The organism is Klebsiella sp. YJ, assembly GCF_002108615.1.
Taxonomy (GTDB): domain Bacteria; phylum Pseudomonadota; class Gammaproteobacteria; order Enterobacterales; family Enterobacteriaceae; genus Klebsiella; species Klebsiella planticola.
The window spans coordinates 57,016-104,091 of record NZ_MTEG01000024.1; the positions used below are offsets into that span (position 1 = coordinate 57,016).

The window sequence follows — 47,076 nt, forward strand, 5'->3', positions numbered from 1 at the left end:
GCAGGCGGCAAAACGATGATTGTAAAACCATAACGGCTATCGGGCCAATAAGTGTTTGTAACAGAGGGTGATTCCGGCGGGCGGGAGGGGTTTCCCCCTCCTCAATCATGACTTACAGCGCGATACGGATAACGTCATCCGGCTGGGTCGCTTCTTTCTGACGGGTGGATTCCTGCTTCACGCTGACGTACAGCGTTTTACCGTCGGCGGAGAGCGCCAGGCTGTTCGGGAAGGTTGGCGTTTTGAAGGTTTTAACCACTTTGTAAGTTTTACCATCAATCACGCTGACTTCACCGGCTTTACGATGCGTCACGTAGGCTTCATTGCGCGTCGGGTTGAACAGCACCGCCAGGGATTCCGGCGCGGCGATTTTCTCCAGCACTTTCCCGTCACGCAGGTCAACAACCAGCACTTCCGGCTGTTTGCTGTCGGTGATGAAGGCGCGGTGACCGGCGGTATCGAGGCTCAGGTTCAGATAGAAGTGCTCTTTACCGTCATCCTGCAGCTTTTTACGGCTCAGAATTTTGTTGCTCTCGCTGTCGATGGTCAGCAGTTCGCCATCGGCGTTGGTCGTGTAGATTCGCTTCGCGTCAGCATCCACCGCCAGGCCGGTCGCCATGGCGCCGGTATTGGTGATCGTGTCTTTCAGCGTCAGCTTTTCACCATCCACAACCCAGATCACGCTCTCTTTACCCAGCCCGGTGATATAGACCGTGTTGGTTTTTTCATTGACCGCCAGCTCACGCGGCGCCAGCGGACGTACGGTTTCACTGCGCTGACGATTGTCGAGCACCAGACGGCCTTTCACCGCGCCGGTTTTCGCGTCAATGGCAGTGACGGTGCTGTCAGTGGTGTTACCAAACCACAGCGTTTGCGTAGCGTTATTGATCGTCGCACCGAACGGTTTCAGATCGTTATGAATAACCTGCGTCACCTCCAGCGTGGTCGGGTCGAGACGATAAACAATCCCGCCTTTGTCCAGTGAACGGCTTTGAGAAGTTGCGACCCACAGCGCATTTTCCTGCTGGCTGTAAGCCATTTCGTATGCGCCCTTACCGACCGCCTTGCGCAACATTTCTTCTGCCGCGTGAGCGCTGAAGCTCCCTGCCAGCAGTAAAGAGGTTAATAACAGTGAACGACGCAGACGCGGCGCGGACAGATGACGTAATGACATGACGACTCCCTTGAATAAAACACTATGTGCCTGCTCGACATTGCTTCCCTGACGCAAAGTCCTGGCTTTGCGTTCATTTTCAAATGCGAATAGTAATCATTATTTGGCATGAAGTGGAGCGTTATTTATTAAAACCGACGGCGAAAATAATCATTCGGTGCCATTATTTAACGAAAATAACGTTAATAATTTTCAAAAAATTACAAAAGGGTTAACATATGGACATATGTTCCGTTTGGTTCGTTTTACGAGTAGCTTTATGAAAATCCATTCCGTGCGCACGGCTGCGCTACCTGCCCTCCTTTTCCCGCTGATCGCAGTGGCCCAGACCAGCGCCAGCGATGAACAAACAATGGTTGTGACCGCCGCTCCGACCGCGGTCTCCGAACTCGATACCCCCGCGGCGGTCAGCGTCGTTAACGGGGATGAGATGCGCCAGGCGGCGCCACGAGTCAATCTCTCTGAATCGCTGGGCGCCGTACCGGGGCTGCAGGTTCAGAACCGACAGAACTATGCTCAGGATCTGCAGCTATCGATTCGCGGCTTTGGTTCCCGTTCCACCTACGGCGTGCGCGGGCTGCGCATTTACGTTGACGGCATTCCGGCCACCATGCCCGATGGCCAGGGACAAACCTCGAATATTGATATCGGCAGCGTCGAGAGCATCGATGTCCTGCGCGGGCCGTTCTCCGCGCTGTACGGCAACTCCTCAGGCGGCGTGATTAACGTGACCAGCCAGACCGGCAGCCAGCCGCCGACCATCGAGGCCAGTAGTTATTACGGTAGCTTCGGCACCTGGCACTACGGTCTGAAGGCCACCGGCGCCGTCGGCGACGGCACCCACGCCGGTGACGTCGATTACACCGTGTCGACCAACCGCTTTACCACCCACGGCTATCGCGATCACAGCGGCGCGCGTAAAAATCTTGCCAACGCCAAACTCGGCGTGCGCATCAATGACGTCAGTAAGCTAACCCTGCTGTTTAACAGCGTGGATATCAAAGCCAATGACGCCGGCGGCCTGACCTACGATGAATGGCAGAATAACCCGCGCCAGTCACCGCGCGGCGATCAGTACAATACCCGCAAATCGACGAAGCAGACCCAGGCGGGATTACGCTATGAGCGTCAGCTGAGCGAGCAGGACGACCTGAGCGTGATGATGTACGCCGGCGAGCGTGAAACCACGCAATATCAGTCAATCCCCCGCGCGCCGCAGCTCAATCCTGGCCATGCCGGCGGCGTGATTGACCTGACCCGCCACTATCAGGGGATCGATACCCGCTGGACCCACCGCGGCGAGCTGCTGGTGCCGGTCACCTTCACCACCGGCCTCGACTATGAAAACATGAGCGAGCGCCGCAAAGGCTTTGAAAACTTCGTGATGGTCAACGGCGCGCCGCAGTACGGCGAAGAGGGGAACCTGCGCCGTAACGAACGCAACCTGATGTGGAACATCGACCCCTATCTGCAGACCCAGTGGCAGCTGACGGACAAACTCTCCCTTGATGCCGGGGTGCGCTACAGCTCGGTGTGGTTCGACTCCAACGACTATTACATTACGCCAGGCAACGGCGATGACAGCGGCGACGCCAGCTACCATAAATGGCTGCCGGCCGGATCGTTGAAGTACGCGGTCACCGAAGCATGGAACGTCTATCTCTCCGCCGGTCGCGGTTTTGAAACGCCGACCATTAACGAGCTCTCCTATCGTTCAGGCGACCAGAGCGGCCTCAATTTCGGCCTGCAGCCGTCGACCAATGAAACGGTCGAGATCGGCAGTAAGACCCGGGTCGGCAATGGCCTGTTTACCGCCGCCCTGTTCCAGACCAATACCGATAACGAGATTGTGGTGGATGCCAGCAGCGGCGGGCGCACCAGCTACAAAAATGCCGGTAAAACCCGCCGTCAGGGGATGGAGCTGGGACTGGATCAACAGTTTGGCGAAAGCTGGCGTCTGAAAGCCGCGTGGACCTGGCTGGATGCCACCTACCGGACCAACGTCTGCGACGACGCCAGCTGCAATGGCAACCGTATTCCGGGGATCGCCCGTAATATGGGCTACGCATCGTTCGGCTATCAGCCGGATCGCGGCTGGTACGCCGGCAGCGATATCCGCTATATGAGCGATATTATGGCTAACGATGAGAACACCGCCAAAGCGCCGTCCTGGACGGTGGTCGGCCTGACCACCGGCTACAAGTGGAGCTATGGCAAGATGGACATGGATCTGTTTGGCCGCGTCGATAACCTCTTCGATCGCCGCTACGTCGGCTCGGTGATTGTCAACGAGTCCAATGGCCGCTACTACGAGCCGGCGCCGGGACGTAACTACGGCGTCGGGCTGAACCTCGCCTGGCGTTTTGAGTAACCCCCGGCATCAGACCGTATAAACCTGACTCCCCGGTAGGTACCGCGCCACCGGGGAAACGGCCCGCATAACCTCGTCGCCCCGCGAAGCACAGCGCCAGCGGGGAATCATCCCCTCCACCATCATAATGCGGCATACTTCACGCTTTGATTTATCCTTTCTCGTCTGTTGTGCCCCAGAGCGTTACCCTTATCACAAATAACGCCCATAAAAAGGAGCCGCTATGGCACTGCCAATCATCCTTGATTGCGACCCGGGTCATGATGACGCCATCGCTATCGTTCTCGCCCTCGCCTCACCCGAACTTGACGTCAAAGCCATCACCTCCTCCGCCGGTAACCAGACGCCGGAGAAAACCCTGCGTAACGTGCTGCGCATGCTGACGCTGCTGCAACGCCAGGATATTCCGGTGGCCGGCGGCGCGCGTAAGCCGCTGATGCGGGAGCTGATCATCGCTGATAACGTTCACGGCGAAAGCGGGCTCGACGGCCCGGCGCTGCCGGAGCCTGATTTTGCCCCGCAGAGCGTTACCGCCGTGGAGCTGATGGCGAAAACGCTGCGCGAAAGCCCGCAGCCGGTGACGATTGTCGCCACCGGCCCGCAAACCAACGTCGCCCTGCTGCTCAACAGCCACCCGGAACTGCATGACAAGATCGCGCGTATCGTGATGATGGGCGGCGCGATGGTACTCGGCAACTGGCAGCCCGCCGCCGAGTTTAATATCTACGTCGACCCGGAAGCGGCGGAGATCGTCTTCCAGTCGGGTATTCCGGTGGTGATGGCCGGGCTGGACGTCACGCATCGGGCGCAGATTCATGGCCTGGATATCGAACGTTTCCGCCAGCTCGGCAACCCGGTAGCCACCATTGTTGCCGAACTGCTCGACTTCTTTATGGAGTATCACAAGGATGCTAAATGGGGCTTCACCGGCGCCCCGCTGCACGACCCCTGCACCATCGCCTGGCTGCTGAAGCCGGAGCTGTTTACCAGCGTTGAGCGCTGGGTCGGCGTGGAAACCCAGGGGAAATACACCCAGGGGATGACGGTAGTCGATTATTACTTCCTCACCGGCAATCAGCCAAATACCACGGTCTTGCTGGATGTCGACCGGGAGGGGTTTGTCGACCTGTTAGCTGAGCGGCTGGCGTTTTATGGCTGACGGCAGAGCCAGTGGGCTCTGCCGTCAGGAAAAGCACGCGCTGTGCTTTTCCTGACTAAGACAGATGTATCATCGGAGAAGTCCCGGTGGCGCTGAGCCGCCGGGGAAATATTGACTATTCGTCAGGCGAAACGCGGATGACCACTTTGCCGAAGTTCTCTCCCTTCAGCAGGCCAATCAGCGTCTGTGGTGCATTTTCGAGGCCCTCAACGAGCTGCTCGCGGTATTTGATTTTTCCTGCCTGCACCCAGCGCCCCATCTCCTGCTGGAATTCGGCAATACGATGCCCGTAGTCCTGGCCGATAATAAAGCCCTGCATCCGGATCCGTTTTTTCAGCAGCGTCGCCATCAATAGCGGCAGACGATCCGGCCCTTCCGGCAGTTCGGTCGCATTATAGCCGCTCACCAGGCCGCACACCGGTACCCGCGCCGAGGTATTGAGCAGCGGCAGCACGGCATCAAACACCTTGCCGCCGACGTTTTCATAGTAAACGTCAATGCCCTGCGGGCAAGCCTGCGCCAGCTGTTCGGCAAAATCAGGCGCGCGGTGATCGAGGCAGACGTCAAAGCCCAGCGTCTCGACGGCATAACGGCATTTCTCGCTGCCGCCGGCAATCCCCACCGTCCGACATCCCTTCAGCTTCGCGATCTGGCCGACCGTACCGCCCACCGGCCCGGTGGCCGCGGCCACCACCAGCGTTTCTCCCGCCTTCGGCTGACCGATATCCAGCAGCCCCATATAGGCCGTAAAACCGGGCATCCCGAGGATGCCGAGCGCCCACGACGGGTGTTGCGGATGTTCGCCCAGCTTCACCAGCCCGTTGCCATCGGAGAGTTCAAAATCCTGCCAGCCGCCGTAGCTCAGCACCCACTCTCCCGGTTTAAAGTCAGCGTGGTGAGACGCTTCAACGCGACTCACCGTTCCACCGACCATCACGGCGCCGATGGCAACCGGCGGCGAGTAGGACGGTGCATCGCTCATGCGCCCGCGCATGTAGGGGTCTAACGAGAGATAAACCGTGCGCAGAAGCACTTGCCCGGGACCGGGCGTCGGGGCATCGCTCTCTTCCAGCCGGAAATTATCCCCTGTCGGCTCGCCGTGCGGGCGAGAAGCCAGTACCCAGCGGCGGTGACGTTGCGGATGAAAAGCCATAGCAAACTCCTCTTGTTTAGGACCTGTACTGAGGCTAGTCGCAATTGCCGCCGCGCACATTGGCATTATGAGGCAGATTGATTTAATCGCACCACCAGATAGGTGCAGGAGGTGCTGGACTCATTGATAAAACGGCAGTCGTTAGGCGGCCCCAACTCGAGGCAATCACCGGCCCGCATCTCATGCCGGGTCGCTCCTTCGACAAACACCAACTCCCCCTGTTGCAGCCAGATCAGCTGGCGCGCCAGCGCGTAAGAGGCGGCGGGCATCGGCACATCGCTCCCCGCCGGCAGCTCCACCTGCACCAGGTCGATGGGCAGATCGCTACGCGGCGACACGTGACGCCGTAAATAGTGGCTTTGCGGATCGCGCCAGACCGGCTGCTGGGCAAAGCGCAGCAGTTTACCTTCCTGCATCTCCGCTCGGGCGATCAGCGTCGACATACTGATGCCGAAAGCACCGGACAGCCGCCCGAGCATCGATGCCGTCGGGCTACTCTCGCCGCGTTCGATCTTGTGGATCATGGCGCGTGAGGCGCCGGCGCGTTCGGCCAGTTCGCTGAGCGACCAGCCGCGAGATTCGCGTTCGATACGGATACGGGCGCTAATGCGCTGATTCATATTGTCTTCAATAGTATTCATAGCGTAGTACTATAGTGTATGAATCAATCTCAGACAAGGCGAGCGCGGGCAAAGCCAGCTCCGTACCCTCTGGCCACGCCGCCCCTGTTATACCTGCCCACAGACGACAGCTCCTGATAAATTTCTTGCTAAAACAGATGACAGCATTGCGTACATTATTGTAATAATATCGTACTACTATAGTGTACAGATATTGAGTTGAGGTTTGCTATGACCATTCGTTATGCCTGCAAAGAAGATTGCGCGGCGATTGCCGAAATTTACAACCACGCGGTGCTGCACACCGCCGCCATCTGGAATGACAAAACCGTCGATACCGATAACCGCATCGCCTGGTTTGAAGCGCGTCAGCTGGCAGGCTACCCGGTTCTGGTGAGCGAAGAAAACGGCGTGGTGACCGGCTATTCTTCGTTTGGCGACTGGCGCGCATTTGACGGCTTTCGCCATACCGTCGAACATTCAGTCTACGTCCACCCCGACCATCAGGGTAAAGGATTAGGCCGCAGCCTGCTGGTGGCACTGATTAAGGAGGCCCGTCGCCTGAACAAACATGTCATGGTGGCCGGTATCGAAGCGCAAAACCAGGCCTCTTTGCATCTGCATGAAACGCTCGGGTTTGTCACCACCGGGCAGATGCCGCAGGTCGGCACAAAATTTGGCCGCTGGCTGGATCTGACCTTTATGCAGCTCCAGCTCGACGATCGTCGCGATCCGGACGCCAGCGCATGAACGCTTCGCTGACCCTCGCCTGTCTGATTGCCGCAGGCGTCGGACTGGTGGTGCAAAATACGCTGATGGTGCGCATTACGCAGTCCGCCTCCACAATACTCATTGCGATGCTGCTGAACTCGCTGGTGGGGATTGTGATTTTCGTTACCATCCTGCTGCTGCGCCATGGTGCGGCGGGCTTTCAGGAGCTGGCGCTCAGCATAAAATGGTGGACGCTCATTCCAGGATTACTGGGATCGTTTTTTGTCTTCGCCAGCATCAGTGGCTATCAGAACGTTGGCGCCGCCACCACTATCGCGGTGCTGATTGCCAGCCAGCTGGTGGGGGGATTAGCGATGGATATCATTCGCGCTCACGGCGTACCGTGGCGGGCGTTGCTGGGGCCGCTGTGCGGCGCGGTGATGCTGGTGGCAGGCGCCTGGCTGGTGGCCAGACGCCAGTTTTAGCGCGCAATATCAGAGAATGGCGCCGCCTTTATTCAACTGCTCGCGGCGCGTTTCCTGCTCTTCATGCTGCTGACGGCCGTGATGGGCAATCGTGGTGCGTAAACGCTGCTGCTGGGTATAGCGTTCGTCGCGGCTCAGCTCAGCATCGTCACTCAGCGCCACCAGCAGTTCATTCATGTGAGTAATCACCCCTTCGGCGATCGCCGCATCGACACGGGCGATAACGTCATCCAGATGTGCCATATGTGCTCCTTTCGGCTTAGTTCAATTTAACCTTCGAAAAATCGCTCCCCATCAGGCTCACACTATACCCGCTAACGTTGCTGCGCGTGGCGTAGAAGGTTTTCCCGGTCGCCAGGGTAATCCATGGCGCCTGCTGATAAAAGATCTCTTGCGCCTGACCATATAGCGCGGCGCGTTGTTGCGGATCGCTGACCAGGATCGCTTTTTTGACCAGCGCGTCATACGACTTATCGCACCAGCGGGCAACGTTAGAGCCGCTCTTGATATTATCACAGCTCAGCAACGTCCCGGCAAAGTTGTCCGGGTCGCCATTGTCTGACATCCAGCCAAACAGGGCGCTGTCGTGTTCGCCTTTACGCATGCCGGAGAGATATTCCCCCCACTCATAGGTGACGATTTTGGCCTTGATGCCCACTTTGCTCCAGTCGTTCTGAATCATTTCAGCAATGCGGCGCGAATTGGGGTTGTAGGGGCGCTGTACCGGCATCGACCACAAGGTCACCTCCGCCCCTTTTTCCAGCCCGGCCTGCTTCAGCAGCGCTTTAGCCTTTTGCGGATCGTAGGCGTAATCCGGCAGATCTTTCTTATAACCGAGCATATTCGCCGGCAGTGGAGATTTGGCCACCACGCCCGAATCCATAAACACCGCTTTGACGATTGCCTGTTTGTCGGTGGCGTAGTTCAGCGCCTGACGTACCAGCACGTTATCAAACGGTTTTTTCTCGGTATTAAACGCCAGATAGCCGACGTTCAGCGCTTCAACAGCATGCAGCGCCAGATCTTTATTGCCCTTGATCGCGGCAAACTGCACCGGCGACGGCGCCGGGATAATCTGACATTCGTTGGTTTGCAGCTTCGCCAGGCGAGTCTCGACATTCGGGGTGATGGAGAAAATCAGATGCTTTGTCGGCACCTCGCCTTCCCAATAATGCGGATTGGCAATGTAGCGGATAAGCGAATCGACTTTATACTGCTGAAGCACATACGGACCGGTCCCGACAGGCCAGGTATCAACATACTCCGGCGTGCCTTTCTTCATCATGGCATCGGCGTATTCCGCGGAGAGTATTGAGGCAAAATCCATTCCCCAGTCGGCGAGGAAGGCGGCATTCGGCTCCGTCAGTACAAACTGGACATGATAATCATCGACCTTTTTCACCTCTTTAATCAGCTTATCCAGCCCGACATCGTGAAAATATTCATAGTTGCCTTGCGAAACGTTATGGTACGGATGTTTCGCATCCTGTTGACGCAGGACGGAGAACAGCACGTCATCGGCGTTGAAATCGCGGGTCGGAGTAAAGTACTTATTGCTGTTGAACTTCACTCCTTTACGCAGGGTAAAGGTCCAGGTTTTGCCATCTGGCGACACGGTCCACGCAGTGGCCAGCGAAGGGAGCGGCGTGTTTTTAACCGGATCAAAGGTGATCAGACGGTTGTAGAGCACCTGTGAGCTGGCCACAAACGAGGGGCCGGAGCTGGCAATCTGCGGGTTAAATGATTCCGGCGAGGCTTCGGAGCAATAGATCAGCGTATCGTTACCGGCCGCCCATGCGGCGCCGGCCGGCAGCCATGCGCTTAACGCCAGCGCAATCAACGTTTTCCCTGTAGACATGGTTATAAACCTTATCAATTTGTTATAAGTGCTCTAATAACAGCACAGCGGCATGCAACCGGCAAATAATCAATCGGTATCAGGTTATGCTGAAAGCGCTGTTTTCGCCGGTTTATTGTCCAGTCCGGGCCAGCCTGCTGAAGTTGTGAACTGCCTATAAAACCCGAAAAAAAACGTGCGATAACCGCCCTGCCTGCTCCACGCGGTCTCGTCGCCCGATACACTCGGAAAACCGCAGAACGCCGCACAACGAGGTTTTCCCATGACAATAACCTGCAACTTATATACCCAAGGCCAGTGGCATGATGCTGAAGGCCAGGCCACCTTTACCCGTGCCAATCCGCTCAGCGAACAGCCCGCGTCCATCGCATCGGCGGCAAGCCTGGCCGATGCCCGACGCAGCGTCGAAGCCGCCGCTGCCGCCTTCCCGCAATGGCGCGATACGCCCCCCGCCGAACGTCGTCGCCTGCTGCTGGAGGCGGCGGAGCAAATGCAGCATCGTGAAGCAAAATTCATCGCCGCCATGTCAGCTGAGACGGGCGCGACGGCGCACTGGGCGGGTTTTAACGTTCATCTTGCCGCCGACATTTTGCGTGAGGCCGCCGCCCTCACCACCCAGATCGAAGGGCAGATTATTCCGTCGAATGTACCGGGCAATCTGGCCATGGCCGTGCGTCAGGGGGCTGGGGTGGTACTGGGGATGGCGCCGTGGAATGCGCCGCTGATCCTCGCCACGCGCGCGGTTGCGACACCGTTAGCCTGCGGGAATACGGTGATCCTGAAAGGGGCGGAGATGTCGCCCGCCAGTCAGGCGCTGATTATTGATGCGCTGGCTGCGGCGGGATTACCGGACGGTGTCGTGAACTATCTCACCTGCGCGCCGGCGGATGCGCCCGCGCTGGTGGAGTCGCTTATCGCCCATCCGGCAGTGCGCCGCGTCAACTTTACCGGCTCCACGCCGGTCGGACGCATTATCGCCCGCACCTGCGGACAGCACCTGAAACCGGCAGTGCTTGAACTGGGCGGCAAAGCGGCGCTGCTGGTCCTCGACGATGCCGATCTCGAACAAGCGGCGGCCGGCGCCCTCTTTGGCGCATTCGCTAACGCCGGGCAGATCTGTATGTCGACCGAGCGCATTATCGTCGACCAATCAATAGCCGACGCCTTTATCGCTCTGCTCAGTCGCCGCGCGGCAACCTTGCCCGCCGGGCTGATGGGGCCGGTTGTCGATATGAAGACCGTCACACGCTGCAATGAATTGATTGACGACGCGCTGGCCAAAGGGGCCCGGCTGTTAACCGGTGGTAAAGCCGACACCACCCAGATGCGCGCCACCCTGCTTGATGGAGTGACCCGCAGCATGCGGATATGGCAGGAGGAATCCTTTGGCCCGGTAAAAGCCATTATCCGGGTGCAGGGTGAGCAGGAAGCGCTGACGGTAGCCAACGAAAGCGAATACGGGCTCTCCTCGGCGGTATACAGTCGCGACACCGCCCGGGCGTGGAATGTAGCCCAGAGATTGCAAACCGGCATTTGCCACATTAATGGCCCCACCGTGCACGATGAAGCGCAAATGCCGTTTGGCGGCTGCAAAGCTTCCGGCTACGGACGCTTCGGCGGCCGCGCAGCTATTGCCGAGTTTACCGAACTACGCTGGATAACGCTGCAGACCAGTCCGCGCGAACTGCCGTTTTAACCCCCGGTTCTGCCGGTTAGCCCGTTCTCCTAACCGGTTTAAACCGCGCCAGTGAGCAGCCGTTGTGCGGAAGGCTGACCGCGGAACGGTCGCAATGCCATTGCGACCGCACGCCACGGCGAAAGGTTGCGGGTCCCTAACCAGCGCATCTCCTGCCAACCGGGCAGAAAAGTCGTTCCCGCTGAACGCCAGCGTCTACGCACGCCACGGCTGGCGGTTCCGGCCTCCGCGCGGTCGGGCAAACTAATCACCCCGGCGATATTTCGCCGTCCGCCTGAGCACGGCTGAAGAATTGCGCCATACAATCGGCCAGGGCAACGGGATTCTCCCAGGCCATAGAGTGGCCCGCATCCGGCACCACCAGCAGCGGAATACCGGCGGCGACAACATCGTCAGCCTCCTGAGCAGGAAGCGACAGTTCACCATAAATCAGCGCCTTGCGGCAGGATAATTGCTGAAAGCGCGCGAACCAGGACGGCGACACCCCATCAACCAGGCTGCTGGCCCCTCGCCATACCGCCCAGGGTGCGCTGTTTTGCAGACACCCGGCCCAGGGAGAGGTTTCCGCTGCCAGCAGATCGGCAAAGCCGCGCGCCACAAACCCGGCTTCCGGTTGGGCGGCGATAGCCCGACTGTACATGCCACCACCGGCATAAAGATTGGGTTCGGAGACCAGCAGAGCCTGGACCCGGTGGCCCAGAAGCTCAGCCGCTTCAATAGCAATACTGCCGCCCATGCTGTGCCCGAACAGTGAGCAGCGAGTCAGTTGCAGACTGTCAAGCAGCTCCACAACAACCCGCGCCTGTTCAGCGGTGCCGTAACCAAAGGATCCAGGCTTGTCGCTATAGCCAAAGCCTGGCAGGTCGATCAGCAGGGCCCGCTGACCGGAAAAAGCCGGATCGGTCACCACGCCTGGATAATCATAAGAGGATGCACAACCCAACCCGTGAATAAAGACCACCGGGTCGCCGTGCCCTGGGAAATCAAACCAGCGCACGGTCGCGCCAGCGAATGAGGAAAAATAGCTCTTCATAAGGTTACCCCGCCAACAGTTACTGTATTTTTATACAGTAACATTATGACGGTTGCCATCGCTTTATGCTGTCAGAATAACGAGACCAGAAGCGCCATCGGAAAGCTAAACGGCCAGGTGGCGCCAATCAACAGTGCGGCCAGCAGGCGAATCAACCGGCTTTCTTTTGTCAGAAACCAGCTAATGATCGCACAAATACATCCCATAACTGCATAAAAAACCAGCATTTTCTGGTATAAGGTCATTCTTCTTCCTTCCCTGATAAGCCTCATTATGATACGGAGATGAGCGGCACCAGGAGTGCGACACAGTCCGCAAAATCACACAATGAATAGCGCGCTTAATCAGCGGAAAACAGCCAATTCATCCTTGTCTGATAGCACTTCCTTTCGCCTCGTACTATACCTGTAGAGGCTTACTCATAAAGGTGGCGTTATGGATGTTTCCAGCAAAACCGTAATTCTGATTAATGTCGGCGTAGCTTTCGCGCTTATCAGCCTGTTATCTGTTCGTTTTGGTTGGTTTTACTGATTTTATTCAGCAAAGAAACCTAAAAAAGCAGCCTCTGCGGGCTGCTTTTTTACGCTTTAATCGCGACGGTTTTATCCGCGCGGGTCTGAGCCTGAAGCTCGGCATTAGCCTTTATATATTCAGGGTTATAGTCAGGCAGCAGATTAATTTTTTCATTATCCCATTCAGCCGCTGCGCAGATGGACTCGCTGACCCCCTGCTGTTCACAAAGGCTAATACGCCGGGCAGGTAAATTGCCATACACCATTGCCGTGGCGCAGGCCACTGACAGAAAAAAAGCTATTTTTTTCAAAACAAGATCAACGTCAAAGTAACAAATTATGACAAATGTTCGCATGAGCCTGCCTGTAAAGTCAAACCTCAAACATCCTTTTACCCCCTGGCCGCCGCGGCCGGACAGTGTTTTTTAACATTTGATCTACACAATGTAGTAGAACAAGTAGTAGAACAAAATGTAGTGGAACCCAAAGAGGCCTCTGTCGATCCCCTTTCATTCTCCAGCGTCCATCTCTGCAGCTTACTGGACAATATGAACAATTTGTCCTCATTGCCTCCATGAAAGTAATCTGCTCAGGTGAAATTAACAGGGAATAACTGTCTGATGTCTTACATGACGTCGCGAAAGGTTCGACGAATAATAAAAATAGTGTATAAGAACAAACCTAAAAAACATCATAAATCATACGGTAAATTAATGAAGGATAATAAAAAAAACTCCGGAAATTGACTAAAAATGCGGAAGAACTTACACAATCCGCTCAAGAAAACCAGTAAACAAAACACCACAACACACTGTTTTATAACAAATAAACAAATCAACCCTCTATTTTAGATACTGACTGACAATGCACTTATCAGTAAATATCATTTGCGTTCTCATCTTTTAGAAATTACATTCTTAATTGCATATTTTGACCTTTTTTGCTTTTACTCATTTATTTTGGGGTGGTACATGTCTGGAATTATTGTGCTTATTGTGGCACTGCTATTGCTGGTAATTGCAGCGTATAATCTGGTTTCTTACATTCGCGATCGTCGCCAGTCTGGTTTACCGACAAAAAAATCAAAGCGATAGCTCGACGCGCGCGTGACAACATCCTGCGGATACGCCAGAAAACATTTTACTCACTGCGACTTCATGCGTGACAAATAACACCACAGTTCATACGGGAAATAGAACATTCCGGCATCTCTACGTCCCTCTCTTACCAATTGTGCCGACGTTACAGCCACCAACAAAAAACCCCTGTATTCAATACAGGGGTTTTATTGTGGATTGCCACAGCGACGGAAATGTTATCTGATGAGTTTTCTGTCTGTCCGCGCTGAAAGGCAGATTACACGCCCCACCCGGCGCTTATCTCCGGCACTCATTGGCTTAGCTCTTGAAGGGGCATAAGAATCCTCTCATATTTCACTGCTTCTGTTTTAGCAATAACTGCCATTGTGACTATTAGCAAGCTAATGCACGCAGAGAGTGACTATCCCGGCCGTAACAAGCTCGCGATCGCCCAGGCACCGCCTCATACTTATAGCCGGCCCCTGAAGGTTGCCCCATCCGCAGCAGCAGGCATAAAAAAGGCCGCCCCGGCGACCTTTATCTTTCACATCAGCTTGATCCTGACGTCGTATCCGTCAAGACCCGACATGGTTTCGTGAGCAACAAACTCAATTTCAGAGACTTCTTGCCCCGTTTTCTTGCGCAGTTCTGCAACCTTTTTGCTAATCAGCGCCGAGATCTCTTCTTCAGCTTTACGAGTCAGCTCTTCGCTTTTCATTGGTCAACTCTCCTTGAATTTCACGATGTCGTTTAGCGTAAGGGTTGTCCCGCGTTAGCCGAAAGCCAACCCTAATCCATTATAAACAATAGGTTATCTTCATTGAAGCTGTTTTTTGTCATCGGTTGTTAGTGATATCGAGCCCCGTATCACAACGCCATTTTTTAAGCATAGTACGCCCACCCTGCAGAGGAAAGAACATGGCGATCAGACCGTTTTTCCGCTTGAAGAGCCTCCCGGAGTTGCCCAGGTCTTTGGTATAGATTGTCTCTTCTGCATCGGTAAAATTGCCTGCGGCATAGGCGCTCATGTGCCAGCCCTCTAGTGCTATTGATGCAAATTGCTGCCATGTCGTGTCAATTCGACGCACTCCCTGCCGAATACTATTCCACGCCATCAGATACCGCCTACAGAACGGCGATGTATTGCGATAAACAGGGATACTGAGAGCCATTTCCCGGCTTTGCTACTGTATTTTCTTTAACTGCACGCGAAAATAGGCAATATTTAACAGCAGATCGGCGGAGAGTATTTCATCAGCCCCCTTCAGATTGTCACTATAAGGAAGAATGAATAATGGCGAGGACTTATTATCTCGGTTGTGTTCTGCTGCTGGCCTCCTCATCCGCCAGTGCGGGATGCTGGGTTATTGAAAACTTGCGGGGTTCTGGCGCCTATGAGTACAACCAATTTGCCATTAAAAACGATGGTTTCGCCGAGAAAGTAGTGGTGGTAAATATTGATAAAAAATCCCCTTCCGTGACCGACAGCATCATGAACTACACCGTGTTAAGCCCAACGGCCATGACCGGAACCTATGCCACGGAGCTGGGGCTGACTATCCAGACATGGCAAATTTCCACCGATGAGACCAAAGCGATGATGACGATTAACCGAACCAACAAAAATAACGTCTTACAGGATGCCGTCGCATCTTTTATCGGCGATGTTAAAGCCAGATGTGACCATTAATCTCTCCTGTTGCTGCGCTCCTTGGACAATTCAGGCAGCCATAGCGCGGCGACGATCTCCGAACGGCACCTTCGCCGTTCACGGTTCAGCGGCTTCCCCATCATGGCGGCAACAGACATTCGGCTTCTGTCGGCATTTAATGTTTTATCATCATGGTCTCTCACCTCCGTTTATCGCTGGGTGCGGTGTGTTATAACTAAGTACCCCCGGAAAGCAGGGCCACGGAAAAGTCTAAAACATAACTTTGGAGAGTGTTGACAGGTGCACGCGATAAGAAAGTTCAGTCTGATTTGGTGTATTAGTTTAACCGGTTGTGTTGTCGCCGATATGGATTCAAGTAACTATGACTATTTTCCATATGTTCAGACGTTCCAGAATCCGCAGACGATGGGCCATACTAACGTGCAAAAACGCCGAAATGATTTGTACGAGTGCGGCGTGGACAGAAAGTTTTCGCTCAATTCATGGGATAACAAATTCATTCGTAACGGTGTGCCGCCCGGTGAAACAATAGCAGAGCACGACGCCAGAACTAAAAAAATCGAGGACTGTATGAAGTCAAAAGGATATGTACTTCTGGATTTCTCGGAATGCGGACCACGAAAAAAACCGAGCGGTTTGTGTAATTAGCGCTGGTTCGATAAAGTCAGGCCCCGGACTGGATTAACAACCACGCCCCTGATGGTGTGGATTATGAGCCCGTCACCAGCTCAGGTCATTGTCTGGCGGAAGATGGAGGCGTCGCTCCCCTACCATTACCAGCGCCAGCGGGTTCAAACACCGGAAAGCGCATGAGTCTCGACATGCATTTGCATGCCGGGCAATAAACGCCGGGGCAAACCCACGTTTTATCACCTACCAGTACACCTCTGCACAAATGGTTTTCAGCGTTTACGGGAAAGGGATGTGCGCCCAAAATGGCGATCAGATTGCCCTGTTGAACAGTCATGCTGACCTCAATGTCCCACAAATGCCCCATAAAAAAGTGGCTGGAATATAAAAACAATTTATTACAGCCACTTAACATCACATCAATGCTTTATCATCACATGACGCACGACGGTGTAGTCTTCCAGGCCGTACATCGACATATCCTTACCATAGCCGGAAAGTTTCTGCCCACCGTGCGGCATCTCGCTGACCAGCATAAAGTGCGTATTGACCCAGGTACAGCCGTACTGCAGACGCGCGCTCAGACGATGAGCCCTGCCCACATCGCGAGTCCATACCGACGAAGCCAGGCCGTACTGCGAGTCGTTGGCCCATGCCAGCACCTGATCTTCATCGCTGAACGACGTCACGCTGACCACCGGGCCAAACACCTCACGCTGAACAATATCATCCTCTTGCTTTGCGCCAGCCAGCAGCGTCGGCTGATAGAAATATCCCTTGCCAGCCACCTGACTTCCTCCGGTCACCACCTGGATATGCGGTAACGCGCGTGCAGCTTCAACCGCTGCGCTGACCCGCTCCAGATGCGCCTGCGAACTCAGCGGCCCCAGTTCAGTGGCGGGATCGTCCGGCTGGCCAATTTTCAGCGTGGCCACGGCCGCGCCCAGTTTCTCCACCAGCCGATCGTAGATCCCCTGCTGGGCGTAAATGCGACAGGCAGCGGTACAATCCTGCCCGGCATTATAAAAACCGAAGGTTCTCACCCCTTCCACCACGGCATCGATATCCGCATCGTCAAACACGATCACCGGCGCTTTGCCGCCCAGTTCCATATGCGTGCGTTTTATCGATGAAGCCGTATGGCCGATAATATGGGCGCCGGTGGCAATCGACCCGGTGAGCGACACCATGCGCACTTTCGGATGGCCGGTCAGCGGATCGCCCACGGTTTTACCTCGACCAAACAGCACGTTCAGCACGCCGGCAGGGAGAATCTCTCTGGCCAGCTCAGCCAGCTTCAGCGCCGTCAGCGGCGTAATCTCTGACGGCTTGATGACCACGCAGTTGCCGGCCGCCAGCGCCGGCGCCAGCTTCCACGCCGCCATCATTAACGGATAGTTCCACGGCGCGATAGAGGCCACCACGCCAACCGGATCCCGGCGAATCATCGAGGTGTGCCCCTCCAGGTATTCGCCCGCCGCCATGCCCGGCAGACAGCGTACCGCGCCGGCAAAGAAGCGGAACACATCGGCGACGGCAGGCAGCTCATCGTTCATCACGCAGTGCAGCGGTTTACCGCAGTTTAAGGATTCCAGCTTCGCCAGCGCTTCAGCGTGGTCGGTAATCGCCTCCGCCAGCTTTAACAGAGAGTCCGCGCGGGTTTTCGGCGTCGTCTGGCTCCAGCTGACAAAAGCCCGATCCGCTGCCTCAACCGCCGCGTTGACCTGGGCCTCCGTGGCTTCCGCAATCTCCAGAATGACCTCACCATTAGCAGGATTGAATACTGGCACCATTTCGCCTTCACCCGCCACTAACTCACCGTTAATCAAAAGGTTATGTTGCATAGCATTATCCTGTAGAAATAAATTATTTACTGTTTTCAGCGCTCATGTCGCTATCACGGGTAAGCCACCAGGCACCCAAAATGGGTATCGTCGTCACCAGCATCACCAGCAACGCGACCACGTTGGTCACCGGTACATCGCGCGGGCGCCCCAGCTGATTCAACAACCACAGCGGCAAGGTCCGCTCATGTCCGGCGGTAAATGTCGTAACGATAATTTCATCAAACGATAACGCGAACGCCAGCATTCCTCCCGCCAGCAGCGCCGATCCCAGATTCGGCAGCACCACATAGCGAAAGGTCTGCCAGCCCGTTGCGCCTAAATCCATTGATGCCTCCACCAGACTCCACGACGTCCGGCGAAAACGGGCGATGACATTATTGAACACCACCACCACGCAAAACGTGGCATGCCCCACGACGATAGTGAGCAGGCCAGGTTCCAGATTAATCGCCTTAAAGGCCGTCAACAGCGCAAGTCCGGTAATAATCCCCGGCAGCGCGATCGGCAACAGCAGCAGTAACGACACGGCATTTTTGCCAAAAAACGTACTGCGCCATAATGCGCCTGCAGCCAACGTGCCAAGTACCAGCGCAATCGCCGTCGACATCGCGGCGATTTTAAGTGACAACGTCACGGCTTCGATAATATCGCTGCGCCCTGCCGCCTCGCTGAACCAGCGGAGCGTCAGCCCCTGAGGTGGAAAGCTAAAGGCGGCATCTTCGGTATTGAACGCATACAGCGCGATAATCAGCAGCGGAAAATGGAGGAAAATCACTCCGCCCCAGGTGGCGACTTTGAGGAACAGCGGTGCCCGTTCAGAGTGCATCGAACGCTCCCAGGCGCTTCACGAACGCCAGATAGAGGGCAATCAGCACAATCGGTACCAGGGTAAATGCGGCTGCCATCGGCATGTTGCCGATCGCCCCCTGCTGGGAATAGACCATATTGCCAATAAAGAAGCCGGGCGGCCCCACCAGCTGCGGAACGATAAAGTCCCCCAGCGTCAGGGAGAAGGTAAAAATCGATCCGGCGGCAATGCCAGGGATCGCCAGCGGCAGAACCACGTGGCGGAACGTCTGCCGCGGGCGGGCGCCAAGATCGGCGGAAGCCTGAAGCAGCGAAGGCGGCAAGCGTTCCAGCGCCGCCTGTACCGGCAGGATCATAAACGGCAGCCAGATATAGACGAACACCAGAAAACGGCCGAGGCCTGAGGTCGACAGCGTATTTCCGCCGACCGCCGGAATCATCAGTACCAGGTTCAACACCTCCTCCAGCCCGAGATGCCCGAGAAACCATTGCGCCACGCCATCTTTCGCCAGCAGTAACGTCCAGGCGTAGGCCTTCACGATATAGCTCGCCCACATGGGCAGCATGACGGCAATATAGAAGAATGCTTTCATTTTGCCGCGGGTATAGCGAGCCATATACCACGACATCGGCAAAGCCAGCACCGCGCTGGCAATCGTCACCGACAGCGCCATCACCAGCGTGCGGACAATGATGTCGTAGTTCGCCGGATTAAACAGCGCTTTAAGGTTAGCGAGCGTCAGATCCGTGGTGACCGACATGGTGAAATCATCAAAGGTATAGACGCTTTGCCACAGTAAAGTCAGCAGCGATCCCAGATAGACAATGCCGAACCACATTAACGGACCCAGCAGGAGTAAGAACAGGCCCAGCGATGGCCTGCGCCAGAAGAGTCCGGACAGACGCCCGGACGGCGCGCGTGGAATGACCATCGTCATCTCAGCCCCCTTGTTCCAAAGGCACCATCGCCGAACGTGACCACGAAGCCAGCACCGTTTGTCCGGTCTGCGGCGCGCTGGATGCCATCCCGCCATCGCTGTTCGCCTGGCTGACCAGCAGCTTGTCGCCATTCGCCAGCTTCAGTTCGATACGCGTTGCGGCCCCCTGGTACTGAACCGCCTGCACCACGCCCTGAACCTGCACTTCTCCGCCGCTGTTCAGGCGAATATGTTCCGGTCGCAGTGACCAGACCCCGCGCATCCCGCACAGGCGGGCGGCAAGATCGCTATCAAATACGTTAGCGGTACCGACGAAGCCGGCGACAAACGCGGTTTTGGGACGCAGATAGAGATCGTGCGGGGCATCGACCTGCTCGATACGCCCGTTATTAAAGACCGCCACCCGGTCGGACATCGACAGCGCTTCGCCCTGGTCGTGGGTGACGAAGATAAAGGTGATCCCCAGCGTCTGCTGGAGCTTTTTTAGTTCGACCTGCATCTGCTCGCGCAGCTTTAGGTCCAGCGCGCCGAGCGGCTCATCAAGCAGCAGCACCCGCGGTTCATTCACCAGCGCACGGGCAATCGCCACCCGCTGCCGCTGTCCGCCGGAGAGCTGTGACGGTTTGCGGGTGTGCACAAAGCCGAGGGCCACCTTTTCCAGCGCCTCCTGCGCGCGAAAATGGCGCTCCTTTTTACCGATGCCTTTGACCATCAGTCCGTAGGCAACGTTATCGAGGATCGACATATGCGGAAACAACGCATAGTCCTGAAAGACGGTATTCACGTCGCGCTGCCACGGCGGCAGCTCACTGGCCTTGTGCCCGTAAATTGAAATCGCCCCGCCGGAGAGCTGCTCAAATCCGGCGATCAGCCGCAGGCAGGTGGTTTTGCCGGAGCCGGACGGCCCCAGCATGGAGAAAAATTCGCCATCACGGATCCCCATGTTGACGCCGTCCACTGCGCGAACGTCACCATAGAAACGTGAGACGTTGTGAAACTCTACCGCGTACGTCATGTTCTGCCTCCGGCCGATTACCGGCCGCCCATAATCGCGATATAGTCCTGTGTCCAGCGGCTGTAAGGTACGTATTTACCCCCTTCGGCTACCGGCGTTTTCCAGAATGCAATTTTAGAGAACTCGTTGTAGCCATTGGTTTCGCAACCTTTGTCACCCAGTAGCGCGCTCGCCTTACAGCCTTGCGGTACCACCGGCAACGAGCCGAACCACGCCGCCACGTCGCCCTGTACCTTCGGCGTCAGCGACCAGTTCATCCATTTATAGGCGCACACCGGATGTCTGGCGTCGCTATGTAACATCGTGGTATCCGCCCAGCCGGTCACCCCCTCTTTCGGGAAGACGGTGGCAACCGGCTGGCCGTCGGCTTTTAAGCCGTTGGCCTGGTATGGCCACGCGCTCGAGGCCACCACGCCTTCGTTTTTGAAGTCGCTCATCTGAACGGTGGTGTCATGCCAGTAGCGGTGGATTAACCCATGCTGAGCGCGCAACACCTTCAGCACCGCCTGATACTGTGCTTCGGTCAACTGGTAGGGATCGGTGATACCCAGCTGCGGCTGGGTGGCTTTCACGAATAGCGCCGCATCGGCAATATAGATAGGCCCGTCGTAGGCCTGGACGCGCCCTTGATTACTTTTACCATCGGAGAGTTTTTGCTCGACAAAGACCACGTTCCAGCTATCTGGCGGCGTCGGGAATATTTTGGTGTTGTACATCAGCAGGTTTGGTCCCCACTGGTACGGGGTGCCGTAAACTTTACCGCCGACGTTAAACCAGGCGCCTTTTTCAACGCGGGGGTCGAGGGTAGACCAGTTGCTAATCAGGGCCGTATTAATGGGCTGCACCCGCTTGCCCATAATTAAGCGCAAGGAGGCGTCACCCGAGGCGGTGACCAGATCGTACCCTCCTTTCGCCATCAGGCTGACCATCTCATCGGAAGTGGCGGCCGTTTTCACATTCACCTGACATCCGCTCTCTTTTTCAAACTGGGTGACCCAGTCATAATTTTTATCCGTCTGGCCACGCTCGATATAGCCCGGCCAGGCGATAATATCGAGCCGGCCTTCTCCTTTATCCAGCGAAGCGGGCGGTTCAGCGGCCTGCGCGGTCAGGATCGCCATACCCAGCGCACAGAGGCTGCCACGGGCAATTTTTTTGCTCATCGGGTGTTACTCCTGTCACAATAAAATTAGCGGCAGCCGTGCCGTAAAAATATCTCCCTTAATAACCATAGACGGCGCACTTACGCCCCCCGGAGAAATTTATTCAGGTTGTGACAAGGGGCGCATTCCACAAAAATCGATGAATACCTGGCAACAATATGGATTATAGACAAGGAGTTAGAGGCAGGATACGACTATGCGTATTTCCTATGACCACGGCCGGTAAAATATTAACCGGCCGGGCTTGATAATAATATTTAGTTATTTCATCAGCGGCTGTTTAGCCGTATAAAAAATCAGATCTTCAGCTCAGCTGCTCACGAATAAGTTCGCCGAGTCGTTTAACCCCTTGTTCTTCTCTTTCTCCCCAGCCCCACGCGGTATTAAAGCGGAAAAAAGAGGTCCAGCTGGCGGTGGTAGAAAACATTTTCCCGGGGGCAATACTGATGTTATCGCGCAATGCCCTGGCGCTCAGCTCTCCGGCATCAGCCCCTTCCGGCAGTTCGAGCCACAAAAAGTAGCCGCTGTCGCTGTGATGGATTTTCACCTCGGCGGGCAGATGGCGCAGCAGCGCCTGCCAGGCCTGCTGTTTACGCTCAGCCAGCTGGCGACGCAGGCGGCGGAGATGGGCGTCATAGCGCCGGGTAGAGAGGTAATCGACCAGCGCCATCTGCATCGGCGAACTGGTGGAGAGCGTGCTCATTAACTGCAGCTGCTGAATACGTCGGGCATGTTTACCGGCCGCCACCCAGCCGATCCGAAAACCGGGCACCAGGCATTTTGAGAACGAACTGCAGTGCAGCGTCATCTCCTGCCGGTCCCAGAATTTGGCGGGGAGCGGTTTTTCGCGGCCAAAATAGAGTTCGCTGTAGACATCATCTTCAATCAGCACCACGTTATAGCGGGCCAGCAGATCCACCAGCTGCGCCTTTTTCGCCGCACTCAGCGTAAAGCCGAGCGGATTCTGTCCGTTGGTCATCAGCCAGCAGGCCTTAACCGGGTAACTCTGCAAGGCCTGCTCCAGCGCGGCTAAATCAATCCCCTCTTTGACATCCGTCGCCACCGACAGCGCTTTCAGCCGCAGCCTTTCCAGCGCCTGCAGCGCGCCGTAAAAACAGGGGTTTTCCACCACCACCCAGTCTCCCGGCTCCGTCACCGCCTGCAGGCTGAGATTCAGCGCTTCCAGGGCACCCGCGGTAATAACGATTTCGTCCGGCGAGATATTCATCCCCTGCAGCGCGTAGCGCCGGGCAATCGCGTGGCGCAGCTCATCATTGCCCGGCGGCAGATTCTCAATGACGCTCATGGCGGTCGCAGTTTTGCTCACCTGCGCCAGCGATCGATTAAGCTGCTGGAGCGGAAACAGCCGCGGGTCGGGAAATGCCGAGGCGAAGGGCAGCATCGAAGCCCGGCGGCTGGCCTGCAGCACCTCAAAAATGTAGGTGTTGATATCCACCGCTTCATCACGGGTCACCTGCGCAGGCGGTGGCGGCTGGCGGAGTCTGACCGGTTTTGGCGCCACGTAGTAGCCGGACTGCGGGCGGGCAATAATCCGGCCCTGACTTTCCAGCAGCTGGTAGGCATGGCTGACGGTCATAAAACTCATCCCGCTGCTAACTACCTGCTCGCGTAGCGAAGGCAGCCGATCGCCGGGTTGCCAGACGCCGAGCGCAATCTGTTCGGTCAACTGCTGCGCAAGCTGCTGATACTTTTTCATGAGGAGTCTCGCGGTTCAGGTTTGCGCCTATAGTATATCAGCAATGAAAAAATAGCCGTTTATAAAAACTGTTATAGCTCTGGTCGCGCCGATTTCTGGTCCTGACGCTATCGATACTGGCTATTTTTTAGATCTTATGCTTAACAAATGAGTTACATATCACAAATTGCACGTAAAACTTTCCCGGCGCTTTGACACCCGCCGTTCACCGCTCTAGAGTTCAGCCTACAGATTTTAGATTAGAGACTATCTGTCATTCATTAAGATGGTCTCTCATTGCCTTTCCTGTATGTAGCGGCCTTCTTTCGAATATTGCAAAGGGGACCGCTATGTCTGTTCATAAAAATACAAGCAAAAAAAATATTCGCGGCATTGACGATATAATTCAGTTTATCGATGCACAGCCGAATATTACAGGTAAAGCCGGCATTATCTGGTGGCTGGCACTCGGCGGGTTATTTTTAGACGCCTTCTCTAATTCAGCATTAAGCGCCGGGCTCAATCCGATGACCCGGGATTTACAGCTAAGCGCTACGGACGTGGCGATGCTGACCTCTTTTTCTTCATGGATTGCCATTATTTTTAATCCCGTCGGCGGCTGGATCGCCGACCGCTGGGGGCGGGTCACGCCGCTGATTGCGGCAAAAATATGTGCCGTTCTCGGTGCCCTTCTCGTCACTTTCTCCCATGATTTCAATTTGATACTTACCGGCCGATTCTTTGTGGGCATAGCCTACGGCATGGATTTCGCGGTGGCGATGGCGCTGCTCGCGGAGTTTACCCCGGCGCGCTTTAAAAGCCGGCTCAATACCTGGCAAGGAGTCTGGTATGTCGCCGTCTGCTTAAATCTGGTACTGGCGTTGTTATTTTATTCATGGCAGGTCGGCGATACTATCTGGCGCTATTCGGTGGCCGCAACCGCGCTTTGCGGAATAATCATTTGGCTGCTGCAAATACGTTATCTGGTTGAAAGTCCGGTGTGGTTAGCGCGTAAATCGCGCCTGCCTGATGCGGTCACAGCGATGCAAAAAATATATGGCGATCGTTTTATTCTCGCCCCCACCAGCGAACAAAAACCGATAATTGGCCAGGCGCAAAAAGGGATTAAAAACGTTTTGCTTATTTTTCGCGGTGTCTATTTACCTCGTACAATTCTGGCATCGACGGTACAGATCTGTCAGTCGATTCAATATTTCGGCGTGGGCTGGTATCTCCCGGTCATCAGCGCCAGTCTGTTCGGTAAAAACTTTGTCTACGCAACGCTTGGTTCACTATTTTTTAACATATTCGGTATTGTCGGCGGTTTTCTGTCACCGGAGATCGGTCGTCGTCTCGGTCTGCGCCGCTCCTCCGCTATCGGCTTCGCCATCGCTTTTCTGGTCCTGCTCACTCTCGGTTTGTTCAGCGACGGCATGCCGCTGTGGGTATCGCTGATGGTACCGGCTCTGTTTATTCTGTTTCATTCCGGCGGTCCGGGCGCCAACGGTAAGAGTCTGTCTTCTCTCTCCTTTCGCAGCGAATTACGCGCCGGAGCCAACGGCATCGTCGGCGCGTTAGGGGCGATTGGCGCTGCCATCGGTCTGTTTGTTTTCCCCATCTTTCGTGAAATGTACGGGCTACAGTCGACCTTTTTGATCATGTCGGCCGTCCCGCTTTGCGCCAGCATCGTCTGCTTCGTTATCTCCTGGGATCCGACGCGCACCACGATCCAACCGGATAACGAACCTGGCGCGCCGCAATTTTTACCCCCATCCCATCCCCCCCTGCAGCCTGTCGCGCAGGAAACAGGCCGAGGCACAAAATGAATGCACCGCAAAACGTTATTCTGTCGATTGATGAAGGTACTTCCGGCACCCGCGCGGCGGTCGTCGGTCAGGACGGACAGGTTCACTGTCTGGAATATCACCCGCTTCGAGTCATCAGCCCACGTCACGGCGTGGTGGAACAAGATGCCAACGAGATCCTGACTATGACGCTGGCGGTATGTCGCAAGACCATCGCCAAGGCGCAAAGCCGCAACATGCGCATTCAGGCACTGGCTATCGCCACCCAGCGCTCCACCGCCGTACTCTGGGATCGCGAGAGCGGCCAGGCGCTGGTACCGGCGATGGTCTGGCAAGATGCTCGCTATGCCCGGACACTGGCGGACAAAGCCGGCGAATGGGACCAACCGTTGCTGAATCACACCGGCCGTCCGGTGGGGATTCGCTCGCCGTACCTGTGGGCCGCCCGCCATATTGCCGACACCCCGGCGATCGCAGCGGCGCACCGGGCCGGACGCCTGATGTTTGGGACCATCGATAGCTGGCTGCTCTGGCATCTCACCGAGGAGCGGCGCTGTCTGTCCACGCCGACCAATGCCACCTCGGCCGGCGCCTATCAGCTACGGGATCACCGTTACTACGCCCCGTGGCTGGCAGAGCTGGCCTTCCCGAGCGGACTGTTACCCACTCTGGTCGATGATGGGGAGATACTCGGCACCACGCAAAAATCGTTGCTCGGCATCGCCGTGCCGGTACTGGCCTGCATGGGCGATCAGTTTGCCGGCGCCGTCGGTCTGGGCTGCATCGCGCGCGGTCAATCCTTGTGTATGCACGGCACCGGCAGTTTTGTCGATCTGCTGGTTGGCGACCAGCTCCCGGCACTGCACGAGGCCGGTGAAAGCACGCTGGTGATGACCGCCAGACGCCAGCATGGGAAATCCCACTATTCCGTCGAAACCTTCGTCCCCACCAGCGGATCCGCCCTTAACTGGGTATGTGAAAATCTGGGTTGGTTCGACACCCCGGAGCAGATCAGCGATCTGGCAGCGCAAACCGCCAGCGCTGGCGGCGTAAGCTTTATTCCGGCGCTAACCGGGCTTCGGGTTCCGGTGCTGCAACCGCAGGCCCGCGCCTCGCTCAACGGTATTTCCATCTCCAGCACCCGCGCGCAGATAGCCCGGGCGATTCTCGAAGGCATCGCCCATTCGGTGGCCGCCTGCATTCGCGCCAACGAACAGGCCACCGGCCTCAGCGTCAGTGAACTGGTGGTGGGTGGTGGAATGTCCAACAGCGACACCCTGATGCAAATTCAGGCCGATCTGAGCGGCATTCCGGTTCTCAGAATGGCCGAAACGGCGCGCGCCAGCCTGCGAGGAGCCGCGTTTCTCGCCGGTTCCGGCGGTCTGCTCTGGGACTCATTACACGCGGCCTGTCAGACCGTGCAGGTCGCCCGTCGATTTATGCCATCCATAGATGGTGAATGCCGCCGGCAGCAGCGAACCCTCTGGGAGAGCCGTATCGCCCAGGAGCTGGCTACGGCCGCCACCCCATCCCATAATCAGGAGTAAAGGCGTTGATGAAGTTTTTTCCGTCCCGTAAAGCCAACAAAGCGCGCAGCGAGATGTTCGACACCGCTCCGCTGCGCCTGCAGCGCGAAGAACAGCTGGACCGGCTGGCCAGCGATACCTTTGATATTTTGATCGTCGGCGGCGGCGTCACCGGTGCCTACACCGCGCTGGACGCCAGCCTGCGTGGCTATCGCGTGGCGCTGGTGGAAAAGAACGACTTTGCCTCCGGCACCTCGTCCAAATCATCAAAAATGGTCCACGGCGGCCTGCGCTATATCGAACAGGGGAATTTAGGGCTGGTGCGCCACTCGCTGCTTGAGCGTCAGCGTCTGCGCCGCAATGCCCGCCATCTGGTTCAGCGCCTGCCGTTTATGTTTCCGGTGCTGGATAAAAACGGCATTTTCGACAAACGCATGGCCTCCGCCTTTGAGAGCCTGCTGTGGACTTACGATCTGGCCGGCGGCTGGCGAGAAGGCATTCTGCACCAGAAACTCACGCCGGCGGAGGTGCTCTCCCACTGCCCGACGCTTAATGAAGAACAGCTTTCCGGCGGATTTATGTACTTTGACGCCAGAGTCGATGACGCCAGGCTGACGCTGGCCCTGGTACGCACCGCCGCATTTCACGGGGCGACGGTGGTGAACCATGCTCAGGTGATCGCCACGACCCGCGATGGTCATGGCAAAGTGAACGGCGTGCGGATCCTGGCCGACGAGCATGAGCTCGCGGTCAAAGCCCGGGTGGTGATTATGGCCACCGGCGTGTGGCTGCGCGACTGGGACGGGCAGAAAAAAGGCGCCTCGTCGGCACTACAAATCCGTCCGGCAAAAGGCGTCCATGTCGCGATTCCGTGGCTTAAAATTCGCAATGACTGCACGGTCACCATCCCCGTCGCCGGGCGCAAACGCCGCGCTACCATTACCCGCTGGGGCAATGTCTCCTATCTGGGTACCACCGATGAAGATTATGACGGTGACCTGGACGATGTGTGCTGCACCCGGGAAGAGCTGGATTTTCTGCTGGATGGTGCCAATTCCGCGCTCAAAACCCAGCTCACCGCGCAGGATGTGGTGGGCAGTATTGCCGGTTGCCGCCCGCTGATAGGCAGCCCCGGCGGAAAAACCGTGGAACTGAAGCGCAATCACGAAATTAACGTCGCGCCGGACGGCCTGATTACGATTGTCGGCGGCAAACTGACAACATCCCGGCATATGGCGGAGCAGACCGTCGATACGGCCGCGAAACTGCTGGGACGCAAACGCGCCTGCTCCACCAAAAACGCCTTTTTACTTGGGGCCGCTGGCTACGATCCGCAGGCAATTCTCGCTTCCGGCGGGCTCTCTGCCCATCTCGGTGAGCGTTATGGCGCCGAAGCCCATTTTGTCAGCGACCTCATCCACGCCAACCCGGGGTTAGACACGCCGATTATTGCCGGTCTGCCTTACACCGAAGCCGAAGTGGTTTACGCCATTCGCCATGAGCTGGCCGGCAGCGTCGACGACATTTTGTCACGTCGCTTACGCGCCCGGCTGATGGCGCGGGATGCCTCGGCCGTCGCCGCCGACCGCGTCGGCGAACTCTTACAGCAGGAACTCAACCTGGCCCCGGCAGTCGTTGCGCAGCAAATTGCCGCCTACCGGGCCGCCGTTAAACATGAAAAATCCATCCTTATGGGGAGCGCAGAATGATCAGTAAAGAAGCGATTAAGCGTGGTTATAACCGCGGCAATTATCTTGTCGGCGTCCACACGCCACCGGGCTGGGCCGCACAAAGTCAGGTCGAGGGCCGCGGGCACAGCCTGCAACGTGACCCTGTCACTGTGAGTGAAAGCATTGTTGACCAGCTGCGTAGCGTAGCTAACGAGGTGCTCACCGCCCGTCATGATGTCTTGAACTGGACCCGCGACTGGTGGGCTGGCTCGATGATCGCCGAGACCGATGGCAACCCGGCGACCCCAATTGCGGTTATCGTCCGCGTCTCCCGCGTCGAGCAGGTTCAGGAGGTGGTCAGAATCGCCCATCGCCACCATCTGCCGCTAACGGTTTCCGCCGGACGCAGCAACGTTACCGGCGCCGCGTTGCCGGTGCGCGGCGGCATTGTGCTCGACGTCTGTGACCTCAACCAACTGCTGACGTTTGACCCGGACAGCCAGATTGTTGAGGTAGAAGCCGGGATGTTTGGCGATATCTTCGAACAAACCATTCAGCAGGAGTACGGCATGACGATGGGCCACTGGCCCTCCTCGTTTGGCATCAGCACGGTGGGCGGATGGGTCGCCTGTCGCGGCGCCGGTCAACTGTCGACCCGCTACGGGAAAATTGAAGATATGGTCTACGGCATGGATGTGGTGCTGGCTGATGGACGCTTAATTACCGTCGGCGGTGCGCCGCGCAGCGCCACCGGACCGGACATTCAGCAGCTGTTTATCGGCTCTGAGGGGACGCTGGGCGTCATTGTGCGCGTACGCCTGAAACTGCATCGCCTGCCGGAGTATGGCCGCGCCATCGCCTGGGGTTTCACCAGCTTTGCCGACGGCCTCGAAGCCTGCCGGCAGATCCTCCAGCACGGCGCAACCCCCGCTGCCCTGCGGCTGTACGATAACCTCGAAAGCGGCGTGCAGTTCTCCTTACCGGATACCAACGTTCTGTTGATTGCCGATGAGGGCGAAAAGGAGCTGGTAGACGCGGTGATGGCCATCTCGGCGCGCGTCTGTGAGCAATGCCAGGGACAGCCGCTGGAGAGCGATCCGATATTTGAGCGCTGGCTGGATACCCGCTATCTCACCGGGAAAAGCGCCGAAGGGTTTGCCCGCAGCCCAGGCCTGGTGGCCGATACCCTGGAGATGGTTGGCCGCTGGCGAGATCTGGCCACTCTCTATGAGGAGGTCGTCGCCGCCATTAACGCCGTCCCGGGTACCCTCGCCGGCTCCGCCCATCAGTCTCACGCCTATGTCGACGGCGCCTGTCTGTACTTTTCGCTGCGCGGAGATGTTGCCGTGAAGGAGCGAGCGGCCTGGTATCGCGCTGCCTGGGACGCGGCAAACGCGGTGCTGATTCGCCATAACGCGTCTCTCAGCCATCATCATGGCGTAGGTTTATTACGTTCGCCCTATATGCAGGCCGCCTTAGGCGAAACGCTGAATGTGATGGCGGAGATCAAAGCTGCACTCGATCCACACCGTATTCTCAATCCGGGGAAACTGGGGTTGAGCGATGAATACGTTTCGCGCCCGGCAGGTCAACAATGATCAAAAACCTCGGCACGCAGCTGGCGTGCCACCCGATGATTATGGCGATCTACGGCATCGACCAGTTAAAAGTGGCGCTCACCAGTCGGGCGCAGGTCTGCATTATTGCCAATATCGATCTGATTAAACTCCAGCCGGTGATTACCCTGCTGGCCAAGGCAGACAAGTATGTGATCGTCAATATCGACAGCTGCAACGGCTTGTCGCAGGATAAAGGCGGGATCGACTATATTGCCGAAACCGGCGCCATGGGGCTGCTCTCTACGCGCCTGCAGACCGTGCAGCGGGCAAAAAAAAGCGGACTGGTAACGATGCAAAAGATCTTTGTCACCGATCGTTCGACCTGGCTTCGCAGCCTGCATGCGCTGGAGCAGAGCGAGCCCGATTACGTGCAGCTGATGCCGGCCCCGATGCTCGCCATGTTGCCGCAGGCCGATCGCCAGCGCCTGCCGCCCATTGTCGCATCCGGGTTTGTCAGTAATGAAGCGCAAATCCGCGCGGCGCTTGCCAGCGGCGCGACGGCGGTCTCCAGCAGCGATAGTGCGCTGTGGAATCTGCCCCTTTCAACGAAATAACGCGGAGCTTTCTATGGGAAATCAGCAGTTACAGGTCATCGCCCACTACTACACTCGTCCGGATGAGATTGAGCACGTGGCAACCGCATTGCACGCCCTCGCAGCAGCCACGCGTCAGGAGACGGACAATCTCTCCTATGCCTTCTTTCAGTCCCGGGAAGATCGTCGGCACTTCGTGATCCTCGAGCGTTATCGCCACGCAGGCGGGCTCGATGCGCACCGGGCGACCCCGCATTTTCAACACCTGGGCCTCGAAGTGATAGCCCCGTTGCTGGATAAAAAAGAGGTGGAGAGCTTTTTAGTTCCGCAGACAGACAACGACAGATAAGGAGTCAGTATGCCCCCATCAGGAAAGGCCTTCACCTTCACCACCGTCGGGACCGTTCTCGTCGAATGGCAAGGTGCGACGCGACTGGGCGAAATCGTCCAGCGCTACTTTCAGGCCAGGCGAATCTTACTGGTCACCGACCCCGGCCTGGTGAGCGCCGGTGTGCTGGCACCGGTGGAGGACGCATTGCGCCGCAGCGGCTATACGGTAACCCGATTCGACCGGGTCGTCGCCGACCCGCCCGCCGAGTTGGCCCTGCGTGCGGCGGAACAGGCCCGTGAGGCACGCTGCGACATGGTCATTGGGATCGGCGGCGGCTCCTCGCTGGATGTGGCGAAAATGGCCGCCGTGCTCGCGCCGTCGCAGCAGCCGCTCGAGGCGATGTACGGCATAGATAAGGTCGAAGGGACGCGTCTGCCGCTGATGCAAATCCCGACGACGGCCGGAACCGGGTCCGAAGTGACCAACATCGCGATTCTCACCACCGGTGAAAACAGCAAAATGGGCGTTGTGGCCCCGCAACTGTATTGCGATGTGGTCCTGCTGGATGCCCACCTGACGCTCGGCTTGCCCCCGGTGCATACCGCGGCCGCCGCAATTGATGCGATGGTCCATGCCATCGAAGCCTATACTAGCGCCCATAAAAAAAATCCGCTATCGGATGCGCTGGCCCGCGAAGCGCTGCGGTTGATGACTCGTCATCTGCTCAACGCTTGTCGCCACGGGCAGGATCGCGAGGCGCGCGAAGGGGTGCTACTCGGGGCGATGCTGGCAGGTCAGGCCTTTGCCAACGCGCCGGTGGCAGCCGTTCATGCGCTCGCCTATCCACTTGGCGGACGCTATCACGTGCCCCACGGCCTCTCAAACGCCCTGATGCTGATCCCCGTTTTGCATTTCAATGCTCCCGTAGCGGGGGCGCTGTATGCAGAACTTGCGGCGGCTATCGGTCTACAGACCGGTGGCGATGTGCAACGGGATAGCGCGGCATTCATTGCCGAAATGACCCGTCTTATCGTTGCCAGCGGCGCGCCGCAGCGCTTGCGAGATGTCGGAGTTGATAAAGCTCAACTGCCGCTGCTCGCCCGGGATGCCATGCTGCAAACCCGGCTGTTGGTGAATAACCCGGTGACGGTCAACGAGGGCGACGCGCTGCGGCTTTATCAACAGGCCTTTTAAGACCGTTCGCGCCGCGGATTGACTCAAGCGCAACGCGGCGCGCATTTTTTCTCCGGCGTACGCAGCGACCAGCCGCAGATAACATCCCGCTCGTGGATCATCATCATCGCGTCGACAGGCCGACTCCCCCGATAAAAGGCATAACAGTCAGGCAACTGTTATCACAAAAAATAGCCTTTCTGCCTCTGCAACCCGAAACTCTCGCCACCTAGAATTGCGCTGAATCAATTTTCTTGCGGAGTTCTGCATGTTCGGTCTTGATGCATTCCACCTGGCGCGAATTCAATTCGCCTTTACCGTCTCATTTCACATTATCTTTCCCGCCATAACCATCGGCCTGGCCAGCTATCTGGCGGTACTGGAAGGGTTGTGGCTGAAGACAAAAAATCCTGTCTGGCGCTCGCTCTACCACTTCTGGTCAAAGATTTTCGCCGTTAACTTCGGCATGGGCGTCGTCTCCGGTCTGGTGATGGCCTACCAGTTCGGCACCAACTGGAGCGGTTTTTCCGAGTTTGCCGGCAGTATTACCGGCCCGCTGCTGACTTATGAAGTCCTGACCGCCTTCTTCCTTGAGGCCGGGTTCCTCGGGGTCATGCTCTTTGGCTGGAACCGCGTCAGCCCCGGCATGCACTTTTTCGCCACCTGCATGGTCGCGCTGGGGACCATCATCTCGACCTTCTGGATCCTCGCCTCCAACAGCTGGATGCAGACGCCGCAGGGATTTGAAATCGTTAACGGCCAGGTGGTTCCCGTCGACTGGTTCGCGGTTATCTTCAACCCGTCGTTCCCGTATCGTCTGCTTCATATGACGGTAGCGGCTTTTCTTAGCAGCGCGCTGTTCGTCGGCGCCTCGGCGGCGTGGCATCTGCTGCGCGGTAATAACACGCCGGCAATTCGCGCAATGTTTTCAATGGCGCTGTGGATGACGCTTATCGTTGCCCCCATTCAGGCGATGATTGGCGATATGCACGGCCTGAACACCCTGAAACATCAGCCGGCAAAAATTGCCGCCATCGAGGGACACTGGGAAAACCGGCCGGGGGAACCGACGCCCCTGCTGCTGTTCGGCTGGCCGGATATGGCGCAGGAGCGCACCCGCTATGGCCTTGAGATCCCGGCACTCGGTAGCCTGATCCTGACGCATAGTCTGGATAAACAGGTTCCTGCCCTGAAAGAATTCGCGCCGCAGGACCGCCCCAACTCGACCATTGTCTTCTGGTCATTTCGCCTGATGGCCGGGCTCGGCATGCTGATGATCCTGCTTGGAGCGCTGGCGCTGTGGCTGCGCTACCGCCAGCGCCTGTATCAGTCGAAACCCTTTCTGCGCTTTGCCCTGTGGATGGGCCCTTCCGGGCTGATTGCCATTCTCGCCGGTTGGGTCACCACCGAGGTGGGCCGTCAGCCCTGGGTGGTCTATGGCGTACAGCGCACTGCCGATGCCGTCTCCGCCCATGGCGACCTGCATATGACTATCAGTCTGCTGACCTTTTTCATCGTCTATAGCTCGGTATTTGGCGTCGGCTACAGCTATATGCTGCGCCTGATCCGCAAAGGACCGCAGACCTTCAATCCACCGCTATCCGGTACCCCGGCCCGCCCGCTCTCCGCGGCAACGGAAGGTTTTCAGCATAAGGAGTCCCGCTAATGGGGATCGATCTCTCAGTTATCTGGTTCGTCATTATCGTCTTCGCCACCCTGATGTACATCGTGATGGATGGCTTCGATTTAGGGATCGGCATTTTGTTCTCGACCACCCGTGATGCTGAAGACCGTGACGTCATGGTTAACAGCGTGGCGCCGGTCTGGGACGGCAACGAAACCTGGCTGGTGCTTGGCGGCGCCGGGCTGTTCGGCGCGTTTCCCCTCGCCTATGCGGTGATTATCGATGCGCTGGCCATCCCGCTAACGTTAATGCTCATCGGCCTGATTTTTCGCGGCGTGGCTTTTGAGTTTCGCTTTCAGGCAACGCCGTCACACCGCCCGTTCTGGGATCGCGCTTTTCTTGGCGGCTCGCTGCTGGCCACCTTTTCCCAGGGAGTGGTTGTTGGGGCGGTCATTAATGGCTTTTCGGTGAGCGGACGCGCGTTTAGCGGCGGGATGCTCGACTGGCTGACGCCGTTTACCCTGTTCTGCGGTCTCGGATTAACTATTGCCTATGCGCTGCTGGGCGCCACCTGGCTGGTCATGAAGAGCGAAAATCCGCTGCAGGACAAAATGCGCCATACCTCGCGGACGCTGCTGCTGGCGCTGCTGATCGCAATCGCCGTCATCAGCCTGTGGACGCCGCTGGCGCAGCCGGCCATCGCCGCCCGTTGGTTCACTCTGCCGAACCTCTTTTTCCTGCTGCCGGTTCCCCTGCTGGTTGTGGCGTTCGGGGCCTGGCTGTGGCGGGACCTGCGCAACCCACACCGCCATGCGCTGCCCTTTATTCTGACGCTGGGCCTGGTGTTTCTCGGCTTCAGCGGTCTGGGGATCAGTATCTGGCCGCACATTATTCCGCCGGGCATTACGCTGTGGCAGGCCGCCGCGCCGCCGCAGAGCCAGGGCTTCATGCTGGTAGGCGCCCTGCTGATTATTCCGGTGATCCTCGGCTATACCTTCTGGAGCTATTACGTGTTTCGCGGCAAAGTCCAACATGGTGAGGGGTATCATTGATGAATCAGTCACGACTGAAGCAATTATTATGGATGGTCGCGCTGTGGGGGACCAGCGTGCTGGCGCTGGGGGCAGTCAGTATGCTTTTTCGCTTTTTAATGACCGCCGCCGGGCTGAAAGTTTAATCCCCGGCGCTGCGGATTACTCTGATTAGCAAGAACTCCATTGTCTCTCCATTTTTATTTGCTGAAATCTCAAAGCACATAAAAATAAAGGATGTAGCGATGAAAAAGATTGTCTTGTTATCTGCGGCGATGTCGTTGGCGCTCTCTTCCCTGACCTTTGCGGCCGATAATCCCCCGCCGCCTCCGGGGAAAGCGGCCGCAGGCCAACAGCATAACGGCCACAATAAGAACCTGCAGCAGCACAGCGCTAAACGGCCAGCGCAGAGCGCACAGCATAACGGCAAACCGTCGTCGAAAGGCAAGTCGCCCGCACACGGCAACCAACAGCCGCCGAAAGACGGCCAGCACAATGGCAAACCGTTGCCACCGAAAAAATAATCCTGCTGTGGCCCGACGCGTGCATCGCGCCGGGCTTTTTTTCGCCATTCGTCAGGAAAGACTGACGCAGACTTTGCTCTTCTTTGATAACCCGATAATAAAGCTCAAGAAATTCAGAGCATAGTAGCCCCACTCGTCTGTCACTGGAAATAGATATGCTCAAGAGATGCGTTTCGGCGTTAGTGCTGATGTGTGCGTTATTTTCCGGCCATCTGCTGGCCCGCAAACAAGGACATGAATACTTCCCGGTACAAAGCCTCGAACAGCAGCTGCTGCACGAGGCCGACAGTGATGAGCTGCGCAGCCAGCGGAACGAGGCCGCCGCCGATCTGCGCGAACGTCACCACTGGCAGAATGCGCGCAAACCGAAAATGGACTTCCGCCAGTAGCGTCTGCCGTCGATCAGGCGCCTTTACGCTTTGGCAGGGTCTTCAACAGCTCATCCGGACTGACCGAGGCGACAACGCTCCCCGGAAGCGGCATTTTCAAAATATGATTTTTCATTTTGCCGATGACGTGCATTTCGCACGGACGGCAGTCGAATTTCAGCGTCAGCACTTCATCACCGTGAATGAGCTGCATCGGCGTCGCTTTCCAGCTCTTAATCGAACCCTTAGCCTGCTTCGGACATAAATTGAAGGCAAAACGCAGACAGTGTTTAGTGATCATCACCGGCACGTCGCCCTTCTCTTCATGCGCTTCATAGGCCGCATCGATCAGCTCTACGCCATAGCGCTGGTAAAACGCACGCGCCTTATGGTTATAGACGTTGGCAAGGAACGACAGATGGGTTTCAGGGTAAACCGGCGGCGGCACGGAAACCGCTTTACGCTGGCCGCGCGGCGCGGCATTCACCCGCGCCTCGTCCAGGCGTTCTACCGTTTCCCGACGCAGTTGGTTCAGCAGGCTATTCGGCACAAACAGCGCCCCGGGGAGATTGATCTGCACATCGCGGGCAAAATAGATTGTCTGCCCCAGCTTGGCCACGCCGTCCCGCAGGTTCGCCAGCGCTTTCTCCGCCTGGGTCGCTTCGGCAAACTCGCCGTCCAGGGTGTGGGTGACGCTGACGCCATCTTCGCAGGTCATCGTCAGCACCAGCTGCTCCTGCCAGCCGCTGAGGTTGATGTCGACCGCAATCCTCCGCTCGCTGGAGGTCTTTTGCAAAGCCTGCTGCCAGTTATGGTCGAGGTTACGGTTCAACACCTGGTGCGGCCGAACTTTATGCAGATCGGCCGGCATCTCGTTCGGCCATACGCGATAGCGATTTTCGCCGGTTTTTTCCACCGTGTTGGCGCGGAAACCGACGATTTCGCGCTTAATCATCACGTTGAGGCCATCGCCATTGGTCAGCGCCTCGGTCACTTCAACATCCAGGTGGTCTTTAGCCACTTTCAGCACTTCACCCACCGGCAGGCCGATAAATTTCGGTGAATCAAACGCGCCGATGTCGCCTTTGCGCGCATTGACAAAGTAGTCGGTGCTGCCGCGATGGAAGGTTTTATCCGTCGAGGGGACGAAAAAGTGTTCGGTGCGCCCGGCGGACGAACGCATCAGATCGCCGCGATCTTCAATAATCGCGTCGAGCATCTGACGATAGTGCGCGGTGATGTTCTTCACGTAGCTCATATCTTTGTAGCGACCTTCAATTTTGAAGGAGCGCACGCCGGCATCGATCAACTGGGCCAGGTTGGCGGTCTGATCGTTGTCTTTCATCGACAGAAGGTGTTTCTCATAGGCCACCACGCGGCCCTGGTCATCTTTCAGGGTATACGGCAAACGGCACGCCTGGGAGCAGTCGCCGCGGTTGGCGCTGCGCCCGGTCTGGGCATGAGAGATATTGCACTGCCCGGAATAGGCCACGCACAGGGCGCCGTGAATAAAGAACTCGATCGTCGCGTCGGTATTATCGTAAATCGCTTTAATCTGTTGCAGGTTGAGCTCGCGCGCCAGCACGATTTGGCTAAAGCCGACGTCGGAGAGGAATTTTGCCTTCTCGACGCTGCGAATATCGCACTGGGTGCTGGCGTGCAGCTCAATCGGCGGAATATCCAGCTCCATCACCCCCATATCCTGCACGATCAGCGCATCAACGCCGGTTTCATACAGGTCGGTAATCAGTCGCTGCGCCGGTTCCAGCTCATCATCGTGCAGGATCGTATTCAGCGTCACAAAGATTTTCGCGCCGTAGCGATGGGCGAAAGGCACCAGTCCGGCGATATCGCTGAGGCTGTTGCTGGCGTTGTGGCGTGCGCCGAAACCCGGTCCGCCGATATAAACCGCGTCTGCGCCGTGTAAAATCGCTTCACGGGCGATCCCGACATCGCGGGCGGGGCTAAGAAGTTCAAGATGATGGTTGTGCAGGCGCATACGCTCGTCGTTATCCGTTATAGGGGGTCGAAATGGCGGCTATTGTAGTCAGAAGTGGGCACAGACGAAATCATTTTCCATCACGGGGAATGGGTGAATTTTCAGTTTCCAGCAAAGCATTGAAGGAAAAGGTATTTCCTTCGCAAAACGTCTACGGTTACAGTCATCACGTATTCCGGATTTTCCTCGTCACGTTGTGAGTGGTTACATTAATCATTTGATTGGCCGCAGGTTAAATCTCTGCGGCTTTTTCTTTGGGATAATGAATCAGCGAGTGAAAATGGGCCGTTTGCGCGCCGCTGTTACGATAGGCATGCGCCAGATCTCCGGCAAACCGCCGCCCTTCTCCGCTCGTTAGCGTCAGCCACTCCCCCTGCAGACACAGATCCAGCACGCCGCTTATCACCACCACATGTTCAATCACCCCTTTCTCGTGCGGCGTGGATTCGCTGAGCGCGCCGGGGGCGAGAGTAATCGAGAAGTGGTCAAAACGCAGCTCCGGGTCCCACGGGAAAATGGGCGTCACTACCATCGCCTGCTGCTGCGGGTCAAAGGCGGTCGGCGCGGTCGATTCATCGGCGACGATAAACGCCGAGAAAGGCACGTTCAGACCGGTGGCGATTTTCCACAAGGTCGCCACCGTCGGGCTGGATTCATTTCGCTCAACCTGCCCGAGCATCGCTTTTGACACCCCGGTCTCTTCCGCCAGTCGCGACAGACTCCAGCCGCGCTGTTGACGCAGCGTTTTCAGGGTCGTCGCCAGATGTTGCGCAATATTCATTCCACCTCCTGATATGCTCAGCAGAAATTATACGCGCATTCGTATGATTCTACAGGGAGTTTCGTCGGGAAACGCGTCTGGAACTGCCGGGACGACGATGACGGCGGCATGGAAAGAGGGAAAAGATGGTTGTGCGCTATAGCGCACGGTGCTACATTTTATCGGATGTTATAACGCACAAGAGGTCACTATGCGCTCGTTCTCACTCCCGCTGCCAACGCTGCTCGCCGGGTTTATCGCCGTCCTGGTCGGCTACGCCAGCTCAGCCGCCATTATCTGGCAAGCCGCCGCCAGCGCAGGTGCCAATGCGGATCAGATAGCCGGCTGGATGACGGCCCTCGGCCTGGGGATGGGGATCAGCACGCTGGCCCTCACGCTATGGCGCAAAGTGCCGATCCTTACCGCCTGGTCAACCCCCGGCGCCGCGCTACTGGTCAGCGGCTTACAGGGCGCGACGCTGAACCAGGCGGTCGGCGTGTTTATCTTTGCCAATGGTCTAATGGTGCTATGCGGGCTGACCGGCCTTTTTGCCAGGCTGATGAAAATTATCCCCCACTCGCTCGCCGCCGCCATGCTGGCAGGGATTTTACTGCGCTTCGGCCTGCAGGCCTTCGCCACCCTTGAAGACCATCTCCTGCTGTGCGGCGCAATGCTGGCAGCCTGGCTGCTGTGTAAAGCGCTGTATCCACGCTTTGCGGTAGTAGCAGCGCTGCTGGTCGGCGGCGCCATCGCCGTGTTCTCCGGCAATGTCGCCGGGAACCACATCAGCCTTGCTTTTGTCGCCCCGGAATATATCGCGCCGCAGTTTACCCCGTCACTGCTGCTCAGCGTCGGCGTGCCGTTCTTCCTGGTCACCATGGCCTCGCAAAACGCCCCCGGGTTCGCCACGATGCAGGCTTCCGGTTATCGGGTGCCCGTGTCGCCGCTGATTGTCGCGACCGCCGGACTGGCGCTGATACTGTCCCCTTTTGGCGTCTACTCCATCTGTATTGCCGCCATTACCGCCGCCATCTGCCAAAGTCCGGAGGCCCATCCTGACCCGCAGCGGCGCTGGCTGGCCGCTGCCGCCGCGGGCGGTTTTTATCTGCTGGCCGGGCTGTTCGGCGGTTCGATTACCGCCTTGATGTCCGCGCTGCCGACGGCGTGGATTCAGATGCTGGCAGGGCTGGCGCTGCTCGGAACGCTTGGCGGGAGTCTGTTTCAGGCGCTGAATCAGGAGAATGAACGCGATGCGGCGGGGGTGACGTTTCTGGTCACCGCCAGCGGCGTGACCTTAGCGGGAATCGGCTCGGCATTCTGGGGGCTGGTGCTCGGCGGCGTGAGTTTCGCCCTGCTGTCAGCGCTGCGCCGCACGTAACTGCGAAGGGGTCAGACCGGTGGCGCTTTTCACCCGGTTGCTGAAATGGCTGGCGGAGCTGAAACCGCAGGCCATCGCGATATCGGTCAACGGCCGGGCGCTGCGGCAGATAAGCTCCTGCGCTTTGACCATCCGCCGCTGCATCACATACTGGTGCGGCGCCATGTTCATTGACTGCCGGAACATCCGCGCGAAGTGATATTCGCTGAGCGCCGCCTCCTGCGCCAGATCGGCCAGCGTCAGCGGCTGATCCAGGTTCTCCTCAACCCACGCCAGCAGATTACGCAGAACGTGCGGCGCCAGGCCACCGGAGACCGTGGGCAACCGCCACTGAACGTTCGAGTAGTGCTGAATAAGATGGGTCAGCAGCAGCGTGCTGGCGGAGCTTAAGGTCAGTTGGTTGGCCTGCTGCTGCCAGTCGTAATCGAGAAGAAACTGGCGATAGACGGCGGTAATTTTATCATCCCGGGAAAAGGTCTGTTCCTGCAGACTAAACGAGGCCGGGCTGCGGTCCCAGATCTGCTCGCCGACCCGACGCAGATGGTCGTCGGTACAGTACAGATGCACGAACGAGAGGTCGCCGCGAATATCCCAGGTGCTCTCAGCCCCCTTCGGCATCAGGCAAAAACGGTCCGGACCCCCGCCGTTTTTCCAGCCGGCGGGGGTTTTCTGATAACTTTCGTAGCCATCCGCGACGTACAGACTCAGGGTATGGTGGTCGCTGCGCACCGTCACCGTATCGCGATTGTTATACCACGCCGCCAGTTGAATACCGGAGTTGAGCTCCACCGTCTCCCGCAGGACGGCTTTTTGTCGGCGTAATGTTTCGAACGTCCCGTAAGCCATGGCCTTCACACATCTGATTTCGTAAACCCCTAGTCTATGAAGAGTCGGCAGCGGATACCAGATCTCTCCGGTCATTCGGTAAAAATAAGCGCAAGAATTTGCAAATCCAGCCCGCAAGGATGACAGCGGCGGCGCTCAAAAACCGCCACACTGCGTCTTTGGTGTGCTTATGGGAGAAATATTTTGAACGCAATACTGTACGGGCTGGTGGTCGTTATCTGGGGAACGACATGGATTGCCATCTTTTTACAACAGGGGCCGGTCTCCGCGCCGGTCTCCATTTTCTGGCGTTTCGCGGTCGCCAGCGTCACGATGCTGGCGATTCTGCTGGCAACCCGTCGTCTGCGTCCGCTGGCGCTGCGCGATCATCTGTTCTGTGTAGTGCAGGGCTGCTGCGTCTTCTGTTTCAACTTCTGGTGCTTTTATACCGCCGCCGCGCACATCAACACCGGTCTTGAATCGGTTATTTTTTCCATGGCGGTCCTGTTTAACGCCATCAACGGGTTTATTTTCTTCCGTCAGCAGCCGCCCGCTCGTTTCTGGCTTGCCGCCGCGCTTGGCCTCGTGGGGATTATCACGCTGTTCTGGGACGATCTGCTCAGTAACGGGCTCAACGCCTCCCTGCTGTGGGGAATTGGTCTCAGCGCGCTGGGAACCTACGGTTTTTCTCTCGGCAATATGCTCAGTATGCGCCACCAGCGCCGTGGTCTGGAAACCCTGACCACCAACAGCTGGGCGATGCTCTACGGCACCCTGGTGATGGGAGCTATCGCTCTGGTGCGCGGCGATGATTTCACGCCCCAGTGGACGTTGAGCTATATGGGCGCGCTGCTATACCTGGCGCTGTTCGGATCGGTGATTGCGTTCGGCGCTTACTTTACGCTGGTTGGCCGGATTGGCGCCGGCAAAGCCGCCTACAGTACCCTGCTGTTCCCGCTGGTGGCCCTGACGATTTCGACCTTTTACGAAGGCTACGTCTGGCACAGCAACGCGGTTATCGGGCTGGCGCTGATTCTGGTGGGGAATCTGGTGATGTTTGCCCGTCCCGAGCAGTGGTTCCTGCGCCGCAGACTGGCTTAATTCCTGCCGGCTGACATAAAACAGGCGCCCTCGTGAAGGGCGCCTGAGACTTGTGACAAGCCTGTTTTGAACATCGTGCCCACATTTTGCCGGGTGGCGGCTGACGCCTGACCCGGCCTACAAAACCCGTCATCGCTAAGATTTGCACAAGCTCTGTAGGCCCGTACAAGCGCAGCGCCATCGGGCAATTTAAGAGGCTTGCTCTGTCAACAATCCAGTGCGCTATCCCGAAGGGTGCCTGAGATTCATGACAGGCCCGTTTTAAACATCGTGCCCACGTTTTGCCGGGTGGCGGCTGACGCCTGACCCGGCCTACAAAACCCGTCATCGCTAAGATTTGCACAAGCTCTGTAGGCCCGTACAAGCGCAGCGCCGTCGGGCAATGTGATTTGCCGACAATCTGAGACGCCCTTCAGGAGGCGCCTTTTGCGTTGTCGCAGGATTATTTCTGCGTTGGGTCAAATTTCACGGCATCGATCGCCATGTCATCAATCACCTGTTTCAGGGTATCAATGGTCATCGGCGTACTTTCGTTCGCCAGCGCTTTGCCCTCGCCCTTACGCACCACTTTGACCACCGGTTTATTGGTCGCCGGGTCAATCAGCTCCCCTTCAAAGTAGAGGTTGGTATCCATTGTCCGGTGCCCGGTCGCCATCTGCGTTCCTGCCACCACCATCGCGACCGGAACCACTTCATAGAATTGCAGCCCCTCTTTACTGGAATCCACGCCGGTGATCGCGCCGCGGAAAATCAGGCTGCGCGGGCCGGGTTTCGCTACCAGCGGTTTACGCTCGGCTATCGCCTGCTTCATCTGTTTGTTGGTATAAGTGAGAATATCGCTCAGCGCTTTTTCCCCAACCTGGGTAGAGGGTTTTGGCACCGGGTAATAGGTAATCGGGTTATAGACGATGCTATCGTAGTTTTGCGGATTGTAATCCGCAGCGATCCAGCGCAGTTCTGGCTTACCAGAAGCCGACGTCGTTTCTTTTAAGTTCGAATAGTCTTTTAAGAAACCAGAATATTTTTCCGGGGCGGCAATTTTTGAGGCACAGCCCGCGAGTGCTAACAGACCAGCAAGTGCTGCCACTTTAAAAATGAAATGAGTACGCATGAGTGAATCCCTGTAAATGCAGTTGTCGGCGCGATTTATAGCAAAATACCAAGGTAAGTTTTGTGACAAAAAAAGGGGAACGTCAAACGTTTGAAAAAATAAATCCGCCACGGTGGGCGGATTGACATTTATTGTTTACTTTATGTCGACCTGATAGAAAATATGCTTGCCAAAAGGATCAATTTCATAGTCAGAAATTTCTTTGCGTACCGGTTCAAAAATAGTCGAATGCGCAATCATCACCGCCGGCATTTGGTCATGCATCATCTGTTGCGCCTGTTTATACAGCGCTTCGCGTTTTGGACGATCGGTAATCGATTTTGCCTCGGCGATAATTTTATCAAATGGCTGATAGCACCATTTCGCCGAGTTAGAGCCGCCGTTTGCCGACTGACAGGTAAATAGCGGCCCGAAGAAGTTGTCGGGATCGCCGGTCGCCGTGGTCCAGCCCATCAACGCCGCCTGATGCTCGCCATCTTTTACCCGCTTCAGATATTCACCCCATTCATAGGTGGTGATTTTGGTCTGTACGCCGATTTTAGCCCAGTCGGCCTGAATCATTTCCGCCATCCGCTTAGCGTTGGGGTTATAAGGACGCTGCACCGGCATCGCCCACAGATCGATCGTTAACGGACCGCTAATACCCGCCTCCTGCAGCAGCGCTTTGGCTTTCTGCGGGTCATAGTCATAATCTTTCAGTTCCGCGTCCGCGCTCCATACCCCCGGCGGCAGCAGGTTTTTCGCCTGCGTGCCGGTACCGTGGAACACCGCTTCAATAATCGCCGGCTTATTAATCGCCATCGCCAGGGCCTGACGCACTTTGACATTGTCCAGCGGCGGTTTTTGCGTATTAAAAGCAAGGAACCCGGTATTCAAGCCAGCTTTATTCAGCAGATGAATGTTTTTATTTTCCTTCATCCTGGGCAAATCGGCCGGATTAGGAAATGGCATCACCTGGCATTCATTCTTTTCCAGTTTGGCATAGCGCACCGAAGCGTCCGGGGTAATGCTAAAAACCAGCCGATCGATTTTTGCTTTCCCCTGCCAGTAGTCCGGGAAGGCGGTATAAAGAATGCGGGAATCTTTCTGATACTGCGCCAGCTTAAAGGGACCGGTGCCAATCGGGTCGGAATCGACGCGCTGCGGGGTACCGGCTTTGAGCATCGCATCCGCATATTCCGCCGATAACACAGAGGCAAAATACCACGCCAGGTCTGCCACAAACGGCGCTTCGGCGCGGGCCAACGTAAAGCGCACCGTATACTCATCAGGCTTATCAATAGCGGTAATTAACTGGCCAAACTCCAGGCTTTCAAAGTTAGAGTAGCTGCCGCCGGAGACGTTGTGATAAGGATGCTGCGGATCTTTTTGCCGCATAAAGGAGAAAATCACATCGTCGGCATTAAAATCGCGGGTGGGCGTGAAATATTTATTACTTTGAAACTTCACCCCTTTGCGTAAATGGAAGGTATAGACTTTTCCGTCGTCGCTGACCTCCCAGCTTTCCGCGAGGCTCGGCTGCAGTTCGGTGGTGCCCACCTTAAAGTCAACCAGCCGGTTATAAACCGGAACCGCGCTGGCGTCCACGCTGGTACCGGAGGTGTAGAGCTGAGGATTGAAATTCTCCGGCGATCCTTCGGATACTCAAAAACACCCGCAAAATTAAAATACAGTATATTCAATGCAATATGTTATTTTACTGATTTTTCATACAGTACAATTATGGATTGTTTTTGCCTATTTTTTGCCGTTTTATTATTATCAGCACCCCACACAGCACCCCATAAAACGAGGGAGTGATAAAGCATGGCGTTCTTCACCATAGAGAAACGGCTTCGTAGCGACGGAACAGCCAGGTACCGCTGTACGGTTGGCGTCAAAAAGAACGGGAAATACGTTTACAGGGAGAACCAAACGTTCTCAAAGAACACCCTCGCTAAATCATGGGGCGCTAAACGAGTGGCTTATCTCGAAGAGCATGGCATACAACATAAGGCGCAGGAAGGTGCTCCAGAGTTAATCCTGACCGTCGGAGATTTACTTCAGAAGTACGAGCAGCACCCCAACATCAAGGTTGGCCGCTCGAAAAAAAGCGCTATTGCCGTCCTCGGACGATCCCCTATCGCGGATGTCAAACTCGCCGAGCTTAAGCCCTCAGATTTCATTTCACATTGTCAGATGAGGAAGGCGCAAGGGATCTCACCATCAACGATTTCAAAGGATATCACTGAACTTGGCGTTGCCCTGGAATCAGCGGCGCCTCTCTTCAGTATAAGAGTCGACCCAACCCCTCTTGCTGATGCAAAAAAATGGCTGCGGAATATGGGGCTGATCTCCGCATCGCAAAAGCGGAGCCGGCGGCCGACCTCCGAAGAGATTAACCGAATACTGGAAGTGTTAGAGAGGAAGGCCTTACGGGCTTTATCTGGCGCCCCCTTTGACAAAATTTTTATGTTCTCAATCCTGACATGCATGCGCATTGGCGAGGTTTGCCGCATTAAGTGGTCCGACGTAAGCGAGAGCCAGCGGGCAGTCATCGTGCGAGACAGGAAGGATCCGCGTAAAAAGGAAGGAAATCATATGTCAGTTCCGTTGCTGGGGGATGCCTGGACCATTTTGCAGCGTCAGCCGAAAAATGATGAAAGAATATTCCCCTATAACGAAAAAACTATTACTGACATGTTTCGGCGCGTTCGTGATGAGCTGGGCATTGAAGATCTGAGATATCACGACCTACGCCGCGAGGGGGCAAGTCGTCTGTTTGAAGCGGGGTTCAGTATTGAAGAGGTTGCGCAGGTCACGGGCCACCGTTCACTGAATATTTTATGGCAGGTTTACACTGAGTTATTTCCTAAAACTCTGCATGATAAGTTCGATAAGTTGCAGAAAGACAAAGTTAATAAGTAAAATCATCGCCGACTGTACGGCATGAACACCTACAGTTCTCCTACCCGACAGGTCTTGTATACGGCTGCCGGGTGGGATTTTACATCAAATCGTCATCCTTGCTTCATGCAGTGTGCTATCCGGGAGTTATTTATAATATCGTCTTCCCCCCCCTCCTATCACATCGGCCAGCAACACAATGTTTTAACTGCTCAGACCAGAAATATCTGGAAGCTTTAGGCATATTCTTGGAAGATAGACGAGCGCAAAGACGCACACAGCAATGATGTTATGTAGTATTTCCCCCTTGAGTGTGCCTGCTCAAGGGGATTTTTTACCGCCGTATTGTACCGGCAAATATTTGTAAATCGTCTTCACTCCCACGCCTGTCACATCGGCCACACGCTACTGGACAGGCGCTTAGTCCGGTATGTTTCTCGCGCTACTACTGCTTACGTTAACGTCTGGTAATGATCTAGCGGCGCGACGTAAAGCGGCGTTGAAAGCAATTATAGTGACCGGCCGGCGATGGTACTTCACACGGTTAGAATGACTCTGAAATAAATAAACATCTTCTGGATAGCGTTCTCTTCTACGAGCAATCATCGCCTCCACTGGAGGGGTTGATTTAACACGTAGCTCCTTCAGGTGACCCTGTTTTCGTATCAGTATCAAGTCACCATCAATATCATCATATCGAATACTCAGCAGCCTTCCAGCGCTTAAACCCGTGTGAAAAATTAACGCCCACAAGTCAGCCCATGTATCTGAGATGGAAACAAGATTGCTGTTAATAGTTAAAAATTGCTCAAAACTTATTGTTTTCTTACCGTTCACGAACAAACCAAACTGTTTTCAAAGCTGAATGAATTGATTAAGCCAAACGTAACATATCAGGAAAAGTAGTGAAATCTTTGTCTTCAAGTCGCCGGGAGGTACTTGTAGATTGTTTTCACGTCCACGCCTGTCACATCAGCCACCTGCTGCCGGGTTGCACCGTTCTCCAGCATTCGTCGCGCCCGCTCGACAACCTCACCCTATCAAACAGGGCTATCATCCTGCATCAGATCGATGATGGTATGCGTTACCACTCCTCCAACCTCAACGTCGTCGAGAGCCTCTCCCTCGATCGCCTCACCGTCAGCCGTTATAAGCGCCCTTCCCATGAGCTTTGCAAACTCAGCACGCCCGTC

At 56.4% G+C, this 47,076-nt stretch carries 44 protein-coding genes and 2 pseudogenes; 23 read left to right on the plus strand and 23 right to left on the minus strand.

Annotation, left to right across the window (positions count from 1 at the left end):
- Window positions 1-112: 112 nt before the first annotated feature.
- On the minus strand, window positions 113-1,174 hold the full coding sequence (gene yncE, locus BV390_RS22330; protein ID WP_032687869.1) for a 7-bladed beta-propeller protein YncE: 1,062 nt from the start codon (window positions 1,172-1,174) through the stop codon (window positions 113-115).
- 259 nt (window positions 1,175-1,433) lie between these two features.
- Between yncE and pqqU the strand changes: the two genes are divergently transcribed.
- Window positions 1,434-3,545, plus strand: coding sequence for a TonB-dependent receptor PqqU (gene pqqU / locus BV390_RS22335; RefSeq protein WP_032688009.1), 2,112 nt, complete (start codon window positions 1,434-1,436; stop codon window positions 3,543-3,545).
- Window positions 3,546-3,768: 223 nt separating this feature from the next.
- The gene (gene rihA / locus BV390_RS22340) at window positions 3,769-4,704 is read left to right on the plus strand and encodes a pyrimidine-specific ribonucleoside hydrolase RihA (RefSeq protein WP_032687870.1); all 936 of its coding nucleotides are present in this window, start codon (window positions 3,769-3,771) and stop codon (window positions 4,702-4,704) included.
- Between the two features lie 115 nt (window positions 4,705-4,819).
- Here the strand turns inward: rihA and BV390_RS22345 are convergent, their stop codons facing one another.
- Entirely contained in the window at window positions 4,820-5,857 is a 1,038-nt protein-coding gene (locus BV390_RS22345; protein ID WP_085397361.1) for an NADP-dependent oxidoreductase, read from the minus strand.
- Window positions 5,858-5,922: 65 nt separating this feature from the next.
- Window positions 5,923-6,498 carry a helix-turn-helix domain-containing protein gene (locus BV390_RS22350; protein WP_015584412.1) on the minus strand — a complete coding sequence of 192 codons (576 nt, stop codon included), beginning with the start codon at window positions 6,496-6,498 and terminating at the stop codon, window positions 5,923-5,925.
- A 210-nt stretch (window positions 6,499-6,708) separates the two neighbouring features.
- Here BV390_RS22350 and BV390_RS22355 point away from each other — a divergent pair, with 210 nt between their 5' ends.
- Both BV390_RS22355 and BV390_RS22360 read left to right on the plus strand, forming a co-directional pair.
- Entirely contained in the window at window positions 6,709-7,227 is a 519-nt protein-coding gene (locus BV390_RS22355; protein WP_032687873.1) for a GNAT family N-acetyltransferase, read from the plus strand.
- Window positions 7,224-7,673, plus strand: coding sequence for a DMT family transporter (locus BV390_RS22360; RefSeq protein ID WP_032699971.1), 450 nt, complete (start codon window positions 7,224-7,226; stop codon window positions 7,671-7,673). Before BV390_RS22355 ends, BV390_RS22360 begins: the two co-directional genes overlap by 4 nt.
- Window positions 7,674-7,682: 9 nt before the next feature.
- Here the strand turns inward: BV390_RS22360 and BV390_RS22365 are convergent, their stop codons facing one another.
- Window positions 7,683-7,916: a YdcY family protein gene (locus BV390_RS22365; RefSeq protein WP_004861582.1), complete on the minus strand. Its 234-nt coding sequence runs from the start codon at window positions 7,914-7,916 to the stop codon at window positions 7,683-7,685.
- 16 nt (window positions 7,917-7,932) lie between these two features.
- A complete protein-coding gene (locus tag BV390_RS22370; protein WP_085397362.1) occupies window positions 7,933-9,531 on the minus strand; it encodes an ABC transporter substrate-binding protein in 1,599 nt (532 codons plus the stop codon).
- A gap of 262 nt (window positions 9,532-9,793) precedes the next feature.
- Between BV390_RS22370 and BV390_RS22375 the strand changes: the two genes are divergently transcribed.
- Window positions 9,794-11,227 (plus strand): aldehyde dehydrogenase, encoded by a 1,434-nt coding sequence (locus BV390_RS22375; RefSeq protein WP_085397363.1) that lies wholly within the window; start codon window positions 9,794-9,796, stop codon window positions 11,225-11,227.
- Window positions 11,228-11,474: 247 nt separating this feature from the next.
- Here the strand turns inward: BV390_RS22375 and BV390_RS22380 are convergent, their stop codons facing one another.
- Window positions 11,475-12,260: an alpha/beta fold hydrolase gene (locus tag BV390_RS22380; RefSeq protein WP_085397364.1), complete on the minus strand. Its 786-nt coding sequence runs from the start codon at window positions 12,258-12,260 to the stop codon at window positions 11,475-11,477.
- Between the two features lie 71 nt (window positions 12,261-12,331).
- Window positions 12,332-12,505: a GhoT/OrtT family toxin gene (locus BV390_RS22385; RefSeq protein ID WP_004861568.1), complete on the minus strand. Its 174-nt coding sequence runs from the start codon at window positions 12,503-12,505 to the stop codon at window positions 12,332-12,334.
- Window positions 12,506-12,695: 190 nt separating this feature from the next.
- Here BV390_RS22385 and yncL point away from each other — a divergent pair, with 190 nt between their 5' ends.
- Entirely contained in the window at window positions 12,696-12,791 is a 96-nt protein-coding gene (gene yncL / locus BV390_RS22390) for a stress response membrane protein YncL (RefSeq protein ID WP_064610873.1), read from the plus strand.
- Window positions 12,792-12,840: 49 nt separating this feature from the next.
- Here the strand turns inward: yncL and BV390_RS22395 are convergent, their stop codons facing one another.
- Window positions 12,841-13,155, minus strand: a complete 315-nt coding sequence (locus tag BV390_RS22395) for a hypothetical protein (protein WP_369804350.1) — start codon at window positions 13,153-13,155, stop codon at window positions 12,841-12,843.
- 588 nt (window positions 13,156-13,743) lie between these two features.
- Here BV390_RS22395 and BV390_RS30830 point away from each other — a divergent pair.
- Complete coding sequence (locus tag BV390_RS30830) at window positions 13,744-13,866, plus strand: small membrane protein (protein WP_086816685.1); 123 nt, start codon at window positions 13,744-13,746, stop codon at window positions 13,864-13,866.
- Window positions 13,867-14,395: 529 nt separating this feature from the next.
- Here the strand turns inward: BV390_RS30830 and BV390_RS22400 are convergent.
- Together BV390_RS22400 and BV390_RS22405 are read right to left on the minus strand one after the other, a co-directional pair.
- The gene (locus tag BV390_RS22400; RefSeq protein ID WP_032687879.1) at window positions 14,396-14,569 is read right to left on the minus strand and encodes a GnsA/GnsB family addiction module toxin; all 174 of its coding nucleotides are present in this window, start codon (window positions 14,567-14,569) and stop codon (window positions 14,396-14,398) included.
- 118 nt (window positions 14,570-14,687) lie between these two features.
- Window positions 14,688-14,879: a hypothetical protein gene (locus tag BV390_RS22405; RefSeq protein WP_206098731.1), complete on the minus strand. Its 192-nt coding sequence runs from the start codon at window positions 14,877-14,879 to the stop codon at window positions 14,688-14,690.
- Window positions 14,880-15,145: 266 nt separating this feature from the next.
- Between BV390_RS22405 and BV390_RS22410 the strand changes: the two genes are divergently transcribed.
- Window positions 15,146-15,541 (plus strand): hypothetical protein, encoded by a 396-nt coding sequence (locus BV390_RS22410; protein ID WP_032699977.1) that lies wholly within the window; start codon window positions 15,146-15,148, stop codon window positions 15,539-15,541.
- Window positions 15,542-16,572: 1,031 nt separating this feature from the next.
- Here the strand turns inward: BV390_RS22410 and patD are convergent.
- From patD to BV390_RS22445, 6 genes are all read right to left on the minus strand, one after another.
- Complete coding sequence (gene patD, locus BV390_RS22420) at window positions 16,573-17,997, minus strand: aminobutyraldehyde dehydrogenase (protein ID WP_032687881.1); 1,425 nt, start codon at window positions 17,995-17,997, stop codon at window positions 16,573-16,575.
- Between the two features lie 22 nt (window positions 17,998-18,019).
- On the minus strand, window positions 18,020-18,826 hold the full coding sequence (locus BV390_RS22425; protein WP_032687882.1) for an ABC transporter permease: 807 nt from the start codon (window positions 18,824-18,826) through the stop codon (window positions 18,020-18,022).
- Entirely contained in the window at window positions 18,816-19,745 is a 930-nt protein-coding gene (locus tag BV390_RS22430; protein ID WP_085397366.1) for an ABC transporter permease, read from the minus strand. Before BV390_RS22430 ends, BV390_RS22425 begins: the two co-directional genes overlap by 11 nt.
- A gap of 1 nt (window position 19,746) precedes the next feature.
- Window positions 19,747-20,760: an ABC transporter ATP-binding protein gene (locus BV390_RS22435; RefSeq protein WP_032687884.1), complete on the minus strand. Its 1,014-nt coding sequence runs from the start codon at window positions 20,758-20,760 to the stop codon at window positions 19,747-19,749.
- A gap of 17 nt (window positions 20,761-20,777) precedes the next feature.
- Window positions 20,778-21,923: a putative ABC transporter substrate-binding protein YdcS gene (gene ydcS, locus BV390_RS22440; RefSeq protein WP_032699980.1), complete on the minus strand. Its 1,146-nt coding sequence runs from the start codon at window positions 21,921-21,923 to the stop codon at window positions 20,778-20,780.
- Window positions 21,924-22,227: 304 nt separating this feature from the next.
- Complete coding sequence (locus BV390_RS22445; protein WP_032687886.1) at window positions 22,228-23,640, minus strand: aminotransferase-like domain-containing protein; 1,413 nt, start codon at window positions 23,638-23,640, stop codon at window positions 22,228-22,230.
- Window positions 23,641-23,969: 329 nt separating this feature from the next.
- On the opposite strand from BV390_RS22445, the gene BV390_RS22450 reads away from it, so the two are divergent.
- From BV390_RS22450 to BV390_RS22505, 12 genes are all read left to right on the plus strand, one after another.
- The gene (locus tag BV390_RS22450; RefSeq protein ID WP_085397367.1) at window positions 23,970-25,445 is read left to right on the plus strand and encodes an MFS transporter; all 1,476 of its coding nucleotides are present in this window, start codon (window positions 23,970-23,972) and stop codon (window positions 25,443-25,445) included.
- Window positions 25,442-26,971 carry an FGGY family carbohydrate kinase gene (locus BV390_RS22455; protein WP_032696287.1) on the plus strand — a complete coding sequence of 510 codons (1,530 nt, stop codon included), beginning with the start codon at window positions 25,442-25,444 and terminating at the stop codon, window positions 26,969-26,971. The genes BV390_RS22450 and BV390_RS22455 overlap by 4 nt, the downstream gene beginning before the upstream one ends.
- Before the next feature lie 8 nt (window positions 26,972-26,979).
- Entirely contained in the window at window positions 26,980-28,659 is a 1,680-nt protein-coding gene (locus tag BV390_RS22460) for a glycerol-3-phosphate dehydrogenase/oxidase (RefSeq protein WP_085397368.1), read from the plus strand.
- Window positions 28,656-30,218, plus strand: coding sequence for an FAD-binding oxidoreductase (locus tag BV390_RS22465; RefSeq protein ID WP_032687891.1), 1,563 nt, complete (start codon window positions 28,656-28,658; stop codon window positions 30,216-30,218). The genes BV390_RS22460 and BV390_RS22465 overlap by 4 nt, the downstream gene beginning before the upstream one ends.
- Window positions 30,215-30,793 carry a glycerol-3-phosphate responsive antiterminator gene (locus BV390_RS22470; protein ID WP_032687892.1) on the plus strand — a complete coding sequence of 193 codons (579 nt, stop codon included), beginning with the start codon at window positions 30,215-30,217 and terminating at the stop codon, window positions 30,791-30,793. The genes BV390_RS22465 and BV390_RS22470 overlap by 4 nt, the downstream gene beginning before the upstream one ends.
- Before the next feature lie 13 nt (window positions 30,794-30,806).
- Window positions 30,807-31,121 (plus strand): putative quinol monooxygenase, encoded by a 315-nt coding sequence (locus BV390_RS22475; RefSeq protein WP_032687893.1) that lies wholly within the window; start codon window positions 30,807-30,809, stop codon window positions 31,119-31,121.
- A 9-nt stretch (window positions 31,122-31,130) separates the two neighbouring features.
- On the plus strand, window positions 31,131-32,297 hold the full coding sequence (locus BV390_RS22480) for an iron-containing alcohol dehydrogenase (RefSeq protein ID WP_047664847.1): 1,167 nt from the start codon (window positions 31,131-31,133) through the stop codon (window positions 32,295-32,297).
- 247 nt (window positions 32,298-32,544) lie between these two features.
- Window positions 32,545-33,942: a cytochrome ubiquinol oxidase subunit I gene (locus BV390_RS22485; RefSeq protein ID WP_032696293.1), complete on the plus strand. Its 1,398-nt coding sequence runs from the start codon at window positions 32,545-32,547 to the stop codon at window positions 33,940-33,942.
- The gene (gene cydB / locus BV390_RS22490) at window positions 33,942-34,952 is read left to right on the plus strand and encodes a cytochrome d ubiquinol oxidase subunit II (RefSeq protein WP_032687896.1); all 1,011 of its coding nucleotides are present in this window, start codon (window positions 33,942-33,944) and stop codon (window positions 34,950-34,952) included. The genes BV390_RS22485 and cydB overlap by 1 nt, the downstream gene beginning before the upstream one ends.
- Window positions 34,952-35,077, plus strand: a complete 126-nt coding sequence (locus BV390_RS22495; protein ID WP_004861503.1) for a DUF2474 domain-containing protein — start codon at window positions 34,952-34,954, stop codon at window positions 35,075-35,077. Before cydB ends, BV390_RS22495 begins: the two co-directional genes overlap by 1 nt.
- Before the next feature lie 99 nt (window positions 35,078-35,176).
- Window positions 35,177-35,455, plus strand: coding sequence for a hypothetical protein (locus tag BV390_RS22500; RefSeq protein WP_046852580.1), 279 nt, complete (start codon window positions 35,177-35,179; stop codon window positions 35,453-35,455).
- Between the two features lie 155 nt (window positions 35,456-35,610).
- Entirely contained in the window at window positions 35,611-35,844 is a 234-nt protein-coding gene (locus BV390_RS22505) for a DUF2554 family protein (RefSeq protein WP_032687899.1), read from the plus strand.
- A 13-nt stretch (window positions 35,845-35,857) separates the two neighbouring features.
- Here the strand turns inward: BV390_RS22505 and BV390_RS22510 are convergent, their stop codons facing one another.
- Complete coding sequence (locus tag BV390_RS22510; RefSeq protein ID WP_085397369.1) at window positions 35,858-37,822, minus strand: peptidase U32 family protein; 1,965 nt, start codon at window positions 37,820-37,822, stop codon at window positions 35,858-35,860.
- A gap of 232 nt (window positions 37,823-38,054) precedes the next feature.
- Entirely contained in the window at window positions 38,055-38,603 is a 549-nt protein-coding gene (locus BV390_RS22515) for a helix-turn-helix domain-containing protein (RefSeq protein WP_032687903.1), read from the minus strand.
- A gap of 160 nt (window positions 38,604-38,763) precedes the next feature.
- Between BV390_RS22515 and BV390_RS22520 the strand changes: the two genes are divergently transcribed.
- Window positions 38,764-39,960, plus strand: coding sequence for a benzoate/H(+) symporter BenE family transporter (locus BV390_RS22520; protein ID WP_255380359.1), 1,197 nt, complete (start codon window positions 38,764-38,766; stop codon window positions 39,958-39,960).
- Here the strand turns inward: BV390_RS22520 and BV390_RS22525 are convergent.
- Window positions 39,940-40,806: a helix-turn-helix domain-containing protein gene (locus tag BV390_RS22525; protein ID WP_032696295.1), complete on the minus strand. Its 867-nt coding sequence runs from the start codon at window positions 40,804-40,806 to the stop codon at window positions 39,940-39,942. The two genes, BV390_RS22520 and BV390_RS22525, sit on opposite strands and share 21 nt — an antisense overlap.
- Before the next feature lie 183 nt (window positions 40,807-40,989).
- Here BV390_RS22525 and BV390_RS22530 point away from each other — a divergent pair, with 183 nt between their 5' ends.
- On the plus strand, window positions 40,990-41,886 hold the full coding sequence (locus BV390_RS22530) for a DMT family transporter (RefSeq protein ID WP_032687909.1): 897 nt from the start codon (window positions 40,990-40,992) through the stop codon (window positions 41,884-41,886).
- A 442-nt stretch (window positions 41,887-42,328) separates the two neighbouring features.
- Here the strand turns inward: BV390_RS22530 and BV390_RS22535 are convergent, their stop codons facing one another.
- Together BV390_RS22535 and BV390_RS22540 are read right to left on the minus strand one after the other, a co-directional pair.
- The gene (locus BV390_RS22535; RefSeq protein ID WP_032687910.1) at window positions 42,329-42,997 is read right to left on the minus strand and encodes a DUF3313 domain-containing protein; all 669 of its coding nucleotides are present in this window, start codon (window positions 42,995-42,997) and stop codon (window positions 42,329-42,331) included.
- Between the two features lie 135 nt (window positions 42,998-43,132).
- Window positions 43,133-44,638, minus strand: a pseudogene (locus tag BV390_RS22540) (ABC transporter substrate-binding protein); the annotation flags it as partial.
- A gap of 165 nt (window positions 44,639-44,803) precedes the next feature.
- On the opposite strand from BV390_RS22540, the gene BV390_RS22545 reads away from it, so the two are divergent.
- Entirely contained in the window at window positions 44,804-45,904 is a 1,101-nt protein-coding gene (locus BV390_RS22545) for a tyrosine-type recombinase/integrase (protein WP_085397371.1), read from the plus strand.
- A 399-nt stretch (window positions 45,905-46,303) separates the two neighbouring features.
- Here the strand turns inward: BV390_RS22545 and BV390_RS31575 are convergent, their stop codons facing one another.
- The gene (locus BV390_RS31575; protein WP_001333465.1) at window positions 46,304-46,726 is read right to left on the minus strand and encodes a site-specific integrase; all 423 of its coding nucleotides are present in this window, start codon (window positions 46,724-46,726) and stop codon (window positions 46,304-46,306) included.
- A 77-nt stretch (window positions 46,727-46,803) separates the two neighbouring features.
- A pseudogene (locus tag BV390_RS22555) lies at window positions 46,804-46,917 on the minus strand (helix-turn-helix domain-containing protein); the annotation flags it as partial.
- Window positions 46,918-47,076: the final 159 nt, after the last annotated feature.

What these genes read in the sequence shown, in the direction of transcription:
- BV390_RS22370 (WP_085397362.1), bottom strand. Translation starts at nt 9,531, where the DNA reads ATGTCTACAGGGAAAACGTTGATTGCGCTGGCGTTAAGCGCATGGCTG.
- BV390_RS22410 (WP_032699977.1), top strand. Translation starts at nt 15,146, where the DNA reads ATGGCGAGGACTTATTATCTCGGTTGTGTTCTGCTGCTGGCCTCCTCA.
- BV390_RS22400 (WP_032687879.1), bottom strand. Translation starts at nt 14,569, where the DNA reads ATGAAAAGCGAAGAGCTGACTCGTAAAGCTGAAGAAGAGATCTCGGCG.
- BV390_RS22380 (WP_085397364.1), bottom strand. Translation starts at nt 12,260, where the DNA reads ATGAAGAGCTATTTTTCCTCATTCGCTGGCGCGACCGTGCGCTGGTTT.
- yncE (WP_032687869.1), bottom strand. Translation starts at nt 1,174, where the DNA reads ATGTCATTACGTCATCTGTCCGCGCCGCGTCTGCGTCGTTCACTGTTA.
- BV390_RS22535 (WP_032687910.1), bottom strand. Translation starts at nt 42,997, where the DNA reads ATGCGTACTCATTTCATTTTTAAAGTGGCAGCACTTGCTGGTCTGTTA.
- rihA (WP_032687870.1), top strand. Translation starts at nt 3,769, where the DNA reads ATGGCACTGCCAATCATCCTTGATTGCGACCCGGGTCATGATGACGCC.
- pqqU (WP_032688009.1), top strand. Translation starts at nt 1,434, where the DNA reads ATGAAAATCCATTCCGTGCGCACGGCTGCGCTACCTGCCCTCCTTTTC.
- yncL (WP_064610873.1), top strand. Translation starts at nt 12,696, where the DNA reads ATGGATGTTTCCAGCAAAACCGTAATTCTGATTAATGTCGGCGTAGCT.
- ydcS (WP_032699980.1), bottom strand. Translation starts at nt 21,923, where the DNA reads ATGAGCAAAAAAATTGCCCGTGGCAGCCTCTGTGCGCTGGGTATGGCG.
- BV390_RS22430 (WP_085397366.1), bottom strand. Translation starts at nt 19,745, where the DNA reads ATGACGATGGTCATTCCACGCGCGCCGTCCGGGCGTCTGTCCGGACTC.
- BV390_RS22455 (WP_032696287.1), top strand. Translation starts at nt 25,442, where the DNA reads ATGAATGCACCGCAAAACGTTATTCTGTCGATTGATGAAGGTACTTCC.
- BV390_RS22460 (WP_085397368.1), top strand. Translation starts at nt 26,980, where the DNA reads ATGAAGTTTTTTCCGTCCCGTAAAGCCAACAAAGCGCGCAGCGAGATG.
- patD (WP_032687881.1), bottom strand. Translation starts at nt 17,997, where the DNA reads ATGCAACATAACCTTTTGATTAACGGTGAGTTAGTGGCGGGTGAAGGC.
- BV390_RS22465 (WP_032687891.1), top strand. Translation starts at nt 28,656, where the DNA reads ATGATCAGTAAAGAAGCGATTAAGCGTGGTTATAACCGCGGCAATTAT.
- cydB (WP_032687896.1), top strand. Translation starts at nt 33,942, where the DNA reads ATGGGGATCGATCTCTCAGTTATCTGGTTCGTCATTATCGTCTTCGCC.
- BV390_RS22545 (WP_085397371.1), top strand. Translation starts at nt 44,804, where the DNA reads ATGGCGTTCTTCACCATAGAGAAACGGCTTCGTAGCGACGGAACAGCC.
- BV390_RS22360 (WP_032699971.1), top strand. Translation starts at nt 7,224, where the DNA reads ATGAACGCTTCGCTGACCCTCGCCTGTCTGATTGCCGCAGGCGTCGGA.
- BV390_RS22515 (WP_032687903.1), bottom strand. Translation starts at nt 38,603, where the DNA reads ATGAATATTGCGCAACATCTGGCGACGACCCTGAAAACGCTGCGTCAA.
- BV390_RS22485 (WP_032696293.1), top strand. Translation starts at nt 32,545, where the DNA reads ATGTTCGGTCTTGATGCATTCCACCTGGCGCGAATTCAATTCGCCTTT.
- BV390_RS22365 (WP_004861582.1), bottom strand. Translation starts at nt 7,916, where the DNA reads ATGGCACATCTGGATGACGTTATCGCCCGTGTCGATGCGGCGATCGCC.
- BV390_RS22510 (WP_085397369.1), bottom strand. Translation starts at nt 37,822, where the DNA reads ATGCGCCTGCACAACCATCATCTTGAACTTCTTAGCCCCGCCCGCGAT.
- BV390_RS22480 (WP_047664847.1), top strand. Translation starts at nt 31,131, where the DNA reads ATGCCCCCATCAGGAAAGGCCTTCACCTTCACCACCGTCGGGACCGTT.
- BV390_RS22525 (WP_032696295.1), bottom strand. Translation starts at nt 40,806, where the DNA reads ATGGCTTACGGGACGTTCGAAACATTACGCCGACAAAAAGCCGTCCTG.
- BV390_RS22385 (WP_004861568.1), bottom strand. Translation starts at nt 12,505, where the DNA reads ATGACCTTATACCAGAAAATGCTGGTTTTTTATGCAGTTATGGGATGT.
- BV390_RS22355 (WP_032687873.1), top strand. Translation starts at nt 6,709, where the DNA reads ATGACCATTCGTTATGCCTGCAAAGAAGATTGCGCGGCGATTGCCGAA.
- BV390_RS22435 (WP_032687884.1), bottom strand. Translation starts at nt 20,760, where the DNA reads ATGACGTACGCGGTAGAGTTTCACAACGTCTCACGTTTCTATGGTGAC.
- BV390_RS22500 (WP_046852580.1), top strand. Translation starts at nt 35,177, where the DNA reads ATGAAAAAGATTGTCTTGTTATCTGCGGCGATGTCGTTGGCGCTCTCT.
- BV390_RS22350 (WP_015584412.1), bottom strand. Translation starts at nt 6,498, where the DNA reads ATGAATACTATTGAAGACAATATGAATCAGCGCATTAGCGCCCGTATC.
- BV390_RS22375 (WP_085397363.1), top strand. Translation starts at nt 9,794, where the DNA reads ATGACAATAACCTGCAACTTATATACCCAAGGCCAGTGGCATGATGCT.
- BV390_RS22475 (WP_032687893.1), top strand. Translation starts at nt 30,807, where the DNA reads ATGGGAAATCAGCAGTTACAGGTCATCGCCCACTACTACACTCGTCCG.
- BV390_RS22445 (WP_032687886.1), bottom strand. Translation starts at nt 23,640, where the DNA reads ATGAAAAAGTATCAGCAGCTTGCGCAGCAGTTGACCGAACAGATTGCG.
- BV390_RS30830 (WP_086816685.1), top strand. Translation starts at nt 13,744, where the DNA reads ATGTCTGGAATTATTGTGCTTATTGTGGCACTGCTATTGCTGGTAATT.
- BV390_RS22505 (WP_032687899.1), top strand. Translation starts at nt 35,611, where the DNA reads ATGCTCAAGAGATGCGTTTCGGCGTTAGTGCTGATGTGTGCGTTATTT.
- BV390_RS22470 (WP_032687892.1), top strand. Translation starts at nt 30,215, where the DNA reads ATGATCAAAAACCTCGGCACGCAGCTGGCGTGCCACCCGATGATTATG.
- BV390_RS22345 (WP_085397361.1), bottom strand. Translation starts at nt 5,857, where the DNA reads ATGGCTTTTCATCCGCAACGTCACCGCCGCTGGGTACTGGCTTCTCGC.
- BV390_RS22450 (WP_085397367.1), top strand. Translation starts at nt 23,970, where the DNA reads ATGTCTGTTCATAAAAATACAAGCAAAAAAAATATTCGCGGCATTGAC.
- BV390_RS22425 (WP_032687882.1), bottom strand. Translation starts at nt 18,826, where the DNA reads ATGCACTCTGAACGGGCACCGCTGTTCCTCAAAGTCGCCACCTGGGGC.
- BV390_RS22405 (WP_206098731.1), bottom strand. Translation starts at nt 14,879, where the DNA reads ATGAGCGCCTATGCCGCAGGCAATTTTACCGATGCAGAAGAGACAATC.
- BV390_RS22495 (WP_004861503.1), top strand. Translation starts at nt 34,952, where the DNA reads ATGAATCAGTCACGACTGAAGCAATTATTATGGATGGTCGCGCTGTGG.